This is a genomic window from Sphingomonas sp. HITSZ_GF, from assembly GCF_029543155.1.
Classification (GTDB): Bacteria; Pseudomonadota; Alphaproteobacteria; order Sphingomonadales; family Sphingomonadaceae; genus Sphingomonas.
Map to the genome: position 1 here is coordinate 1,129,193 of NZ_JARQXA010000001.1, position 51,071 is coordinate 1,180,263.

A 51,071-nucleotide genomic window follows, 5' to 3' on the forward strand; every position below is an offset into this window, starting at 1 on the left:
CGGGGCTGGACGTCTATGTGAACGAACCCGCGGTCGATCCGCGACTGGTCGCGCTCGACAATGTCGTGCTGCTGCCCCATCTCGGCTCGGCGACGTTCGAGGGGCGCGAGGACATGGGGATCAAGGTGATCGCCAATATCCGCGCCTGGGCCGACGGGCACCGCCCGCTCGACCAGGTGCTCGACGGCTGGCTCTAGTTTATCTTATTAATACTTGCCGTTACTTGGCGCATTGCCTCCGATACGGAGCAGGTTCCTTCGCGTTAACCAGTCCCGGCAAGGATTTGGCAAGCGCTTGGACTGCGTAATAACCCTTACGCAATGACCCTTAGGGGCAGTGCATGGGGGACAGCAATGCTACCGAGAGAATCCCGGCGGGAAGTCGTCATTCCCGCCCAGATGCGCAGCAAGGGGGGATGGAGCGACGTCACCATCCGCAACATATCGCCGCACGGCATGATGCTGCTGGCGCCGTTCCCGCCCAAGCCGGGGACCTATGTCGAGGTACGCAAGTCCTCGCTGGCGCTCGTCGGCCGCGTCGTGTGGGTGAAGGGCAAGACGCTCGGCATCCAGCTGATCGAGCGGCTGAACTTCAACGCGCTGCTCCGCGCCGCGAACGAAGGCTGGGCCGCGAGCCAGGTCCATGCGCCCCGCCCCGAAGCCACCGCCACCGATACACCGGCCCCCGAGAGCCGGCGCGGCACCATTCTCCCCTGGCTGCTGGCAGGCACCACCGTGCTGCTGGCAAGCGGCTGCGCGGCAGTCGCGCTGTTCCAGGTCTGATCGAGATTTCCTGACGACTTCCCGAGATGCGGCCGAAGCCGCACCGGAAACCCCTTAGGTTCGCACCCTATCAGTCGCCCGTCAGGATCCGGTCCACCAGCTGCTTCACCGTCGGCACGAACCCGTTCGAATAGAAGGGGTCGCGCTTGAAGTTGTAGGCAGCATGCCCCGCGAACATCAGGTTCTCGTCGGTCGGGCCGCCATGCGCGATGTCCTGCAGCGTCTTCTGGATGCAGAAGCTGCGCGGGTCCGCCAGCCGGCCGGTCGAGTTGGTCTCGGTATCCGCCCAGGACGAAAAGGCGCACTGGCTCAGGCAGCCCATGCAGTCCTTCTGGTCGGTGCGGATGATCTGCTGCTCCTCCGGCGTCACGAACACCAAAGTGTTGTCCGGGGTCTTTAGCGCGGCGGTGAAGCCCTCGCCGAACCACTGGCGCGCGCGCAGCAGGTCGTTGCGGGTCACCCAGAAATTCTTGCCCTTCACGCCCACGTCGAGCTGGAAGGTGTGATCACCCGCCTCTTCGGTCGAATAGGCGATCTGGCGCTCCGAACGCGCCTCGAGGTTGCGCAGGAACGGGTTCTTGACCGCGCTCGAATAGAAGCCGGTCGGCGAGAAGCGGTGCAGCAGCACCTCGCCTTCCTCGATCTCCATCAGCTTGGACTTCCAGCCCTGCGGAATCGGGCTTTCCTGGGTAAGCAGGGGCCGCGTGCCGAACTGGAAGGCGATCGCGCCCAGCTCGGGATTGTCGATCCAGTTGTTCCAGTCGCGCAGGTACCAGACGCCGCCGGCCATCACGATCGGCACTTCGTCCGGAATCCCGCCCTCGCGCATCACCGCGCGCAGTTCCTTGACGCGCGGATACGGATCCTGCGGCTGCAACGGGTCCTCGGCGTTCGACAAGCCGTTATGGCCGCCGGCGAGCCAGGGATCCTCATAGACCACCGCCGCCAGCCACTCGCTCGCCTTCGAATAGGCGCGCTTCCACAGCGCCCGGAAGGCGCGGCCCGAGCTGACGATCGGCAGGTAGTTGACGTTATACGACGCCGCGATCTCGCTGAGCTTGTAGGGCATGCCAGCGCCGCAGGTGACGCCCGCCACCATGCCGCGGGTGCGCTCGAGCACGCCGTGCAGCACGCGCTGCGCGCCGCCCATTTCCCACAGCACGTTGATGTTGATCGCGCCCTTGCCGCCAGCGATCTCGAAGGCCTTCTTGACCTGCTGGACGGCGCCTTCGATCGCGTACTGGATCAGTTCCTCATGGCGCTCGCGGCGGGTGAGCGCGTGATAGATCTGCGGGATGATCTTGCCATCGGCGTCATAGCTGTCGGCATTGACCGCCGAGACGGTGCCGATACCGCCGGCGGCAGCCCAGGCGCCTGCGCTGGCGTGGTTGGTGGCAGCCACACCCTTGCCCCCCTCGACGATCGGCCAGACCTCGCGGCCGTTGTACAGGATGGGCGACAGACCCTTGAACACAGAACCTCCAGACCAAAAAATTCGGGCGACGCTAGACGGATTGGACGCAACAAGCGAGCAACATTCGTTATTGCAGTGCGTCAGGCCGTCCCATCGCGGCGCCATAGAGCTTCGCATAAGCGGCGATCATTTCGCCTTCATCGAACAACGCACGGGCGCGCGCACGGTTCTCATCCCCGACATAGCGGCGCTCCTCGGGGTGTTTGACGAACATGCTGATATAATCGCGCATCAGCACTTCCATCCGCTGCGGCGGCAGGAAGTGCAGGTTGCGCGGGCCCACCATCTGCGGGATGTCGCCCACCATCGGCGCCACCACGGGCAGCCCGGCGGCCATCGCCTCGATCACCGAGATCGGCGCCTGCTCGCTCTTGGATGAGAGCGCGAACACGTCGAACAGGCCCATATATCTGTGCGGATCGGGCAGGAAGCCGGTCAGGATCACATCGTCCTCCACTGCCATCGCCTCGGCGGCATCGAGGATCGTCTGGCGCTCCGGCCCCTCCCCGACGATCGCCAGCTTGAAGCGCCCGCTCAGCCCCGCCACCGCGCGGACCAGCATCGGCAGGTCCTTGACCGGCCTGAGGCCCGCAACCGCGCCGATCACCAGCGTGCCCGGCTTCAAATTCTTCAGCTGCGGGATCAGGCTCGCATCCGGCTTGCCGGCATAGAGCTTGGTCTGCACGCCGTTGGCGATACGGAACAGCCGTTCGCGGGGTTGCCGCCACTGCTTGAGCGCGATCCGCTCGAGCACGGTCGAGGGCACGACCAGCGCATTGGCGGCCGGCAACGCGATCCGGCGGTACATGTTGCGCACCGGATTGAGCTTCTCGGCCTCGTCCTGGTTGAACCCGTCCTCGTGATGGACCACCGGCGGCAGCCCCTTGCCGAAGACGCGCGCCGCCATCACCCCATCGATCGCCCCCCAATTATAGGTCAGCACCAAATCGAAGCGGCGCATATAGCGCGCGATCGCCTCGTAGCGCCCCACCGAGGGCCGGCCGGTCAGCGGCGGCGGGTCCTGCGCGATCTCGTACTTGATCCCCTTGGCGATCATCTCGCGCGCGCCGAGCTGGTCGGGCATCGCCGAGACGATGGTGTGCCGCGCCTTGTCGCCGAACGCATTCATCAGGCGCACGGCCCGCGCCTCCTTGCCGCCAAGGTTGAAGGTCGAGTGGAGATGAAGGATGTGGATGGGCATCGTTGGGAGGGGTGCTTAGCGTCCAAAATCCAATCCGTCATCCCGGCGAAAGCCGGGATCTCAGGCGAGGGTTCCCTCACGCCCTCCATACTCGTCACCCTGAACTTGTTTCAGGGTCCAACTCTCCGCGAGGGATAGGCTGGAGGCTCAGGCGCGATCGCCCGCCGCACCTTGGATGCTGAAACAAGTTCAGCATGACGGAGAACTAGGAACTAGGCGCCCGCCACCTTCGCCAGCAGCCGCTCGATCCCCGCCACCGCCTCGGGCTCGTCGAGGGTCGGCGCGTGGCCGGTTTCGGGCACGGTCACCAGTTCGGCACCCTTCACGCGCTTGACCATCTTGTCCGCGGTCTCCGCGCTCAGGATGTCCGAGCGCTCGCCGCGCACGATCAGCAGCGGCCGGCCCGCCATCGCATCGATCGTCGGCCACATGTCGGGCCCGGCCTCGTTGCCCGGCACCCGGAAAGGCTCGGCGATCTTCATGTCATAGTCGAGGACGATGCGGCCCGAGCTGTTCACCCGGTAGAGCCGCTTGGCCATTCGAAGCCAATCCTCGATGCCCCAGTTCGGATAGACATCGGCATTGCCCTCTGCCACGCCGCGCGCCGCGTGCATCCAGGTCGGATACCACACCGCCTTGCCGACATAGGTGCGGATGCGCGCCAGCCCCGCCGGATTGATCTCGGGCCCGACATCGTTGAGCACCACGCCCGCCAGCTTGTCGCGCTCGGCGGCGGCCAGCAGCATCGTCACCAGCCCGCCCAGCGACGTGCCGACCGCGACGAACCTGCCGATCTTCTGCTCCTCGAGCAGCGCCTCCACGTCCTGGAAATAAGTGAGCGGCACATAGGACATCGGGTCCTTGGCATAGGCGCTCTCGCCGCGCCCGCGGAACTCGACGCACAGTACGCGCCACTGCCCGGCCAGCCGCTCGGCCAGCGCCTCATAGTCGCGCGCATTGCGGGTCAGCCCCGGGAAGCACAGCACCGGCGGCTTGTCCGCCGGGCCTGCATATTCGCGATAGTGGAGACGAATCCCGTCCCGCGACCACCAGAAACCGTCGGAATAGTTGCGTCGCTCGGCCATCCTTCCCCATATCGCCGCATGGACTTCACTCCGCAACAGGCGATCCTCGAACTTGGCGACAGCTTCTACGATCCGGTAGCGGCGGCGCGCTTCCCGCAGACGATCCTGCGCTTCCGCAACGACCGTGCCGCGGCGCAGGTCGGGCTGGATGGCCTCAGCGACGACGAATGGATCGCCCATTTCGGCCGGTTCGAGCCGCTCGCCGGCAGCCTGCCCGCCCCGCTGGCGCTGCGCTATCACGGCCATCAGTTCCGCGTGTACAATCCCGAGATCGGCGATGGCCGGGGCTTCCTGTTCGCCCAGATGCGCGATGCGCAGGGCCGGCTAATCGACCTGGGCACCAAGGGATCGGGCCAGACGCCGTACAGCCGCTTCGGTGACGGGCGGCTCACGCTCAAGGGCGGCGTCCGCGAGATTCTCGCGACCGAGATGCTCGAGGCGCTGGGTGTCGAGACCAGCCGCACCTTCTCGCTGATCGAGACCGGCGAGGAACTCCACCGCGGCGACGAGCCCTCGCCCACCCGCTCCTCGGTGCTCGTCCGGATGAGCCACGGGCATATCCGCATCGGCACCTTCCAGCGCCTCGCCCATTTCCAGGAAACCGAGGCGCTGGCGCAGCTCGTCGCCTATGTGCTGCGCCATTATTATGGCGAAGAGCCTGGCGAGGATGCCGCCGCGCGCCTGCTCGGCCATGTCGTCGCGCGCACCGCGACGATGGCGGCGCGCTTCATGGCCGCCGGCTTTGTCCACGGCGTGCTCAACAGCGACAATATCAACGTCACCGGCGAGAGCTTCGACTACGGCCCCTGGCGGTTCGCCCCGTTCTGGGAACCGGGCTTCACCGCCGCCTATTTCGACCATGCCGGGCTCTACGCCTTCGGCCGCCAGCCCGAGGCGATCTATTGGGATGCGATGCAGCTCGCCATCTCGCTGCGCCCGCTCGCCGAAGAGGATGCGCTGATCGCGGCGATGGAGACCTTCCCCGAAGTCTATCAGCGCGAAGTGACAGCCGCGTTGCTATGGCGCCTGGGCGTGACCCCGCGGGGCACCGAGGCGGACCGCGTGCTCGCACAGGTGCTCGAAAGGGCGCTCGCCGAGACGCTCACTCCGCTCGACCAGTTCTTCTTCGATGCGTTCGGCGGCAACCTTCCTGCTCATTATGGCGAAGCGTTCGACGATCTGCGCGGTCAGCTCGCCTTCTACCAGCCCCGCAAGCCTGCCCTGAGCGGAGCCGAAGGGGCCCGCGATCACGCCTATTGGTCCGGGGCGCCCTGCTCGATGCTGATCGACGAAGTGGAGGCGATCTGGGCCGCGATCGCCGAGCGCGACGACTGGGCGCCGCTCCACGCCAAGGTCGCCGCGATCCGCGCCATGGCCGATGCGCTACGCTGATCCGGCGACGCATCGCCGTCGTCTCGGACGCGCCCGGGGCCCGGCACTGGCCTAGCCGTCAAAATTGGTGCAAGAGCGCCTAACCCTTCCAGAAAGCTCCTTCCCTCCGAAATCGATGCCCGGCACGGAAATCATCTCGACCGAACCCGCCACCGGCGCCGTCCTGTGGCGCCAGACCAGCGGAGACGCAGACAAGGAAGTCGCACTCGCCCGTGCCAGCTGGGCAGCATGGGCCGCGCATCCGCTCGCCTATCGGATCGAGGCGCTGCGCCGCTTCGCCAATGTCGTGCGCCAGAAAGCGGATGCCTTCACCGATCTGCTCGCCCGCGAGACCGGCAAGCCGCTCTGGGAAGCGCGCACCGAAGTCGAGACGGTGATCGCCAAGGTCGACATCTCGATCACCGCTTTCTCCGAGCGCACCGGCCAGCGCCGCATCGATGCGCCGATGAACACCCGCCTGGCGCTGCGCCACAAGCCGCATGGCGTGCTGGCAGTGCTAGGCCCCTATAATTTCCCGGTCCACCTGCCCAACGGGCACATCGTCCCGGCGCTGCTGGCCGGCAATGCAGTGGTGTTCAAGCCGTCGGAGAAGACCCCGGCCTCGGGCGCCTTCCTGGTCGACTGCTTCCACGCCGCGGGCATTCCCGCGGGCTGTGTCCGCCTGCTCGTCGGCGGGCCGGATGAGGGCAAGGCGCTGGCCGGCCATCCGGACATTGACGGGCTGCTGTTCACCGGCTCGGCGAACACCGGCATCGCGCTCAACCGCCAGTTCGCCACCAAGCCCGAGAAGATCCTCGCGCTCGAAATGGGCGGCAACAATCCCATCGTCGTATGGGACACGCCCGATCTCTATTCTGCCGCCGTCCTGGTGGTGCAGTCCGCCTTCACCACCGCCGGCCAGCGCTGCACGGCCGCGCGCCGCCTGATCGTCGACGAGAAGCTCTACGAGCCGCTGATGGTCGAGCTCAACAAGCTGATCGGCCGGCTGATCATCGGCGAGCCGCATGCCGATCCCGCCCCGTTCATGGGCCCGGTGATCGACAATGATTCGGCGGACATGCTCACCGAGAGCTTCCTGGCGCTGCTGACGATGGGCGGCCGCCCGATCCGCCACATGGAACGCCCGATCGAGGGCCGCCCCTTCCTTACGCCCGGCGTCATCGACATGACCGGCGTGGCCGAGAAGGTCGATGTCGAGCTGTTCGGCCCGATCCTCCAGGTCTTCCGCGTGAACAGCTTCGAAGAGGCGATCGTCGAGGCGAACGACACGCGCTACGGCCTGTCCGCCAGCCTGATCTCGCAGAACCCCAAGCTCTACGACCAGTTCTGGGCGAACATCCGGGCGGGCATCGTCAACTGGAACCGCCCCACCAACGGCGCGTCCTCGGCCGCGCCCTTCGGGGGCGTCGGCTGGTCGGGCAACCACCGCCCCAGCGCCTATTACGCGGCGGACTATTGCGCATATCCGGTGGTCTCGTCGGAAAGCGATTCCGCCCGCGCTTCGATGGGTGTCGGCCTGCGGGACGCCTGAAACAGTTTGGACACCGAAACAAACTTGACCCAGAACTAACCACATCCGATCCATTCTTCGCAGGAATGAAGGGGTCGGGGGATCCATGGTTCGGTCTTTCAGGGTAATCGTTGCAACCGCGCTGTTCTGCGCGCTGGCCCCGCAGGCCGCGCTGGCAAAGGAAAGCGCCTTCTCGGCCAGCTTGCCGAGCGTCGATAAGCTCGTCTCCGATTATGATAGAGACCCGGCCCGCGTCGCCGCCGCCTGCGAAGTTGTGCGCAGCACGATGCTCGCCCTGGCTCAGGACATTTTCACCAACGGCACACCCGAGCGGAAGCGCTTCCTCGCCTATGAGAACTGCCGTGACTTCGATCACCAGCCGCTCGTCCCCTCCGAAGTCAAGGTTCGTTCCTTCCAGAACTATACCAATCCCGATTTCCAGCGCGAAGTCGCCCGGCGCTATCTCTCCTCGGCCGACTATGCCCGCTGGGAGGCGAGCAAGCAGTCCGAATGGGAGACGACGCAAAGCCTGACCGACAGCGCATCGCTGTTCGGGCTGATTGCGCTAGCACCGCTGCTGTTCTTCCTGCTCATCCCACTGTTCTTCGTCTGGCGCGCGCTTCGGCCCTGGCGCTACGATCCGGAGACCGGCACGCTGCGTGTCGGCGGCCGCACCTTCACTTTCTATCGCAAGGGCGGCGTTGTCGCCCAATCGGCCGCCTCGACCTCGACCCACCATGTCGCCGGCACGCAGACCGTGGCGACCAACCAATATGGCCATAGCCATGTGGTGAGTTCGACGCCCGGCTATTCCTACACGACGCTGCACGAGACGATCCACATGCTCGACAAGTCGGGCCGCGAGCATGCGATCCGCCTGGACGACTGGAGCATCTCTGCCCGCGGGGGGCATCTGATCGGATTGATGCACGTGATCCGCAAGGGACGCACTACCGGCCCCTATATTCGCGTCTGGAACTACACGCTCGACGAAATGACCAGCGCCAGTGTCACGATCCGCAAGATGTTCGGGCTGGGTTTTCTCGGCTGGGCGGGGCTGGCCGCGGCGCTCTACACTGCGATCTTCCTGGTCAGCGCGGTCTTCGCCGCCACAAGCGCCTCCGCCGACCGCATTAACATCATGGGCAGTGGCATGTTCTTCGGCCTGCTGCTGGCAGTCGTCGTCGCCACCATTGTCCATCTGCGGGTCCGGCAAGCCCGGATCGTCCGTTTCAACCAAGAGATCAGCTCGCCGATCCGCGACGCGGCCTATGCCGATGCCCGCGCCGCTTCGGATCGCACGCTCGGCCCGATCAGCCGCGCCGACTGACCAGCAACACTTTGTTACAGTAGCGTCATTGTAGCCCGGCCTCCGGCTCCCTAGATTGCGGGAGCGGACCGGGCCCCTCTGGCGAGGGCTTTCCAAGCCCTCGTGATGTCGGACCGCATCGAGCGCGCTCGGTGCAGGTTCGGATGGTTATCCCCCATTCCCCCCACCGAGACTGAACCGGGCGCCGCTCGATCGATGCATTGGCTTCGATTGGAGTTTTGACGTGAACCCTCAATACCAGATCCCCCGCACCGGCGCCGCTGCCGCGCGCTTTGACGAGGGACTGCGCCAGCACATGCTGGGCATCTATCGCAACATGGGGATCGGTCTGGCGATCACCGGCCTCGTCGCGCTCGCCGTGGCGAGCACGCCGGCGCTGGTCGCGCTGATCTTCGGCACCCCGCTCAAATGGGTGGCCATGTTCGCGCCCCTCGCCTTCATCTTCTTCTTCCAGTTCCGCATCGAGCGGATGAGCACCGCCGGCGCCCGCACCGCCTTCTTCGCCTTTGCCGGCGTGATGGGCGTATCGATGGCCAGCATCTTCCTGGTCTTCACCGGGCAGAGCATCGCCATGGCCTTCTTCGCCGCCGCCGCGATGTTCCTGGCGCTCAGCCTGTTCGGCTATTCGACCAAGCGCGACCTGACCGGCATGGGCACCTTCCTGATGGTCGGCCTGATCGCGGTGGTGCTGGCGAGCATCGTCAACATCTTCCTCGGCTCGTCGATGCTGCAGATGCTGCTGTCGATCGTCGGCATCGTCGTGTTCGCCGGCCTCACCGCCTGGGACACGCAGCGCCTGAAGAGCGAGTACGCCTATTATGGCCGCAGCGAAGCCGCGGACAAGCTGGCGATCATGGGTGCGCTGTCGCTCTATCTGAACCTGATCAACATGTTCCAGCTGCTGCTCGGCCTGATGGGCCAGCGGGAGGAGTGACATGACCAGCTTCACCTGCCCCGTCGACGGCACCGTGCTGGTGCCCGTCGAGCGCTCGGGGATCGAGATCGACCACTGCCCGAGCTGTCGCGGCGTATGGCTCGATCGCGGCGAGCTCGACAAGATCATCGAGCGCAGCGCGGCGCCCTCGCCCGCTCCGGCACCCCAGCCGCAGCAATATCGCGAGGAGCGTCCGCGCTATCAGGAACCGAGCTACGGCCATGGCGGGAAATACCCGCACAAGCGCCGCAAGTCGTTCCTCGAGGAACTGTTCGACTGATCCCCTGACCCCTTTCCCGGCCCGCGTGCAAGGCGCAGTCACGCGGGCGGACGGGCGCGGCCTCTCTCCCCCCTCCTGCTGAAGGGCCGCGCCCCGTCCAACCCACTTCCTCTCCGCGCCGTGCGGCGGTTATGATGTGACCGCTAACAGGAGAGGAAGACCATGATCACCCGCAGGTCCGTTCTCGGATCGACCGCCGCCGCGTTCGCCGGTGCCGCGCTCCCTCTCTCCGCCGCGGCTGACGCAGCCGAATTCGTCACACGCACGGGTACCGGCCTGTTCCTGGGCGGCCGTCCCTATCGCTTCGTCGGCGCCAACATGTGGTACGCCGCCTGGCTCGGCGCCGATGCCCCCTGGGGCAATCGCGATCGCCTGCGCCGCGAGCTCGATGCGCTGGCCTCCATGGGGGTGCGCAACCTGCGCATCGCCGCCTCGGCCGAGGACTCCCCGCTCAACAACTCGGTGAAGCCCGCCTTCCGCACCCGCGGCAAGGCCTGGAACCCGGCACTGGTCGACGGCCTCGCTTTTGCGCTCGCCGAGATGGGCAAGCGGGACATGAAGGCCGTGCTCTACCTCACCAATTTCTGGGAATGGTCGGGCGGGATGATGACCTATCTCTCCTGGGTCAACGGCGGCAAATATCTCAACATGAACGATCCGGCGCACCCCTGGCCGGAATTCCCGGACATGGCTGCCGGGTTCTATGCCAGCGGCGAGGCGGTCGGCCTGTTCCACGATTATGTCCGCGCGACCGTGCAGCGCCATGCCGGCGATCCGGTGATCATGGCCTGGCAGCTCGCCAACGAGCCGCGCCCGGGCGGCAGCGCCAAGGCCGCCGAGCCGCTGCTCCCCGCCTATAATGGCTGGATCCAAGGCACCGCGAAGCTGATCAAGTCGATCTCGCCGCGCCACCTGGTCTCCACCGGCAGCGAAGGGCTCAAGGGTTCGATCGAGCGCGCCGATGTGTACAAGGCCGCGCACGCCTTTCCCGAGATCGACTATTGCACCGCGCATATCTGGCCGCTCAACTGGGGCTGGGTCGATGCGAAGGACATTGCCGGCACCAACGATGCCAGCTTCGCGCAGGTGCGCAGCTATATCGCCCGGCACACGGCACTCGCCGCCGAATTGAACAAGCCGCTGGTCATCGAGGAATTCGGCTATCCGCGCGACGGTGGCGGCTATGATCCCGAGAGCGCCACGCACTTCAAGGACAGCTTCTATCGGCTGATCTACGACGCCGTCGCCCCCGATCCCGGAATCGCCGGCTCGAACTTCTGGGCCTGGAACGGCGAAGGCCGGCCGGTACATGGCGATCATCGCTTCAAATCCGGCGACACGGCCTGGCTCGGCGACCCGCCGCATGAGCCCCAGGGCTGGTACGGCGTGTTCGACAGCGACGTCTCTACCCGCGCCGTGATCCAGGCGCACGCCCGCAAAATCATCACTCTCTAGCGCGCTAATTTAGCGTAATTTACGCGTAATTAACCGCGATATGATTGCAACCAATTGAAACGAAAGGCGTTTCAACGGTCTAAAATGCACGCATGGTGGGGATTATGCGGCCCAGGGACGAACGACATTCGGTGTTGATCCGCGGGCGCATGCGCTCGGGCGGCCCCATGGTCGACGTCTGTGTGCGCAACGTCTCGAAGAACGGCATGATGCTCCAGGCGCCCGAGGCGCCGCGCCGCGGCGACTATGTCGAGGTCCGCCTGCAGGAGGATACGATCGTCGGCCAGGTCGTCTGGTCGAGCGATCGCCGCTTCGGCATCCGCACCCGCGATCGCGTGCCGGTCTGGCGCCTGCTCGGCCGCCCCTCCCCGATCGAGCGCGGCACCGGCGGCGAGCGCCTGAACGCGACGCGTGCGGCCGCAGCACGTGCCCATAGCGAATCCCGCTATTTCGGCCGCGCTGCCGAATTCCTGATCCTCGCGCTCGCGGTCACCGCGGTGGCCGGCTTCTTCGCCTTCATGGGCTATGAAGCGCTCGCCAGCCTGACGACGCAGATCAAGACACACCTTTGATCCGCACGGGAAAGTTTCCCTAGCCCCTTCCCAAGCAACCGTCCGTTGCCCCTCGCGGCGCGCGAGCCCATTTGCCGACAATGGCAACGCTCCTCGATCCCACCGCGCGCGGGCGCGTGATTCTCGTTGGTGCCGGCCCGGGCGATCCGGGCCTGCTCACCGTCCGCGCCGTCGAGGCGCTCAAGCAGGCGGACGTGCTCGTTCATGACGGTCTCGTCGATCCCCGCGTCCTCGATCTCGCGCCCCAGGCGCACCGCATCTCGGTCGCCAAGTCGCGCTCGAAGCACACCGTGCCGCAGGACGCGATCAACGCGCTGATCGTCGCGCATGTGAAGACCGGCGCGATCGTCGTGCGCCTCAAGGGCGGTGACCCGTTCATCTTCGGCCGCGGCGGCGAGGAAGTCGAGGCCGTGCGCGCCGCCGGCCTCCCCGTCGAGGTCATCCCCGGCATCTCCGCCGCGCTGGGTGCCGCCGCCGAGGTCAACCTGCCGCTCACCCATCGCGACTGGTCGAGCGCAGTCAGCTTCGTCGCCGGCCAGTGCAAGGGCCTCAGCGAGCAGGACTGGTCCGGTCTCGCCGGCAAGGGCCGCACGCTGGTGATCTATATGGGCGTCGCCACTTGCCCCGACATCAGCGAGAAGCTGATGAACGACGGCGTCGCGCCCGACATGCCTGTCGCGGTGCTCGAGCGCGGCACGCTGGAGGGCAGCCGCGCGCTGCGCACCATCCTCGCCGATCTCGGCCCGATGGTGAGCCGCGAGAAGGTCAAGAGCCCGGCGATCATCATCGTCGGCGAAGTCGTCATGCTGGCGGACGCGCAGGACAAGCTCGGCCAATGGGCCAAGGCCGCGGAGGCGCTGGCATGAAACTCCTCACCGGCAACGATCTCGCCAGCGGCGACGTCACCTGGTGGACCGGCGAAGGCTGGTCGCGCCATGTCGAGGACGCCAGGGACGTCGGCGACCAGGGCGAAGCCATCGCCGCGGTCGAGGAAGCCGCGCGCCGCGTCAACGGCCCCTATGTGATCGACGCGACCGAAACGCCCGAGGGCCCGCGCCCCGCGCACATCAAGGACCGCATCCGCGCGCTCGGCCCCACCGTCCGCCCGGACCTGACGTTGAAGCCCGCCGACCCCAATGCGGGGAGCTGGGTGATATGAGGCGCTACCCCTCCTCCGTCATTCCCGCGCAGTCGGGAATCCATTCATCCCGCCATAGCGGCTCCTTCGAAAGTCAGCGCCAATGGATCCCCGCCTTCGCGGGGATGACGGCGGGGAAGTAAGCGCAATGTACAAATACGACGAATATGACCATTCCATCGTCGCCGCGCGCGTCGAGGAGTTCCGCGACCAGGTGAACCGCCGCCTCGCCGGCCAGATCACCGAGGACCAGTTCAAGCCGTTGCGGCTGATGAACGGCCTCTATCTCCAGCTCCACGCCTACATGCTGCGCGTCGCCGTGCCCTATGGCACGCTCGACAGCCGCCAGATGCACATGCTCGCGCACATCGCCCGCAAATATGATCGCGGCTATGGCCATTTCACCACCCGCCAGAACCTCCAGTACAACTGGATCAAGCTCGAGGACGCGCCCGATATCCTCGCCGAGCTGGCGACGGTCGAGATGCATGCCATCCAGACCAGCGGCAATTGCATCCGCAACATTTCGTCGGACCAGTTCGCCGGCGCCGCGGCCGACGAGCTGACCGATCCGCGCCCCTGGGCCGAGCTGCTGCGCCAGTGGAGCACCTTCCACCCGGAATTCAGCTATCTGCCGCGCAAGTTCAAGATCTGCGTGATCGCCGCCGAGGAAGACCGCGCGGCGATGCGCCTGCACGATATCGGCATCCAGATCGTCGAGCGCGATGGCCAGCTCGGTGCCGCGATCTATGTGGGCGGCGGCATGGGCCGCACCCCGATGATCGCCCCGCTGATCAAGGATTTCGTGCCCTTCGACGATTTCGTCAGCTATCTCGAGGCCTGCCTGCGCGTCTATAATCGCTATGGCCGCCGCGACAACATGTACAAGGCGCGGATCAAGATCCTGATCCACGAGCTCGGCGCCGACAAATACGCCGCCGAGGTCGAGGAGGAATTTGCCGCGGTCAAGGCGCTCGGCATCGATCCGCCCAAGGCCGAGTTCGATCGCATCGCCGCCTATTTCGCGCCGCCTGCCTATGATGCCGGCGCGCCCGACACGCTCGACCGCAGCGATCCCGATTTCGCCGTCTGGCTCGACCAGAACGTCTCGGCGCACAAGCAGCCGGGCTATGCGGTCGTCACGATCAGCCTCAAGCCGATCGGCGGCATCCCCGGCGACGCCACTGCCGACCAGATCGACCTGATGGCCGATCTCGGCAGGCAGTACAGCTTCGACGAGCTGCGCGTCACCCACGCGCAGAACATCGTCCTGCCGCATGTCCGCAAGGCCGATCTCTACTCGATCTGGCAGCAGCTGCAGGGCGCCGGGCTGGCCGAGGCCAATCTCGACCTGATCAGCGACATCATCGCCTGCCCGGGCCTCGACTATTGCTCGCTGGCGAACGCCCGCTCGATCCCGCTTGCGCAGAAGATCGCGACGCGCTTCTCGGACATCGGCCGCCAGCGCGAACTGGGCGAATTGAAGCTCAAGATCAGCGGCTGCATCAATGCCTGCGGGCATCACCATGCCGGTCACATCGGCATCCTCGGTGTCGATCGTAAGGGCGTCGAGAACTACCAGCTTCTGCTCGGCGGCTCGGGCGCGGAGGACGTGTCGCTCGGCACGATCACCGGCCCCGGCTTCAGCGAAGACGGCATCGTCGATGCGATCGAGAAGGCCACCAACGTCTATCTGCGCGAGCGCGCCGAAGGCGAGCGCTTCCTCGACACCTATCGCCGCCTCGGCATGGCCCCGTTCAAGGAGGCGATTTATGGGTAGCAAGAACCCGTTCGTGCTGAGCTTGTCGAAGCACGCCCAGCGATCGCAAGCCTGCCCTTCGACAGGCTCAGGGCGAACGGAGATTGGGGCATGACCAACATCCTCCGCTACCGCGACGACGAGGCGCATGAGGAGCCCGCGGTCACGCTCGACTCCTTCCTCGGCCAGTCCAACGCCACTGCCGTCCGCATCGAGAGCGGCGAGGACGCGCGCGTCCTCCTCCCGCATCTCGATCGCCTCGCGCTGGTCGAAGTGAGCTTCCCCAAGTTCCGCGACGGCCGCGGCTATTCCACCGGCCGCATCCTGCGCGAGGCGGGCTATACCGGCGAGCTGCGCGCGCAGGGCGATGTGCTGGTCGACCAGATCCCGCTGATGCGCCGCTGCGGCTTTGACAGCTTCGCGCCCGTGGCGCCGGTCGACGAGGCCGTGCTCGCCGCGTCGCTCGCCCGCTACGAATTCCACTATCAGGCAGCCGCCGATCCGGCGGTGCCGGTATGGAAACGCCGGCATGGCTGAGGCCGCGCGCAACCTCGATCGCGAGATCGATCGCATCGACGTCGCCCCGCGCTGGACGGCGGCCGACGCGATCCGCCTCAACAACCTGTTCCGCGGCACCGACACGCCGGAGATGTTGCGCGAGGTGCTGGGCAACCACATGCTCGGCGACGTCGCGCTCGTCTCGTCCTTCGGCGCCGAGAGCGCAGCGCTGCTGCATCTCGTGGCGCAGGCCGATCCGAATGTGCCTGTCATCTTCCTTGATACAGGCAAGCATTTCCCCGAGACGCTGGCCTATGTCCACGAGCTGGCGGCGTTCATCGGCCTCAAGAACCTCCAGATCGTCGCTCCCGATCCCGAGACGATCGAGAAGCGCGACGCCACCGGGCTGCGCTGGTCCTACGATCCCGACGGCTGCTGCGAGATCCGCAAGGTGATCCCGCTCGAAAAGGCGCTCGCGCCGTTCGACACCAGCATCACCGGCCGCAAGGCGTTCCAGGCCAGCACCCGCAACGCGCTGCCTCGCTTCGAGCTCGACGGCGACCGGCTGAAGTTCAACCCGCTGGCGACCTGGACCAAGGACGACATCGAGGCCTATTTCGTCGAGCATAACCTGCCCCGGCATCCGCTCGAGGCGCAGGGCTATCTTTCGATCGGCTGCGCGCCCTGCACCAGCGTGGTCAAGCCGGGCGAAGACCCCCGCTCGGGCCGCTGGCGCGGCTGGGACAAGACCGAGTGCGGCATCCACACGCCCGTGGAAGACGGCGATCCCAACCAGCCGAGCTTCTGATCCTGTTCCCCGGCAAAAGCCGGGGCCCAGGGTTTCTCTGCCGGATCGCTCGGAATCTTGAACCCCGACTTTTGCCAGGGAGCAGCTTTCAAGCCGAATTCACCGCTCGCGCATGATCCGCTCGACCCGCGCGTTCAGGTCGTCCACCGCGAAGGGCTTGGTCAGCACTTCCATGCCATGCTCGATATGGCCGTGGTTGAGCACCGCATTCTCGGCATAGCCGGTAACGAACAGCACTCTGAGCTCGGGCCGCTTCGCCCGCGCCGCATCCGCCACCTGGCGGCCGTTGAGCCCGCCGGGCAGGCCGACATCGGTGATCAGCAGGTCGATCCGCCGGGCGCCGTCGAGAATCCGCAACCCGGCCGGGCCGTCCGCCGCCTCGAGGCAGGAATAGCCCAGCTCCTCCAGCGCATCGACGATCAGCATCCGCACCGTCGGCTCGTCGTCGACCACCAGCACCACCTCGCCTTCGTGGCTGGCCGCCGGCGCATGGCCGCCCGCGTCGAGCACCGGCCTGTCCTCGTCACCCAGGTGGCGCGGCAGATAGACGCACACCATCGTCCCCTGATCGACCTCGGAATAGATCCGCACATGGCCATGGCTCTGCCGCGCGAAGCCATAGACCATCGACAGGCCCAGCCCCGTCCCCTCGCCGATCGGCTTGGTGGTGAAAAAGGGGTCGAACACCCGGTCGAGGATTTCCTTCGCGATCCCCGTGCCGGTGTCGCTCACGCAGACGGTGACATATTGGCCCGGATCGAGCCCGCGTTCGCGCGCGGTGCGGTGGTCGAGCCACTTGTTGCCCGTCTCGATCGTGATCTTGCCGCCATCGGGCATCGCATCGCGCGCGTTGATGCACAGGTTGAGGATCGCGTTCTCGAGCTGGTTGGCATCGACCAGCGTCGGCCACAGGCCCCCGGCCGCGATCGTCTCCACCTCGATCGCCGGCCCCACCGTGCGCTGGACCATCTCGACAAGATCGGTGAGCAACCGGTTGATCACCACGGCCTTGGGCGACAGCGTCTGCCGCCGCGAGAACGCCAATAGCCGATGCGTCAGCGCCGCCGCGCGCCGCGTCGCGCCCTGGCCGGCGGTCAGATATTTATCCACCTCGCGCCCGCGCCCCTGCGACAGCCGCGTGCCGATCATCTCGAACGCGCCCGATATGCCGGCGAGCAGGTTGTTGAAGTCGTGCGCGATGCCGCCGGTCAGCTGGCCGACCGCTTCCATCTTCTGTGCCTGGCGCAGCGCCTCCTCGGTGGCGCGCAGCCGCCCCTGCTCCTGCAGCCGCTCGGTCACGTCATAGGCGAACTGATAGGCGCCGATCTGCTGCCCTTCCTGGTCGTGCAGCGGGCTGAAATGCACTTCGTAGAAATGCTCGTCCTCGCTCTCCGCGCCGGTACGGACGATCTCGGTGAAGCTGTCGCCCTCCAGCGCGCGCCGCCACAGCGCGTCGACCTCGGCGCGCAGCACCGCCGGCTCGACCACCAGATCGGCCATCCGGTCGCCCACCTTGGGCAGCACGCCGAACACCTTCTCGAATTCGCGCGCGGCGGCGCCGTTGATCGCCATCCAGCGGCGATCCATGTCGACCACCTGGATGAACGCGGCGGTCGCCTCCACCACATCGGCGAGCACGCGGCGCTCCGCCAGCGTCCGCGCCACGCGCGCTTCCAGATTGTGGTTGAGATCGCGCAGCTCCTTTTCGGCAACGCGCCGCGCCGTCACGTCCTCGAACAGCACCGCCACCTGCTTGCGGCTCGGCGGTTCGATGCGGAAGGCGGAGAGCGAGAGATAGCGTCCGGTCGCCTCCAGCTCGCGCTCGAAGCGGATCGGCTCGCCGGTGCGCAGCACGCCACCATAGCGCGCCACCCAGTCGTCCGCTTCCTCCGCCACCATCTCGCGCACCTTCTGCCCCACCACATTGGGGATGCCGGCATGGCGGGCATAGGCGGCATTGGCCTCGACATGGATATAGTCGCTCAGCGGCCCGTGCGGCCCATCGAAGAACTCGATGACGCAGAAGCCCTCGTCCATCGAATCGAACAGCGTCTGGTAGCGCAAGTCGGCCTCGTCGCGGCGGCGCAGCTCGCGGCGCAGCTCGAGCTGGCTCATCACCTGGCGGGCCAGCACTTCCAGCGTCTGCCGCTGGAGCGCGCTCAGCTCGCGCGGCCGGGTATCGAGCACGCACAGCGATCCGATCGCCTGCCCCGCCGCGGTTTCCAGCAGCGCCCCGGCATAGAAGCGGATATGCTGTTCGCCGGTCACCAGCGGATTGTCGGCGAAGCGCGGGTCGGCGGTCGCGTCGGGCACCAGCAGGAACGCGCCGCTCTCGATCGCGCGGGCGCAGAAGGAAATGTCGCGCGGGGTGCCGTCCGCGCCCAGCCCGGTCTCTGCCTTGAAGAACTGGCGATCCGCGCCGACGAAGCTGATCAGACCGATCGGCGCCTCGCAGATATCGGCGGCGAGCCGCGCGATCTCGTCGAACGCGGCTTCGCGCGGGGTATCGAAGATCTCATAGGCCGCGAGCGCTTCGAGCCGCTGCTGCTCGCGCCCGTCCGGCGTGGTGTCTGTCATCTAGCCCCGGGGACCCGCTTCTTTCGTCACGCCGCTCTTGGCGGCGCTGCACGCTAGACGCTTGAATGGAGCATTTTGTTTCGGTGCGCGACCGAAACTATCAATACCCGCCCGGCGCCAGGTCGCTGAACTTGGTGAACTGGCGATCGAAGCGCAGGTCGACGGTGCCGGTGGCGCCGTGGCGCTGCTTGGCGATGATCACGCTCGCCTTGTTCGCCACCTGCAGCTGGTGGTCCTGCCAGGCCTGGTACTTGGCGATCTCGTCGGGCGTCGAATTGCCATCGATCGCCTTGGGCGCCTTGAAGTCGTGATAATATTCGTCGCGATAGACGAACAGCACGATATCGGCGTCCTGCTCGATCGAGCCCGATTCACGAAGGTCGGAGAGCTGCGGCCTTTTGTCCTCGCGGCTTTCCACCGCGCGGCTCAGCTGGGACAGCGCCAGCACCGGCACGTGCAGCTCCTTGGCCAGCGTCTTCAGGCCGCGGCTGATCTCCGAGATTTCCTGCACGCGGCCGTCGCCCGCGCTCTTGGCCGATCCGGTGAGCAGCTGGAGATAGTCCACCACCACCATGCCGATCTTGTACTGGCGCTTCAGCCGCCGCGCGCGGGTGCGCAGCGCCGCGATGGTCAGGCCGGGCGTATCGTCGATATAGAGCGGCAACCGCTCGAGATCGCCCGCCGCCCGTGCGAACTTCATGAATTCGGGGCCCGAGATGTTGCCGGTGCGCAGCTTCTCCGAAGACACTTCGGACTGTTCGGACAGGATACGTAGCGCGAGCTGGTCGGCCGACATTTCGAGGCTGAAGAACGCCACCGGCGCGCCGATCGACTTGTCCTCCGGAATCCCGGCCTCCATGTCGTCGAGGTACCGTTTCGCCGCGTTGAACGCCATGTTGGTCGCGAGCGAGGTCTTGCCCATGCCCGGGCGGCCGGCGAGGATCAGAAGGTCGGAGCGGTTGAGGCCGCCGGTCATCGCGTTGAAGTCGGTCAGGCCCGAGGTGATGCCCGAGACGCTGCCGCCCGAATTCATCGCCCGCTCGGTATGGCGCACCGCGACGGTGGCCGCGCGGGTGAAGCTCTTGGCGCCGGTATCTTCGCCACCCTTTTCCGCGACTTCGTAAAGCCTTAGCTCGGCCTGTTCGATCTGCTTGGCAGGATTGATCTCTTCGCTGGTGTCGAGCGCGTTGTCGACCAGCGTGCGCCCCACCGTCACCAGCGCGCGCAGCATGGCCAGGTCATAGACCTGGTCGGCGAACGCCCGCGCGCCGATCAGGCTCGCCGGATTGCCGGTCAGCTGCGCCAGATAGGCCGGGCCGCCCAGCTCCTTCATCGCCGGGTCCGCCTGGAACAGCGGCTTGAGCGTCACCGGGGTCGCGAGCCGGTTGTCCCCCACCAGCGTGGCGATCGCGTCATAGATCCGCCCGTGCAGCGGCTCGAAGAAATGCTCGGGGCGCAGCTTCTGCAGCACGTCCTCCGCCACGCGATTGTCGATCATCATCGCGCCGAGCAGCGCTGCCTCCGCCTCGACATTCGCAGGCAGGGTCACGCCCTCGGGGGAATCGGGAATCGGCAGGGGGATCGGTTGGGCCATGACTGCTTCTGTTACGCGCTCGCCCGGCGTCATCAACGCCGGTTATACGCTGGATGCTTGTGGATAACGGGCATGACCGACTAGACGCCGATTCATGGCCGATCCGCGGATCATAGACGTAACCCTGGACGAGCGCACTATCCTTTGGCGCTCGGCCGATATCGAGCAGGAGCGCCGGATCGCGATCTTCGACCTGCTCGAGGACAATCGCTTCGCCCCGCAGCGGCCCCAGGCAGACGGCTATGCCGGCCCCTACAAGCTCCATCTCGCCGTGCAGGAAGGCCGGCTGGCGCTCGAAATCCGCCGCGCCGACGATTCCCATCAGGAGACGCTGGTGCTCGGTCTGGCCGCCTTTCGCCGCCCGATCCGCGATTACTTCGCGATCTGCGACAGCTATTATGCCGCGATTCGCAACGCCACGCCCGCCCAGATCGAAACCGTCGACATGGCACGGCGCGGCATCCACAACGACGCGGCGTCGCTGCTCAAGGAACGGCTGGAAGGCAAGATCGACGTGGACTTCGACACTGCCCGCCGCCTGTTCACGCTGATCTGCGTGCTCCACATCAAGGGTTAGGGGATGCATCTTCGCGTCCTTGCGCGCCGGCTGCGCTTCGTCGTGCCGGGGCTGATCCTCCTGGCGCTGCTCGCCTGGTGCGCCTGGCTGTTCGCCTCGCGCTGGCGGCCCGATCCGGGCGACTTCCCCGTGCAGGGCGTCGACGTGTCCGAAGAGACCGGCCCGATCGAATGGTGGACCGCGAAGAAGGCCGGGATCGACTTCGCCTATATCCGCGCCACCAGCGGCGCCCAGGCGCGCGACCTGCGCTTCCCCGAAAATTGGCGTTGGACCTTCGAGGCGGGCATCCGCCGCGGGGCGCTCCATGTCTATTCGCTCTGCCAGCTCGCCGCCGACCAGTCGGGCAATTTCATGAGCACGGTTCCGCGTTCGGACGATCAGCTTCCGCCGGCGGTGGAGATCGATTTCCAGCCCGATTGCCCTGCCCGGCCCGAGCGCCAGGTGGTGATCACCGAGCTCACTCGCTTCCTCCACGATGTCGAGACGCATATCGGCAAGCCGGCGATCCTGATGGTGTCGAGCCGGGTCGAGGACCAGTATCGGCTCAGCGACGCCTTTCCGCGGCTGCTCTGGGCACGTCAGGCCTTCTTCCCCCCCTCGTATTTCGCGCGGCCATGGTCGATATGGCAGGCTACGCGCCACCGCCGGATCGAGGGGGTGGGCCAACCGGTCAATTGGGACGTGATGGCTAAATGAGCGAGATAGATCCGAAGGCCTTGATCGAAGCTGCTCGAAAGGCAGCGGAAAATGCCTATGCGCCCTATTCGAATTTCGCGGTCGGCGCGGCGGTGCTGCTAACAAACGGGACCATAGTGTCCGGAGCGAACTTCGAAAACGCCAGCTACGGCCTGTCGCTCTGCGCCGAAACCGTGGCGCTGGCGAAGACCAGCAGCGAGGGCCGGCTCAAGGACGTCGTCGCGATCGGCGTGATCGGCGGGCGGATGGGTCATGAAGACACCGCCCCGGTCAGCCCCTGCGGCCGCTGCCGCCAGATCATCAACGAAGCCGCCCAGCTCTCGGGCCGAGACCTGCCCGTCTATTGCGGCGGCACGACCGGCGACACGATCGCGGAATACACGCTGAGCGAACTCCTCCCCGCGGCGTTCGGCCCGCGCGACCTGGGAATGGCCTGAACCGGCCGAGGCCTCCCCGGCACCTTTTCCCCGGCGAAAGCCGGGGCCCAGCTGCAATGCCGTTCGAGGGGTTCCCGCGCTCACGATAGTGCGCCGAAACTGGGCCCCGGCTTTCGCCGGGGAACAGTAACCAGCCAACACCCCAGGGGGCATAGCGCGCCCTCTCGCCCCCACCTTCACGCGAACGGCCCGCTAAGGCGCCTCAACAAATTCACTCACCAGCCAGCCAATATTGACCCCAAACCCGGCCCGTGGGACTAACCTTCGCAACGATAAGTGTCTGGAGAGGTCCTATGTCCCTGCCCCCGCTCCCCAGCTTCCGCCTCGACGGCAAGCATGTGCTGGTCACCGGCGCGGGCCGTGGCATCGGCGCGCATGGCGCGGCCCTTTTCGCCCAGGCCGGCGCCGCCGTAACCCTCTGCGCCCGCACGGAAAGCGAAGTCGAGGCCCTGGCCGCCGAGCTGCGCGGGGCCGGCTTCCAGGCCGACGCCTTCGCCCTCGACGTCACCGACACCGCGGCAGTCCGCCGCGAGATCACCGCGCGCGGCCCCTTCGACATCCTGCTCAACAACGCCGGCGCCAACCGCATCCGCGCGATCACCGAGGTGACGGAGGAGGATTACGACGCCGTCCTGAACCTCAACCTCAAGGCCGCGCTGTTCGTCGCCCAGGCGGTGGCCCAGGGCCTGCTCGCCGCCGGCAAGCCAGGCTCGATCATCAACCTCTCCTCGCAGATGGGCCATTTCGGCGGCGCCGGACGCTCGCTCTACAGCGCTTCCAAGTTCGGGCTCGAGGGGCTGACCAAATGCATGGCGATCGACCTCGCCCCGCACGGCATCCGCGTCAACACGCTCTGCCCCACCTTCATCGACACTGCGCTCACGCGCCCGATCCTCGACATGCCGGGCACGCGCGAGCATGTGCTCAGCCGCATCAAGCTCGGCCGGCTCGGGCAGATGGACGAGCTCAGCGGCGCGCTGCTGCTTCTCGCCTCGGACGCCTCGACATTGATGACCGGCAGCGCGCTGATGGTCGATGGCGGCTGGACCGCGGGCTAGCCCAGATCTCTGACCGTTCCCCCGGCGAAAATCACCGCCCGCCCAGATACTTCGCCGGCTGCGCGCCGGTCCCCACCACGATCCGCTGCAGCACGACATTGTCGTCGATCCGCCAGACCTTCAGCACATGGCCGCCGGCTGCGACGCCCGGGAAGCGCACCTCCAGCACGCGGGCATTGTCCTCCACCGCCTTTTCCCAGTCGCGCTTGGGCCTGGTGTCAGCGGCATTGGGCGCCGGGGTGAGCAGATCGGTCAGCACCTGGACCGGCCCATCGTCGATCGAGACGCCGATCCGCAGCGTGCCGTCCGCGCCCGTGCCCAGCGTCGGCACCAGGATCAGCTGCACCGGCAGCTCGCCCGACCGGGCGGCCTTCACCGCATATTCGAGCCGCACACCGTCCGCGGGGCTTGTCGCCGCCAGCCCCTGCGGCAGCGCCAGCACTGCTCCCTCGGTTCGCCCGAGATGCGGGATCACGCGCCAGGCCAGCCCCTTGCCGCCGATCGCCCGGGCAAAGTCGCCCGCCTCGATCACGGTCGCGCCGTCCGCCGGCGCCGGCAGTTCGACGACCGAGCGGCGCGGCCCGGTCACCCGCTTCACCTCGGGCATCACCTGCTTCTCGGGCTGCTGCCAGTTGGTGTAGCCGATATGGGTCTGGAGCATCATCCCGTCCCATTTGCCGCCGGCGATCGCATGATAGCGGTCGCTCAGTTCCTGGTCGCGCGCGAACAGCGCTTCGGCCCGGTCGGCAAGGCCATTGGCGCGGCTGTCGTTGGTCGCTGCGAGCCGCCGGTTCCAGGCAACCGCGTAATAGAGCCGGTAGAGGTTCGCCATCGCCGCGACCGGATGCTCGACGAGCTGGAAATAGGCGTCCTGCCCCTCGGCCGGCACCTCCACCTTCGCCTTCAGCATCGCCGCTTCCAGCGCATCCCATTCGGCCACCATCGCGCCGAACTCGCCACCATCGCGCGCCGGATCGCTGCCGCGTCCCAGCGCGAAGCTGCCCGCGTCGATCAGCTCGGGTTTCCGCCGCGCGGCTAGCTGGGAATAGCGCGTCAGCAACGCCCCGATCGCCTTGCCCTGCACCGGCCCGAACTGCGCGGAGGCCCATGCATCCGGATAGGCCGCCAGCGCTTCCGGCGTCATCGCCTCGGGGTTCCAGGCCTGCTGCATGAAGAAGCTCAGCGGATACTCCATCGGCTTCAGATCGCCGACATTGACGATCCACAGCGCCCGCGCCCCGCGCTGCCAGGCCAGGTCCATCTGTTGCCAGCTCTTCTCGATCTGGTTGGTGTTCAGCCACTTGTAGTTGCGCGGCCCACCGACATAGTCGAAGTGATAATAGACGCCGTAGCCGCCCTTGCGCGGCGCCGCACCGGCATCGGGAAGCCGGCGCACCTGGCCCCAATTGTCGTCGGCGAACAGCAGGATCACGTCGTCGGGCACCTGCATGCCGTGGTCGTAATAGTCCTGCACTTCCTTGTAGAGCGCCCAGACCTGCGGCTGCTGCTCCGCCGGCCTGCGGGTCACCTCGGCAATGATCTTGCGCTGGTCGGCGACGATGCCTTCGAGCAGCCTGGTCGCGGTGCCCTCGGCCATCGGCTCGTCGCCATCGCCGCGCATGCCCACGGTGATCAGGCTCTCATAGCCCTTGCCGTCGCCCTTCGACATCATCCGCTCGATCCCGCCGCGCCAGAAGGCGCGCAGGTTCGCGGCGTTGCTCGTATAGTCCCATTTGCCGCCGGTCACGCCGCCGGCGGTGTTCCGGTGCCACTCGTCCTGCGCCCGGGTCATCGGCTCGTGGTGGGACGTGCCCATGACCACGCCCATCTCGTCGGCGAGGATCTTGTTCTGCGGATCATCGTCGTTGAACGCGCGCGGCGCCCACATCGCCGGCCACAGGTAATTGCCCTTCAGCCGCAGCTCGAGCTCGAAGATGTGCGCATAGGCCCTGGCATTGGCCCCGCCGAACTTCTTCTGCGCCCAGGTGGAAAAGGCCGGCGCCTCGTCATTGATGAAGAAGCCGCGATAGCGCACCCTGGGCTGGTCGCGCCGCGATCCGGCGGTGAGCCAGACATTGGCGCGCCTGGCCACCGGCACATCGGCGAACCAGTGCCAGGGCGAAACGCCGATCTTCTCGGACAGGTCATAGGCGCCATAGACCGCGCCGCGCCGGTCCGATCCGACGATCACCAGCGCGCGGGCCACGCCGGGCGCCGGATTGTCGACCACGACCTGGCGGAACGCCTCCCATTCGCCGGCGATGTCCTGCGGCTTGATCTTGCCCGCGCGCACCAGCGCGTCGATCGCCGGGCTGCGGCCCAGCGTGCCGATCAGCACCACCGGCCCCTTCGCGCCCGCCAGCGTGGCGATGCGCGCCGCCTTGGCACCGCTCACCCGCTCGAGATCGCCGGCAAATCCGTCGGCAGCGTGGCGAACCGCGGGATCGGCGCCGGGATCGACCAGCACCGCCGCCGGCCTGCCACCCGCGATCAGCGCGAAGCTCGCCTTGCCGGCCTCGCCGCAGACCGTCACCGCGCCTTCGCAGGCCAGCGCCGGTGCAGAAACCGTCGCTGCCGCCAGAGCAGCCACCACCAACCCGCGCATCGCCCTCTCCTGCTTATTTGTCTGTGTTATGCGCACATCCCCAGTTTCCCGCAAGCGCGCGCGACAAGCGGCTTGCCCCGCCGCGCGCTTCCGGCAAAACCGGGGCATGATCCTTTCAGACCGCTGGATTCGCGAACAGGCCCTTTCGACCGGCATGATCGAGCCCTTTGTCGAGGCGCAGCGCCGCGAGGGCTGCATCAGCTACGGCCTGTCGTCCTATGGCTATGACGCGCGCGTGGCCGACGAGTTCAAGATCTTCACCAATGTCGATTCGGCCGTGGTCGATCCCAAGGATTTCGCCGCGAACAGCTTCGTCGATCGCAAGACCGATGTGTGCATCATCCCGCCCAACAGCTTCGCGCTGGCCCGCACCGTCGAATATTTCCGCATCCCGCGCGACACTTTGGTGATCTGCCTCGGCAAGTCGACCTATGCGCGCTGCGGGATCATCGTGAACGTGACCCCGCTCGAGCCCGAATGGGAAGGCCATGTCACGCTCGAATTCTCGAACACGACGCCGCTGCCCGCCAAGATCTATGCGAACGAGGGCGCCTGCCAGTTCCTGTTCCTCAAGGGCGATCAGCCCTGCGAGACCAGCTATGCCGATCGCGCGGGCAAATATATGGGCCAGCGCGGCGTGACGCTGCCGCGGCTCTAGGCTTCGGCGCGGGCCCTTCCCGCTTCAGCTCGATGAAAATGGAAAAGGCGCCGGCATGCAACCGGCGCCATTTTCGTTGCCGGTCTCGCTCAGCGCGAGGTCAGCTGGAGCGCGTTGACGCGCTGGAGGCCCTGATTGGCGATCGCATGCGACATCGAGACGCGATTCGCCGCGACGTCCATCTCGACGTCCTTCTGCGACAGCACCTGGCGATAGAGGATGCGCGCGTCGGCGCTGCGGCCGGTCGAGGCGTAGATGGCGGCAAGGTTGAGCAGCAGCTCGGGCGCGCTCGGATTGCTGCGCAGCTCGGCGGTCAGCTGGCGCTCCGCCTGGCCAAGGTCGCCGCGGACGATCGCGGCGCTGGCGAGATCCCCGTTGTCAGACTGGGCCTGCGCCGGAAGTGCGGCGAGCGCGAACGGGGCGGCGGCAAGGACAATGAGCGCGGTGCGCATAACTCCTGCTCCTTCTGTTACGCCACGGAGACAGTTCCATGACTCTTTGAAGACAGTAATGTTACACTTCGATGACTCATGCACAAGCGGAGATATGTTACAGTCGCCCGCCCCGAGACGCCAAAAAGAAAGGCGGCCCCGAAGGACCGCCTTTCCTTGTTTCCGGATCCAGGCCCCGAAGGGCGGCGGATCAGAAATCGTTACGATACTGCTCGTTGCCGACGAAGCCGAGCTTGTTCACGTTCGCGCGCTTGATGATTGCGAGAACGCGGTCGACGACTTCGTAGCGTGCCTGCGGGTCGGGCTGGAAGTGCAGCTCCGGCTCGGGCGACATCTGCAGCGTCTGATCCAGGTACTGGCGAAGCGTCACATCGTCGATCGGCGCGCTGTTCCAGAAGATCTGGCCCTGCGGGTCGATATAGACCTTGTTCTTCTCCGGCTCGACGATGTTCTGCGGCTGGTTGTTCGACTGAGGAAGGTCGACCTTAACCGCATGCGTCTGGATCGGGATGGTGATGATGAACATGATGAGGAGAACGAGCATGACGTCGATCAACGGCGTCGTGTTCATTTCCATCATCGGCTCGCCATTGTCGCTACCACCGCTCATTGCCATTTACGTGACTCCTTCAAACGGTGCGCGTTACATGCGGGCTTGGTTCGAACCCGGCTCGGGTTCGGAGATGAAGCCCACCTTGACGAAGCCCGCCATCTGCATGGCGAAGATCGTGCCGCCGATGCAGCGGTAAGGCGTGTTCACGTCGCCACGGATGTGCACTTCCGGAAGCTCGAGGCCGGCGGCATTCAGGCCACCCTGCCTCTCGATTTCCTTACGAAGCTTCTCGACTGCGCGATCGACCAGTTCCTTGCTGGTCACCGGGGTCATGCCCCAGAAAACCTTGCACTGGCCGTCTTCGGCCGTGACCGAGAGCGACACGTTCTCGGGCTTGGTGGTCGTCGGCTCGAACTGCACCTTCGGCAGCTCCAGCTTGACCGTCTGAATCACCACGGGAACGGCGATGAGGAAGATGATCAGGAGCACCAGCATCACGTCGACGAGCGGCGTGGTGTTGATGTCCGACATCGGGGCGTCGTCGCCGCCACCGCCTGTGCTAATCGCCATTGGGCGTTTTCCTATCCTTATGCGCTCACCGGAAACCCGGTGAGCCACGACCGCACGGAGCCAGGCCCCGTGCGGCCAGGTCTCTCAATTACGCGCGCGGCGCAGTCGTCGCGGCCGGAGCGGCCTTGGGAGCGGCACCCTTCTTGACGGTCGGACGGACGCGGCCGTCCGAAGCCAGGTAGCCGAGAACGTCGTTCGAGAACGCGTTCAGGCTCTCCGCGATCGCCTTGTTGCGGCGCTGCAGGAAGTTGTAGGCGAGCACCGCCGGAACGGCGACGACCAGACCGAGAGCGGTCATGATGAGCGCTTCACCGACCGGGCCGGCGACGGCGTCGATCGAGGCCTGACCGGCAGCGCCGATCTTGATGAGCGCGCGGTAGATGCCGATAACCGTACCGAACAGACCGATGAACGGCGCGGTCGCACCGACGGTCGCGAGGAACGCCAGGCCGCCACCGAGGGCCGAGTTGATCGTGCCTTCCGAGCGCGACAGCGAGCCGTGCAGCCAGTCATGCGCTTCGACCGGATCGGTCAGTTCCTTGTACTGCTCCTGGGCAGTGATGCCGTCGTCGACGATCTGCCGATAGGCCGAGTTCTTCTCGAGCTTCGCGGCGCCTTCGCGCAGGCTGTTGGCGGTCCAGAACGAGCTGCGGACGCGCTTCGCCTGGTTGATGATCTTCTGCTGCTCGAACAGCTTGGTGAAGAAGATGTAGAGCGAAACGAAGAGCATGAGCACCAGGATGGCGAACACGGTCTGCGAGATCAGGCCGCCTTCCTTGAGCGCCGGGATGAGGCCGTACGGGTTTTCGCCCTTGGGCGCCGCGGCGGCGAGAATGGTCGTGAGCATTGCGGTTCTTTCCTCTAACTAAATAGCGCTTTTATCGACAGATACCGGCGCGCTCCGCGGGAGCGCGCCAGCCAAACACACGGCCTAGGACGGAATCTTCCAGGTGAAGCTGCCGTTATAGGGAGCCGGGATCTTGTTGCCGTCAGCATCCTCGGCCGGATTGAACCGGGCGCGGCGCTTGAGCAGCGAGCAAGCCGTGCTGTCGAGTACGGAAGTACCGCTCGAACCGGTCACGGTGCAGTTGGTCACCTTGCCCGACGCGTCGACGTCGAGACGGAAGCGGACGGTACCGGCCTGCTCGGCACGAAGCGCAGAGGCAGGATAGTCGTCGTCGGTGACCCAGCTCTGCGGCGAGCCGCGCGGGCTGAGCTTCTTGGCGATCTTCGGCGGTGCCGGCGGCTGCGGAGGCGCAACCGGCGCGGGAGGCGTCGGCGGCTGCATCGGCGGCGGCGGCAGTTGGATGTTCGGCGTCGTAGCGATCTGCGGCGACGGCGTGGGGACCTGGACCTGCGCAGGCGGCACCGCGATCTGAGTCGGCGGCGGCGGCACGGGCGTGTCAGGCGGCGGCGGCGGCGGCGGAATTTCTTCCGGCGGGGGCGGCGGCTCCTCCACGTCGAACGTGTTCAGTTTCTCAGCCTGCTTCTTGATATATTGATATGCAAGGCCGGTGACGAAGGCATATCCCATGCCAGCCACGATCACCGCAACCAAGATGATCGCGACGACACGACTGCCACTTACATTCCGGTCAGCGTAAGCCATTCGGCAACGTCACTCCTCTAATCCTGACATGCAGCCTTGTGGCGACCGGATACGCGACCCGTGCACAAGTCTGCCCGCCGTGCGCTATGTGCGTCCTGTCGGCAGCGGGCGAGTCTCTATCGCGCGTGCCGGGAGGACGCAAACCCTTTGTCGGACAAACGGGGCGTACGGTCTGCCGATGACAGAATTATTTCTATATAGGCTGGCCACAATCGGCTAATCCGAACGGCATGAACCGGACCTTCCCCGCCATATTTTGTTGCGCGATTGCGCTGACCGCATCCTTAGGTGCAGCCGCTAAACCCCAGCAAACGCAGGCACAAACTGCCGCTGTTTTACCGAGCTATGCCACCCTTGCGCGGCAAGTGACGAGCGCGCCGCTCATCATCGATGCCCGGATCCGCAAGGCCGATCGCCTGCGCCCCGAAGAATCGCCCGGCCTGGCCGCCGGCATGGCCCGTTTTCTTGTCGAAGCCGATGTTTCCGCCCTGATTCGGGGCACCCAGGCGATGGCGTCGCGCATCACCTACACCGCCGATGTGCCGCTCAACGCGAAGGGCAAGCCGCCCAAGCTCAACAAGCAGCGCGTGCTGCTCTTCGCCCGCCCGGTTCCGGGTCGCCCGGCGATGGTGCAGCTCACCGGATTGCAGAGCCAGATGAGCTGGCTGCCTGAGCTGGACGCCCAGGTGCGCGCGATCACCCGCGATGCGCTCGCCTCCAACGCGCCGCCCGCGATCACTGGTGTCGGCAACGCCTTCCACGTCCCCGGATCGCTGCCCGGCGAAGGTGAAACCCAGGTCTTCCTGCAGACCGCGAGCGGTTCGCCCGTCTCGCTCCAGATCCTGCGCCGCCCGGGCGAGACGACGCGCTGGAGTGTCTCATTGGGAGACATTGTCGACGAATCGGCCGGCGCGCCGCGCGCAAATACGTTCCTGTGGTACCGGCTGGCCTGCGGCCTGCCGCGCAGCCTGCCTGCCGAAGCGGTCGAGTCGGACGATGCGGCGAACGCGGCCAAGGCACGCGAGGACTATCAGTTCGTCCTGCGCTCGCTGGGAAGCTGCGCCTAAAGAAACCGTCACCCCGGCGAAAGCCGGGGTCTCAGGCGGCAAGAGCACGCCTGCGGCACGAGATCCCGGCTTTCGCCGGGATGACGATTATCGACGCCCGCGCACCAGCGTGATTCCGATCGATTCGCCCTGCTCGGCGATCGCCAGCTTGACGATTCGCACCTCAACCCGGCGCACGCGCGGATCCCCGACGAACAGCGTGTCGCAGATATGCTCGGCCACTGCTTCGACCAGCGTGAAGTGCACGTCCTTGGGCAGCGCGTCGGTCGCGGCGTGCTTGACGTCCATATAGTTCTTCGAGGCCCTGAGCGGCGTGTCGGGCTCGAAGCGCTCGGGCAGGTCGATGTCCACCGTCACCGAGATGCGCAGCGGCTGCGGCAGATGCGTCTCTTCCGAATAGACGCCGGTGAGGAGTTCGACTTCCAGATCGTGCACCTGGAGCTGCAGGGAATCGGGCAACGGGCCTTGGCCTTTCAGGGGGTAACAGGCCGCGCCCAATAGCAGATGCGCGCCTGTGGGGAACCCCGCCCCTCCCGCTCGGCCGCGCCCAACATATATTCATGCTTGCGAAAGCGCCCATCGGCGCTATTGCGCGCGGCCCCGAGTCCGCATTCGGGGCGTTGTGAAGGGAATGTATGAAGTGATCGCATTGCTGCCGCTGGAGACCGTGGATCCTCAGGCCGTCGAGACTCTGCTCGACCGTGCTTTTGGTCCGGGCCGACGCGCGCGCACTGCGTACAAGGTTCGCCTTGGCACTTCGGCCATTCCCGAGCTCAGCTTCGCCGCGGTGGCGGAGGATGGCAGCCTGCTCGGCTCGATCCAGTGCTGGCCAGTGTCGCTCGAATGCGACGGCGGCGGCGCGGTGCCGATGGTGATGGTCGGCCCCGTCGCGGTCCAGCCCGATCGCCAGCAAGGCGGTATCGGCCGGATGCTGATGGAGCGGATGCTCGAAGCGGCCCAGGGCTCCCCCCTGCCCGGCGCCGATTCGCTGATGCTGATCGGCGATCCCGAATATTATGGCCGCTTCTTCGATTTCACCGCGGAAAAGACCGGCGGCTGGCGCCTGCCCGGCCCGTTCGAATCCCGCCGCCTGCTCGCGCGCGGCGCTGGCGTTCCCGCCGGCCCGGGCATGGTCGGGGCCCGTCTTCGACGAGCGGCCTGAGCCGGGCCCTTAAGGGGCTTCCAATGTAGGATTTTGTCTGCTGGAGTCGGCCGATGGCCGAACCCCAGCTTCGTTCCCGCGCCACCGGCCACCCGGCCGGGGCGCAACGGGCCGCCGAGACCGCGCTTGGCGTGTACTTCGTGTACTTTGAACCGGCCAAGCCGGCAGATTGAGGCGAATCGATGCCCTCCCCGCCCCCGCCCGACTTCGCCAATCTCTCGCTCGCCGAGATCGCGCGACTCGCCGAAGACAACCGCCTGCCGCCGGTCGAGAGCTGGAACCCGACGCATTGCGGGCATAGCGACATGCGCATCGCCCGCGACGGCACCTGGTTTCATCGGGGCTCGCCGATCGGCCGTGCGCCGATGGTCCGGCTCTTCTCGACGATCCTCCGCCGTGAGGCCGATGGCCGATTCGTCCTGGTCACTCCGGTCGAGAAGCTCGACATCGACGTAGAGGATGCCCCCTTCGTCGCGGTCGAGATGAAGCGCGAGGGCGAAGGCGAGGCGATGAAGCTCGCCTTCCGCCTCAATACCGGCGACCTCGTCACCGCAGGCCCCGAGCATGCGCTGCGCTTCGAGGAGCGGGAGGACGGCCCCCGCCCCTATCTCCATGTCCGCGGCGGGCTCGAGGCGCTGGTCAACCGCAGCGTCTATTACGAGCTGGCCGAGATCGCGCTCGCCAATGGCAGCAAGCCGCCCGGCATCTGGAGCAATGGCAGCTTCTTCGCGCTGGAGCCCGGGGCATGAGCCTCGCCGAGCGCCTGGGCGCCGCGCTGGCCGTCGATCACGCGCCGCTGCTGCTGCCCGGGGATCATTATGAGTTCGATCCCGCGGTGCGCGGCAACCCCGCCGCAGTGCTGATCGCGATCACCGATCGGGCGGTGCCGGGCGTGATCCTCACCCAGCGCACCGAGACGCTGCGCCGCCATGCCGGCCAGGTCGCCTTTCCCGGCGGCCGCATCGATCCCGAAGATGACGGGCCGATCGGCGCGGCGCTGCGCGAGGCGGAGGAAGAGATCGCGCTGCCGCCCCGCGCGGTGCAGGTCGTCGGCACCACCGACAGCTATCGCACCGTCACAAACTATGTCGTCACCCCGGTGATCGGCGTCGTCCCGCCCGACCTGCAGCTCACCCCGTCCGAGGCCGAAGTCGCCAGCGTCTTCGAGGTCCCGCTCGACTTCCTGCTCGACAGCGCCAACCAGCGCGAGCAAGTGGCGCAGTATCAGGGCCAGGAACGGCGCTATTACGAGATACTCTGGCAGGATCGCCGGATATGGGGGGCAACGGCGGCGATGCTGGTCAATCTGTCACGGCGGCTGCGATGGGCGGCATGATCCTGCCCGACGCCGAGTGGCGGCATCGTGACGGCCTTGCGCATCTGATCGAAGTGCTCGGCGACGCGCGCTTCGTCGGCGGATCGGTGCGCGACACGTTGCTCGGCATTCCGGTCTCCGACCTAGACGTGGCGACGCCGCTCCCGCCCGAGCGGGTGGTCGAGCTGCTCAAGGCGGCGAAGATTCGCGCGGTGCCCACCGGCATCGAGCACGGCACGATCACTGCGGTGCTGGAAAGCGGCCCGGTCGAAGTCACCACGCTGCGCCGCGACGTTTCCACTGACGGCCGCCGCGCCACCGTCGCCTTCACCGATGACTGGCGCGAGGATGCCGCCCGGCGCGATTTCACGATCAACGCGCTCTATGCCGATCCCGCGAGCGGCGAGATCTTCGATTATTTCGGCGGGCTGGCCGATCTGGAGGCGCGCCATGTCCGCTTCATCGGCGATCCGTTCCAGCGCATCGCCGAGGATCATCTGCGCATCCTGCGCTTCTTCCGTTTCCTGGCGCGTTTCGGCGACGTCGCCGATGCCGCGGCGCTGGAGGCCTGCACCGTCCGGGCGAAGGACCTGATGGCGCTCAGCCGCGAGCGGATCGCGGACGAGCTGCTCAAGCTGCTGGTCGCCAGGGATGCGGTTCGCGTCGTCGCGCTGATGATCGAGCGCGGCATCTTCGAACCGGTGCTGCCCGAGGTCGCGTCCGCCGCGCGCTTCTCCCATCTCGCCGATCGTGAAGCCGCCGCCGGATTCGATCCCAGCGCGATTCGCCGCCTGGCTTCGCTGATCCCGCAGGACCCGGCGCTCGCCGAGCAGATCGCCGCGCGGCTCAAGCTCTCCAATGCCCAGCGCAGGCGCCTGGCCGCGGCTGTACTGCCGCCCGAGGGCGCACCCCGCCCGCTCGCCTATCGCGCCGGTGCCGAGGCGGCGCTCGACCAGCTGCTTCTCTCCGATCGCCCGATCACCGAGGCGCTGGAGGTCCGCGACTGGCAGCCGCCGCGCCTCCCGCTCACCGGCGGCGCGATCGTGGCGCGCGGGATCAAGGCCGGGCCCGAGGTCGCGCGGCTGATGAAGCAGGTCGAAGGCGATTGGATCGCCGAGGGCTTTCCGGATGGGGACCGCGTGGCCGCGCTGGCCGATGCGGCAGTGACTCAGGCGTTGCGCTCGGCGAGCAGCTGATAGGCTTCGTCGCGCTCCAGCGCGCGCGAATAGAGGAAGCCCTGGCCATAGCTGCAGCCCAGCGCCGCCAGCGTCTGGGCAAGCTCGTTGGTCTCGATGCCCTCGGCGGTGGTCTTCATGCCCAGTGCCTGGGCAAGGCTGAGGATGGCGCGGACGATCGCCACCTTGTCGCGGTCAGCCAGCATGCCGGAGACGAAGCTGCGGTCGATCTTGAGCAGGTCGATCGGCAGCTTCTGGAGATAGGCGAGGTTCGAATAGCCGGTTCCGAAATCGTCCATCGCCAGCGTGGCGCCCATGTCCTTGAGCGCGTTCATCGTCTGGGCGATGCGGTCCGGGTCGGTGACGATCGCGCTTTCGGTCAATTCGAGGGTGAGCTTGCGCCCCTCGACCCCGTGCCGCTCGAGCGCGCTCTTCACCATCGCCGGGATATGGTCGCGCTGGAGCTGGATCGCCGAGAGGTTGACCGCAACCTTCACGCCAGCATCGCCGCCCGCCGCGCGGTCCCAGGCCGCGATCGTCTGCGCCGCCTCTTCCATCGCCCAGCGGCCGAGCGGGATGATCAGGCCCGATTCCTCGGCGACCGGGATGAAATCGTTGGGCGAGAGCGCGGTGCCATCCTCGGTGGTCCAGCGGGCCAGCGCCTCGAACGAGGTGATCCTGCCGGTCGCCAGGTCGCAGATCGGCTGGTAGCAGAGCGTCATCTGGCCATGCTCGATCGCCCGACGCAGCTCGGTCTCGATGCCGAACTGCTCGCGAGCGATGTCGAAGGTATGCGCCTGGTAGATCTCGGTGCGGCCGCTCTTCTTCGCCCGCTTCACCGCGAACTGGGCGCTGCGGACCAGATCCTCGGGGTCGCCGTCATTGTCCGAGCCCAGCGCGATGCCGATCGAGCAGTCGACGCGGATCTCGAAGTCCGAGAGGCGGAACGGGTTGGCGAGCGCGGCCTGGATCCGCTTGGCGACGTGGAGCGCGTCGCTGGGTCCTTCGTCGAGCGTCAGCAGCACGCCGAACTCGTCGCCGCCCATCCGGGCCAGCGTGTCGCGACTGCGTAGCGCGCCCTTCAACCGGCGCGCCACGGTGATCAGCAGCTCGTCGCCGGCGAGGCCGCCCATGCAGGCGTTGATTCGGCTGAACCGGTCGAGATTGACCACCAGCACGGCGAAATCGGTGATGTTGTCCGGCGAGATCGCATGCTCGAGCGCATCGGAGAAGCCGGCGCGGTTAGGCAGGCCGGTGAGGCTGTCGGTCGCCATCTCGCGGCGCAGGCTGTATTCGGTGCGCAGCTCGGAGGTGTGGTCGACCAGCGTGACCATGCAGCGCGGAAAGGCGCGGCGGTCGGCACGCTTGGCGAGCATCACCCGGAAATGCCGGGCATCGACCTCGTCGCCGAACTGCCAGCCGATCTCGCACTGCATCTCGTTCGATTCGACGAACTTCTTGAGCCGCGGCCCGAGCAGGCGGATCAGCGGCGATTCGCTGGCGATGGTGCCCAGCCCGGCGAGACGGAACGGGCGGTTGACCGCATCGAAGACGAAGCCATGGTCCTGCAACTCGATGATCGCCGCAGGCACCGGCAGCATGTCGAGCATCATCGCCGTGGCGCCCGGGCCGAAGGCATGCGGATCCACCTGCTGCGGCATGGGCAGCGGCGCCTCGACACGGCTCTTCTTCGACCTGGCGAACACCATCGCCCTCCGGCCTAGCCTCGATTGGTTAAAACCGCCTGAAACAACAGCGGTTTAGGACCCCATCAGAAGCGATTATCGCGCGGAAACCCGTTCGGCGCCATCCGGCCGGCCGCACCGCGCGCCGCGCGCCAGGGTGTGAGGTCGGTTTCGGTGCGCGTCCGGCCGCTCTCGCCGCCCATCGCCCAGCTCAACCCATCGGTCATCCGAAAGGTCCGCACATCGCTCAGCCCGCCGTCGCGGTAGCGCTGCAGCTGCACGCCCTGCCCGCGCGCCAGTTCGGCGACTTCGCTGAGCGGGAAGACCAGCAGCTTGCGGTTGTCGCCTACCGCCGCGACGGCATCGTCCTCCGCACCGATCGGACGGACCAGCTTGAGATGCGCGCCGGCCCGCGGCGTCACCACCTGCTTGCCCTTGCGCGTCTCGGCGATCACGTCCTCGGCCTTCACCACGAAGCCGCGGCCGTCATCGGCGGCAACGAGCAGCTTGGGCGCCTGGCTGGCCGGCAGCAGCGCAACGATGTTCCGCTCACCCTCCAGATCGATCATCAGCCGCACCGGCTCGCCGAACCCGCGCCCGCCGGGCAGCTTGTCCGCCGCCAGCGTGTAGAAGCGGCCATTGTCGGCGGCGAGGAGCAGCTTGTCGGTCGTCTGGGCATGGAAGGCCAGATAGGCCGCATCGCCTTCCTTGAACTTCAGCGCCTCGCCCGAGAGATCCTCGACATGCCCCTTCATCGCGCGGATCCAGCCGCGTGCCGAGAGGATCACGGTGATCGGCTCGCGCTCGATCATCGCCTCGAGCGGGATCTCGCGCGCCACTGCGGCTTCTTCCACCACGGTGCGGCGACGGCCCAGCGCCGTCTCCAGCCCATAGCGCTCGATCATCCTGGCGAGATCGCGCTTCATCCGGGTGCGCTGGCGCGCGTCGGAGGAGAGCAGCAGCTCGAGATCGGCCTTTTCCTTGAGCAGCGCCTCCTGCTCGCGCTTCAGCTCCATCTCCTCGAGCTTGCGCAGGCTGCGCAGCCGCATGTTGAGGATCGCTTCGGCCTGACGGTCGGTCAGCTCGAACTCGGCCATCATCACGGCCTTGGGCTCGTCCTCGGTGCGGATGATCTCGATCACCCGATCGAGGTTGAGGAAGGCGATGATGTAGCCACCGACCAGCTCGAGCCGGTCGGCAATCTTGTTCAGCCGGTGCTCGGACTTGCGGCGCAGCACCACGAACTGATGCTCGACCCAACCCAGCAACGCTTCCTGCAGGCTCATCACCCGCGGCGTACGATGCTTGTCGAGCACGTTGAGGTTGAGCGGCACGCGCGTCTCGAGGTCCGACAGCCGATAGAGGCTGTTGATCAGATCCTCGGCCACCACCGTGCGGCTGCGCGGCTCCAGCACGATGCGGATATCCTCGGCGCTCTCGTCGCGGACATCGCCGAGGATCGGCAGCTTCTTCTCGTTGATGAGATCGGCGATCCCCTCGATCAGCTTGCCCTTCTGGACGCCGTAGGGGATCTCGGAGACGACGAGATGCCAGCCGCCGCCCTTCTCGGTAATTTTCTCGATCTTCGCCCTTACACGGAAACCGCCGCGGCCGGTGTTGTAGGCCTCGGCGATCGCCGCCGGGCTGTCGACGACGATGCCGCCGGTCGGGAAATCCGGGCCCTGGACATAATCGAGGACATTGGCCTGGGGATTGTCGATCAGCGCCACCGCGGCGTTCATCAGCTCGGCGGCATTGTGCGGCGGGATGCTCGTTGCCATGCCGACCGCGATGCCGGCGGCGCCATTGGCGAGCAGGTTGGGGAACAGGCCCGGGAAAAGCTCGGGCTCCTCGTCCTCGCCATTATAGGTCGGGCGGAAATCGACGGCGTTCTCGTCGAGCCCGTCCATCAGGTCGATGGCGACCTGGGTGAGCCGCGCCTCGGTGTAGCGATAGGCGGCGGCGTTATCGCCGTCGATATTGCCGAAATTGCCCTGGCCGTCGACCAGCGGGTAGCGCAGCGCAAAGGTCTGGGCGAGGCGGACCATCGCGTCATAGACCGACTGATCGCCATGCGGGTGGTATTTACCGATGACGTCGCCGACGACGCGGGCGCACTTCTTGTAGCCCGAGGCGGGATCGAGGCGCAGCAGCCGCATCGCCCAGAGCAGGCGGCGGTGGACCGGCTTCAGTCCGTCGCGGACATCGGGCAGCGAGCGCGCAGTGATCGTCGAGAGCGCATAGACGAGGTAGCGCTCGGAAAGCGCGCTGTCGAAGGGTACATCGGAAGGCGCGCCGGGGTCTTGGAGTTCGGTGTCGAGGCTCATTGCCGCACCCGGATAGCAGCAGCGGAAGCAAAGCGCCAAGCCGTGCGACGGCAATGGCGCGCCGGCTTCCTAAGTGAACGGCCTGTCAATAAATTTACAGAGCCCGGAAACGGCAGGAAACTGCCATTTCCAGGCCCATTCTCGCCAAGGTCACGCTCGGAAAATGTTGACTCCGTTGACTCCCCACACGCGGCGCGGAGCGACCGAGACAAAGGATCAGTGTGCAAATGCTGAACATGGCCGGCCATGCCGGAACCAAAGCAGAACACTTCCAACATTACCAGCGGAATTGCCCCGCAGTGCGGGTCAGTTCATGCCCCCCGAACAGGAATTGCCCGCACTGGGCTTGCCGCATCCGAACGACGGCTTGTTGCGGAAATTCTCCGCCGAGCCATTTTCGTTGCGCGTTTCCAGTTCCTTCCACTCCGCCTTGGTGAGGCAGTAGCGCTTGGGCAGGATCGTCCCGACCGGAACGATCGAGCGGCAGATCTTCTTCTCGGGCGTGGCCGCCGCGGCGGCGACCTGCTGAACCGGCGCATCCTGCGCGGAAACCAGCATCAAACCGGCAATCGGCAACAACATCGAACGCAGCATTTCCCATCCCCCATCTGGAAAGTGGCGATGCTGTTTGAAAATTCACGAAAGCGCAAGTTCCCGTACGTTTCCAGATGTTTCCGCAACAATATTTCACGCACCTCCAAGCCGTTCGACCCGTCTGCCCGGGCTAATTCTCCACCTTTTTCAAACCCCGTCTGCGGGATTGTCGTTGCGGCTCCGTATTGGCTGCACAGGGGAACAAGACCGGAGGTAAAGTACATGCGTAATTCGATGTTGTTCTTCGCGGCCACTGCAACGCTGTTCGGCGCGCAGGCTGCCCTTGCCCAGGAAAGCGAGCAGGCCCCGGCCAAGGCATTTGCCGGCCCGCGCGCCGAAGTCACGGTCGGCATCGACCAGAGCAACGACGATGCCTTTGCCGGCGGATCGGAGCTGACCAGCATGCGCGTGGGTGGCGCGGTCGGCTATGACGTGGCGATCGGCAAGCGCGTCACGCTGGGCATCGAGGCCGGCATCGGCTGGGGCATCGCAGGCCATACGCCGGTGATGTCGACCGCCGGTGCGACGCCCTATTCGATCAGCGCGGGCCATGACGCCGACATCTCGGCGCGGATCGGCTATGCGCTCAGCCCGAAGACGCTGATCTATGCCAAGGCCGGCTGGGCGGACGCGGCCTATCGCCTGACGACCGGCAACGAGGCCTATTACGACAATAACGACAAGGGCGTGCGCTTCGGCGCCGGCATCGAACAGAAGCTGACCAAGCAGGTCTATGCCAAGGCCGAATATCGCTACTCGATGTACGGCAATGCCGGCTACGAGCAGGACACCGGCCGCCACCAGCTGCTGACCGGTATCGGCGTGCGCTTCTGACGTTCAGGGCGAGGGTGGCGCCGGTGCGCCACCCTCCATGCTCCGCCTTTGTCGCGCCGCTGTCGGCTTCCGTCGAACCATCGTGCGGAAGCAGCGGCCTGCCTCCGACCTGATCGCGAGGGGCAGTTCCAACAAAGGTATCCCATGCGTACATCCATCATGCTCATCGCCGCAGCCGCGGCTTCGTTGCTCGGCGCCACCACCGCTTTCGCCCAGGAAGGCACCACGACCACGGAAACCGCGTCGGATGCCGGCGCCGCGCGGAAAAAGGCATTCACCGGGCTTCGCGCCGAGGCGACGATCGGCTTCGACCAGAGCGATGCCAACGCGGTCGGCGACAATCTGCCGGGCATGCGCGTCGGCGGCGCGGTCGGCTATGACCTTGCGATCGGCAAGACCTTCACGATCGGCGCCGAAGCCGGCATCGGCTGGAACGTGCTCGGCAACACCAGCCTCGGCTACCTCCACCCGGACGGCGAGGTGATCAACTACCGCGCCAGCGCCGCGCACGACATCGACGTCTCGCTTCGCATCGGCGCCAAGATCGACCGGAAGACGCTGGCCTATGTCAAGGCAGGCTGGGCCGATGCCGCCTATCGCTACCAGTTCTCCACGCCGGACTGGGGCACGCAATATGGCCATAACGACGACGGCATCCGCGTCGGCGCGGGCATCGAGCACATGCTCACCAAGCGCGTCTATGCGAAGGCCGAGTATCGCTTCACCAAATATGACGACATCGCCGACTCCAACCGCCACCAGCTGCTGACCGGCGTCGGCGTGCGCTTCTAGCCGCCCTTCGGGGGGACGAGCGCCTGGTGCGGATCGTCCCCCATCGACGCCTTCACTTCCGCCATCAGCCAGTCGCGAAAGGCGCGGATCTTGGGCTGGCTGCGCTTGCCCTCGGCATACATCAGCCAGAAGGCGTTCCGGTAATAGGCGCGCTGGGGCAGGACCTGGACGAGCTGGCCGGACTGGACCGCGCCCAGCCACATCGGCGCGCTGAGGATGGCGACGCCGTGGCCGGCGATCGCGGCATTGCCGTCGAGGATCTGCGAATCGAAGCGTACGCCCGCCTGATTGTTCGCGGGCGCTTCTCCCATCGCCGCGGCGAACCACAAGTCCCACCAGTCGTCGTGCGGCGATACGCGCGGCAACTCGAGCAGATCAGCCGGGGTGCGGACCTGCGGGTGCCTGGCGAGCAGCGCCGGGCTGGCGAAGGGCGCCACCGGCATCCGCATCAGGAAATGGCAGCTGTGCCCGGCGATCGGCCCCGGCGCGCCGCGCAGCGCGACGTCGGCCTCGCCCGCGAGCAGATCGACCATGTCGTCGCCGACATGCAGCCGCACTGCCAGCTCGGGCCGGGCGAGCTGGAACGAGCCGAGCCGCCCCGCCAGCCAGTTGGTCGCCAGCGTGCGCGGCGCCGTGATCCGCATCACGCTCTCGCTTTCGGCATGCACCGCGGCAAAGGCATCGCCCATCGCGTCGAACGCCGTGGTGATCTGCGGCGCGATCCGGCGGCCGAGATCGGTGAGCGCGATGCCGCGGCCGCTGCGCGCGAACAGCGGCGCGCCCAGCCGCTCCTCGAGCAGCTTCATCTGATAGCTGACCGCAGCCTGGGTCATCCCCAGCTCTTCGGCAGCGCGGGTGAAATTGCCGTGCCGGGCAGCGGCTTCGAACACGCGGACAGCGGCGAGAGGCGGCAGGCGACGCATCGCATCTTATAAGCATGGCTTATGCGTTCTGGCCAATGATTTGTTGGCCTGAACCGGCGCGCGGGGGCAGATGGAGGGGGTGCCGAGCATGGCGCAGCATCCAAGGAAACAAGCCATGATGAAGACCCTGATCCCCCTCGCCCTGATCCTCTCGCCCGCGGCGATCCCGCTGGCGGCCAAGGCCCAGCAGGCCGATGCCGGCGTCCGCGTTTCCTATGCGGACCTCGACCTTTCGCGCGCCGCCGATCGCGCCGCGCTCGACCGCCGCCTCGCCCGGGCACTCGACCGGGCCTGCCCCGTCGAGCGCCCCGGCTATCTCACCCAGTCGCCCGAGGCGCTGCGCTGCCAGGCGCTGGCCCGGCAGCAGATCGCCGAGGCCCGCCAGCAGGCACTGGCGCAGCGCAGCGGCGCGGTGCGCATCTCCGCCAATCCCTGATTGATCCCTCGGACGGCGAAGAGGCGGGCAGGCTGCAACCGCGCCCGCCACCCGTTCATCGATAAGCCTTGCTGATGCCGCCGGGAGCGATCCCGAAAAGGGAAAGGCGAACCGATCCAGACGGTTTGGGACCGTCACAAAATATGGTTACTCCTTGGGCAAGGAACAGGGAGACAGTGATGCGAGTCGTTTGGGCTTTGGCGGCGCTTGCGCTGCTTGCGGGATGCGATGACGTCACGCGCGCGCCCACCGATGCCAAGGGCCAGTCCGAATTCGCCTCGTCGGCGAATGCCGAGGCCTTCGCCTCGACCGGCAGCGGCTTCGACTATCGCTATGCCTATCGCCTGCCCGGCGCGAAGGTGAAGGGCGTGCTCCAGTCCAATGCCGACGCGTGCGACCGGATCGGCCCGGCGCGCTGCCGCATCCTGGCGATGCGCTACCGCGTCGACGAGGGCAACAAGACCCGCGCCGTCCTCACCATCCGCATCGATCCCTCGATCGCCCGCGCCTTTGGCGACGCGGTGACCAGGAACGTCACCGGATCGGACGGCGTGCTGACCGACACCGAGATCACCGGCGCCGATTCGACCGCCACCGCCCGCAGCGTCGCGGTGATCAAGCGGCTGCAGGACCAGCTGCAGAACGCCCGCGCCGTCGCCACGCCCGAGGGCCAGGCACGCGCCGCCCGCATCCAGAACGCGCTGTCGACGATCGCCGAAGTGGAAGCGAGCCAGGGCCAGACGCTGGCCAACGCGCCGATGCTGTTCACCTATGAATCGAGCAGCGCGCTGACCGGGCTGGGCTCGTCCGAGGCGAATTTCCGCACTGCCGGACAGACTCTGGAGAATTCGGTGGCCCAGCTCGTCCAGGTGCTGGCCAGCGTCGGCCCCTGGTGCCTGCTGATGCTCGTGGTGGTGCTGCTGCTGCGCTGGATCATCCATGGCCGCGCGATCGGCTCCGACAGCGAGCCGCGCCGCGAGGACAGCTATGACGACATCCACAATGGCGGCCATGGCGATCATGCCCGCCGCGATCGGGGCGACAATCGCAACCTGATCCAGCGCTGGTTCTCGCGCGATGACGAGGAAGAGCCCGCGCACTGAGTTGCAGGCAAGCGCCGCGCAGCGATCTTTCGGCAAGCGGGGACGGCATACGCCTCCCCGCTTGCTTTTTGCCTTAGTTATGTAATGTTATAACATATATAGCCAAGGGAGAGATGCGATGGCGAAGCCGAACCGCTGGATCTTGCTGGGGAGCGGCAGCCTGGCTGCGATACTGGTCGCCGGGGCATGCGTGATGCTGTTCACCTCGGCCCCGCTGCTGATCCACAAGCAGGCCGAGACGCTGAACAGCTACGACATCGCCGAGCCGCCGCCCGCGCTGGCATCCGTGGCAAGCCCCGCCCCTGCCGTGGAACCAGGCCCGGGCGAAGCGATGGCAACGGCCGATGCGATTGCCGTCAACGTGCCGCAGATCGCGTACAGCTACACGCTCGGCTATCGGCTGCCAGCCGGCAGGATCGCAGCGGCGCAGCAGGCGCATGTCGACCTGTGCAACAAGCTCGGCCCGCGCTGCCAGCTCGTCGCGATGCAGCGCGCCAGCGACGATGACGGCGTCACCCAGGCGAGCCTGAAGCTGCGTATCGCCAGTTCGCTGGCGCAGAAGGTCTCGGCCGACTTCACCCGTACCGTCGGCGCTGCGGGTGGACGGGCGGTCGATACCGAGATCTCCGCAGAGGACGTCTCGAAGGACATGGTCGACACCGCCGCGCGGCTGCGCCAGCGCGAGATACTGGTCTCGCGCCTCACCGAGATGCTGCGCGGGCGCCAGGGCAAGGTGGGCGAGCTGGTCGAGGCAGAGCGCAGCGTCGCCCAGGCGCAGGAGGAACTCGACCAGGCCAAGGGCTGGCTGGGCGAGTTGAAGGGCCGCGTCGCCTATTCGAACTTCGCGATCAGCTACACGCCGACCACCGCCCCGGTGGCCGCGCCGACGCAGCAGGGCTTCTTCGGCCAGATCGGCGATGCGGTGCTGCAATCGGCCGCCACCGTGATCGCCGCGCTGCGATCGCTGATCGTGCTGCTGATCTTCCTGCTGCCCTGGGCGGTGCTGGCGATTCCGGCGCTTCTGCTGCTGCGCCCTGCACTGCGCCGCTGGCGCCGCGCGGGGCTGGAGCCCGTTAACGAGGATGTGTAATTGCGCGCTACCCGCCCTTTCGTTATAGCGCGCCTCACGCCCCGGCAGGTTCGCGGATTCCCCGCGCCGCCGGGGCAAGGTTTTTCCAGGGGAAAAGGCACGCGATGGCACGCCGCCGGCAGATCTACGAAGGCAAGGCTAAGATCCTCTACGAGGGTCCGGAGCCCGGCACGCTTATCCAGTATTTCAAGGACGATGCGACTGCCTTCAACGCCCAGAAAAAGGGCACGATCAACGGCAAGGGCGTGCTGAACAACCGGATTTCCGAGCATGTCTTCACGCTGCTCGCTGGCATCGGCATCCCGACCCACTTCATCCGCCGCCTCAACATGCGCGAGCAGCTGATCCGCCAGGTCGAGATCGTGCCGATCGAGGTGGTGGTGCGCAACGTCGTCGCCGGCTCGCTCTCGAAGAAGCTCGGGATCGAGGAAGGCACCCCGCTGCCGCGCACGATCATCGAATATTACTACAAGGACGACGCGCTCGGCGATCCGATGGTCACCGACGAGCACATCCTCTGCTTCGGCTGGGCAAGCCAGGAAGAGCTGCACGACATGGCCGACATGGCCATTCGCGTGAACGACTTCCTCTCGGGCCTGTTCGCCGGGATCGGCATCCGCCTGGTCGACTTCAAGCTCGAGTTCGGCAGGATCTGGGACGGCGATTTCGGCCGCATCATCCTGGCCGACGAGATCAGCCCGGACGGCTGCCGCCTGTGGGACATGGCCACCGGCGAGAAGCTCGACAAGGATCGCTTCCGCCGCGATCTGGGCGGCGAGGTCGAAGCCTATCAGGAAGTCGCGCGCCGGCTGGGCCTGCTGCCCGAGGGCGAGGCCGATTCGGCCGTGCTCGACATGGAAAGCCACCGCAAGCGCCGGGGCAAGTAAGGCTTTCCGGTCATCTCCATGCATTCCGTCATCCCGGCGAAAGCCGGGATCTCAAGCGGCTCCTTCCCGAGCGCCATCGCCTGAGATCCCGGCTTTCGCCGGGATGACGCGCATCTAGGCGCGGAAAATCACGTGCTTTGGGTTGCAGCCCGGCGCACTCCGCGCCATAGGCGCTGCCCATGAAGCTCCGCATCATCGTCACCTTGAAGAACGGCGTGCTCGACCCCCAGGGCAAGGCCATCCAGCACGCCCTGGGCGGCCTCGGCTTTGACGGCGTCGAAGACGTCCGCGCCGGCAAGATCTTCGAACTCGTGCTCGCCGACGGCACCAGCGACGAGGCCATCGACGAGATGTGCCGCAAGCTGCTCGCCAACACGGTCATCGAGAACTACCGGGTGGAAAAGCTGTGAAGACCGCAGTCATCGTCTTCCCGGGCTCCAACTGCGATCGCGACATCGCAGTCGCGCTGGAGGCGGTGACGGGCGTCAAGCCCGCCATGGTCTGGCACGGCGAGACCGAACTGCCCCAGGGGCTGGGCCTGATCGCCCTGCCCGGCGGCTTCTCGTACGGCGACTATCTCCGCTGCGGCGCGATCGCCGCGCGATCGCCGGTGGTGAAGGCGGTGATCGAGGCGGCCGACAAGGGCATGCCGGTGATCGGCATCTGCAACGGCTTCCAGGTGCTCACCGAGACCGGGCTGCTGCCCGGCGCGCTGATGCGCAATTCGGGCCTGAACTTCGTCTGCCGCGACGTGCCGCTGACCGTGGACAATGCGCAGTCGATCTTCACCTCGGGCTATCGCGCGGGTGAGCAGATCACGATCCCGGTGGCGCATCACGACGGCAACTACTTCGCCGACGATGATACGCTCGACCGGATCGAGGGCGAAGGCCGCGTCGCCTTCCGCTATGCCGCCGACATCAACGGATCGGCGCGCAACATCGCCGGCGTGCTCAACAAGGCGGGCAATGTGCTCGGCATGATGCCGCACCCTGAGCGCCGCATCGAAGCCGCGCATGGCGGCACCGACGGCCGCCGGATGTTCGAGGGCTTGCTCGAGGCCGTCGCCTGAGCCATCCCCTTCCCCCGGGGAGCAGCAAGTTCCGGGGGGATAGCATGATCGAGAGCCGGTTGTTCGCGGGCGAGAAGCTGCTGTGGAGCGGCCAACCCTGGCAGGGACTGTTCCTGCTGCGCGCCATCGACATCTTCCTCGTGCCCTTCAGCCTGTTCTGGATCGGCTTCGTGGCGTTCTGGAACTATATGGTCTGGATCGCTCCGGCCGGGCCCGCACCCCTGCCCTTCCAGCTCTTCGGTCTGGCCTTTCTGGCGATCGGCGTCTTCTTCGTGATCGGCCGCTTCTTCGTCGATGCATGGCTGCGCGCCCGCACCAGCTATGCGGTGACGACCCAGCGCGTGCTGATCGAGCGGAGCGGCCCATTCCGCAGCTCCAAGTCGCTCGACATCGCGCGGCTACCTGTGCTCGAGCTCAGCGAACGCGGTGACGGATCGGGCAGCATTCGGTTCGACAACAACCGCTCCTGGTTTCACGGCAACAACAATATCGGAGTCTGGATCGCATCGAGCGATGCCACGCCGCGCTTCCTGCGGATCGACAATGTCCGCAATGTCTATGCGTTGATCGCAAAGCAGCAATCGTGAGACTGATTTAGCCAAATAGGCTTGTACTCGATTGCGAATCATGCGAATGCACATTCATCATGACTGCAATCGCTCTCTTTTCGCGACCGCGACCCAGCACCTGTCGACATTGACGGGCCGCTTTGCTGCGCCCGTTTTCAGGGTGTAGCTCAAGAGAGTCAGAGCGCCCGGCTTGGGACCGGGAGGTTGCAGATTCAAATCCTGTCACCCTGACCATATCCTCCAGAAACGACGCTTTTCCGTGCTTCCTTGTGGTGGCCGAACGCAATCCAGTGCGCGGTCGGTGTGTGGAACCGATGATAGACGGGTGCAAATCCCTCCGGTCACACCAGGAAGCAGACGGGTCCGGGTGGCGAAATGGGAACGCAGCGGATTGCAAACCCGCGACGAGCCGGTTCGATTCCGGCCCCGGACTCCATTCCCTCTAGAACCTATTTGGTTCTGGATTTCCCTGGTCATACGCCATCGATCGGCGAACCTCTCCACGAAAAGGGGCGGCCCCGGCATGCCGGCGACCGCCCTTTCCCGTGACGAAATCCGATCAGTGCATCGAGCCGAACTCGACCCCTGTCGACGCAGCCAGCCCCGGCGTCGGGAAGGACAGCGGCCTGCCGCCGCCCGCCACCCGGAAGCGCGCGGCCTGCTCGGCCAGGATGCCGACTTCGCCGGTGAGGTTGCGCGCCGCGGCCGAGGTCTCCTCGACCATCGCCGCATTCTGCTGGGTCGACTGGTCCATCGTGCTGATCGCCGAGCTGATCTCGCTGATCACGCTGGACTGGGCACGGTTGTCGGTCGCCATCTGGTTGAGCAACTCATGCACGCCGCTGACATCCTCGGCGATATGCGCCAGCGCGCCGTCGACCTTCTCCACCATCGCCACTGCGGCCACGATATCGACCTGCGTCGCCGTGAGCTGCTCGCGGGCACGGCCAGCCTCTTCCTCGGCGCGCATGGCGAGCGCGGAGACGAGATCGGCGACGACCGCGAAACCCCTGCCCGCCTCGCCGGCGCGACCCGCCTCGACGGCGGCGTTCATTGCGAGAACGCGCGTCTGGAAGGCGATCTTGTCGAGGCCCTCGATTACGCTGTCGATGCCCTTGGCGCTGTCGTTGACGCGGTTCATCGCCTGCACGGCCTCGTCCACCACCTGGCGACCGTCCGAAACCGTCGCGGTAGCGCCATCGGCACGCTCGACGGTGCGATTGGCCGCTTCCGCCGTCGCCTTCAGCCGCTGGTCCATCTGGCTGATCGCGGCCGTGGTCTGCTCCAGGCTGGCGGCATTCGCCTCGGTGCGGCGTGCAAGGCTCTCCGAAGCCTGGGCGATCTCGCCCGAGCCGCTGCGGATCGCGACCGTGCTGTCGGTCACCGCGCCGAGCAGCGTGCGCAGCGAGGCAAGCGCCGCGTTGAAATTGTCGCGCAGCCGGGCATAGGTGGCCGGATATTCCTCGACGATGTCGGCGGTCAGGTCCCCCTGCGCCAGGCGCTCGAGATTGCCGGTCATGCCGCGCACGATCTCGCCGTGGCGCTCCGCCTCTTCGTTCTGCCGGATCTGCGCCGCCGCAGCGTCACGGAACGTGAACATCGCCTTGGTGAGGCGGCCCACGCAATCCCGGTATTCGGTGAACTGGATCGGGCTGGCCAGGTCGCCGGCGGCAAGCGCCTCCATGCGCACCACGGTGGTGACATAGGGATCGGCGATCGCCTTGCGATACCAGACGCCAAGCCCCGCCGCAGCCACGGTGGCAGCGATGCCAACCGTCAGGGCAAGCGCGGGAAACAGCAGAAGGGCAAGCGGCGTAAGTGCGACGAGCGCCGCCATCGAGCCGAACGCTACCAGCAGCTTCCGACGAATGGGCGCGTTAGCGACGAACCAGTGCATGGGCAGTCCCTCAGAATCCGCAACGAAATGTTGCCAGCTCCGAGCATTATAGAGAGTTCAACTATGGGTATTGTCGCTTCGACAATATACGTAACAATAATTTTCTCCTTTGCGCACAATTACATAAATTACGCAAAGTTGATCGTTACGCCCGGACTTCCAGCCACGCCAGAATGTCGCCCATCACGCTTTCCTTGCCCAGATCGGCAAGCAGATCATGATAATGGCCCTCATAGAGCTTGAGCGTCTTGTCGCTCGAGCCGGCGGTTTTGTAGAAGAATTCGCTGCCATGATAGACGGTCGCGCGATCCGCGGTGCCGTGCAGGATGAGCAGCGGGAGGGTGACGGTGGGGAATTCGTCATGCAGCCGCTCATCGGCCCGCACCAGCGCGGCGACGGTGGCAGCCGGCTGGGTTTCGTCCTTGATATAGGGATCGGCGTTGAGCGCTGCGACATGCGCCGGATCGCGCGAGAAGTCCTCGTTCTTGAGCTTGAGCACGCCGAGGTGCGGCGCGATGTGGCTCAGCCCCTTGATCGCAGCCAGCGCAAAGGCCGGCGCCGGCACCTGGAAGGCAAAATCCTCGCAGATGAAGCCGGCGAGCTGGGCCTGGTTGTCGAGCACATAGGTCGCGCTGACGACTCCGCCGGCGCTGTGGCCGAGCAGGAAGGTCTTGAGCCCCGGGTGGCGCGACTTGGCGATTGCGATCGCACCGCCGAGATCGTCGACATATTCGCCGACCTTCTCGACATAGAAGCGCTCGCCGTCGGAGCGGCCACGACCGCGCAGATCGGCGGCATAGACGGCGAAGCCCTTCTCCACGAGCCGTTCGGCGACCCAGGCATATTGGCCGCTATGCGAGTTGAAGCCGTGGCAGATCACCACCACCGCGCGCGGCGCGCCCTCGGGCAGCCAGGAGCGCAGGAAGATGTTGATATGGCCGGTGCTGCCGAACGTCTCTTCCGTGGTCGCCATGGGATTGCCCTCCGCCCTCGAGTTGGTGCCGCAGGATGCCAGTGCCGCGCGCGTGCGTCAGCCCACTCCTTCGGGTAATTGCAGCTATTCGATTTTGCCCGGCGCATTGCGCGCGAATATCGGGGTGGTGCGGGCGAGGATCAGCAGCGCGCTCGGCCAGAACAGCGTGTTCCACACATCCTTCCAATTGCCCCAGAGATCGATGCGCGTGTGATAGGCCAGGCTGTCGCGCAGGTCCCAGGCCTCGCCGAGCAGCGCCGCCGTGCACGCCACCGCCCAGGGCTTCCAGCTGCGGAGCGGCCAGCGAAACAGCAATGCGCTGCCGAGGAACAGCGTGAGCCCGACATAGATGTGGAGCGCATCCTTGGCGAGGTCGACATGGTGCACCAGCCAGAACTTGACCGACTGGAGCGGGCTCATCCGGATCAGACCCGCGTGGCGAAGGGGGTGAAATCGGTGTCGGTGTCGAACACGTCGACGCCCTCGCGGCGCTTGAGGAAGCCGACCACGACATAGGTGACCGGGGTGAGGATCACTTCCCACGCCACCTTGAGCGCCCACTGCGTGAAGAGCACCTGGATCACGAGCGACACCGGCCAGCCTTCCCAGCCCAGAAACGGGATCGGCAGGAAGGCGAGCGGATAGAAGATCAGGCTGTCGACCCCCTCGCCGAAGATCGTCGAGCCGATCGTGCGGGTCCACAGCATCTTGCCCCCGGTCCACAGCTTCATCCGCGCCAGCACATAGGAATTGACGAACTCGCCCGCCCAGAAGGCGCAGACCGAAGCGAAGACGATGCGCGGCACTTGGCCAAAGATCGCTTCATAGGCGGGCTGGTTCTTCCAATCGGCCGCCGGCGGCAGCTTGACCACCACCCAGGACATGAATGCCATGAACAGCACCGCGACCGTGCCCACCCAGATCACCCGGCGCGCGCGCGCATAGCCATAGACCTCGGTCAGCACGTCGCCGATGACGTACGAGATGGGGAAGAAGAGGATTCCGGCGCCGAACGGCCAATAGACGTTCCAGACCGGCAGCCACACCTGCGCGAACTTGCCCGCTCCCAGCACGTTCGACAGCAGGATGATCGCGACGAACGCGGCCATCACGAAGTCGTAATAGCGGAAATGCCCGCCCGCGATCGCATTGGCGGCCACGCGGGCCGGCCGGTTTTCCCCCTCGGTCATGCGCAAACTATGATCCCGGTTCCGCTCCCGCGCAATCCACGCTAGTGGCGGCCTGCGCGCGCCCGTAGCTCAGTTGGATAGAGCACGTGCCTTCTAAGCTCGTGGTCGCTGGTTCGAATCCAGCCGGGCGCGCCAAATTTGTGGAAGAGCCTCGCATAGGCTCGGACGCGCGTTCGCGCTTGCGAACCCTGGCGGGTTCGATGTTGCCAGCTTCGGATGCGCCATTTTTGTGGGAAGAGCCTCGCATAAGCTCGGACGCGCGGTCGCGCTTGCGAACCCTGGCGGGTTCGGTGCCGCCCGCTTCGGATGCGCCATTTTTGTGGGAAGAGCCTCGCATAAGCTCGGACGCGCGGTCGCGCTTGCGAACCCTGGCGGG

53 protein-coding genes and 3 tRNA genes (1 of these 56 cut by a window edge) are annotated in these 51,071 nt (G+C 66.4%); 36 read left to right on the plus strand and 20 right to left on the minus strand.

Translation table 11 applies throughout. The features are described from left to right. Positions 1 to 197, plus strand: partial view of a D-glycerate dehydrogenase gene (locus P6144_RS05465; RefSeq protein WP_277766689.1) — the 3' end only. The gene continues 802 nt to the left of window position 1, outside the view; only the last 197 of its 999 coding nucleotides appear in the window; the start codon falls outside the window, past its left edge; it ends in the stop codon at positions 195 to 197. A gap of 156 nt (positions 198 to 353) precedes the next feature. Continuing rightward, a complete protein-coding gene (locus P6144_RS05470) occupies positions 354 to 782 on the plus strand; it encodes a PilZ domain-containing protein (protein ID WP_277766690.1) in 429 nt (142 codons plus the stop codon). 70 nt (positions 783 to 852) lie between these two features. Here P6144_RS05470 and P6144_RS05475 read toward each other — a convergent pair whose 3' ends face one another. The 3 genes from P6144_RS05475 to P6144_RS05485 form a co-directional block, all read right to left on the minus strand. Continuing rightward, complete coding sequence (locus P6144_RS05475; RefSeq protein WP_277766691.1) at positions 853 to 2,256, minus strand: nitronate monooxygenase; 1,404 nt, start codon at positions 2,254 to 2,256, stop codon at positions 853 to 855. A gap of 67 nt (positions 2,257 to 2,323) precedes the next feature. Further along, a complete protein-coding gene (locus tag P6144_RS05480) occupies positions 2,324 to 3,457 on the minus strand; it encodes a glycosyltransferase (RefSeq protein WP_277766692.1) in 1,134 nt (377 codons plus the stop codon). Between the two features lie 212 nt (positions 3,458 to 3,669). Beyond that, positions 3,670 to 4,542 (minus strand): alpha/beta hydrolase, encoded by an 873-nt coding sequence (locus P6144_RS05485; protein ID WP_277766693.1) that lies wholly within the window; start codon positions 4,540 to 4,542, stop codon positions 3,670 to 3,672. A gap of 18 nt (positions 4,543 to 4,560) precedes the next feature. Between P6144_RS05485 and P6144_RS05490 the strand changes: the two genes are divergently transcribed. The 12 genes from P6144_RS05490 (at position 4,561) to P6144_RS05545 (ending at position 16,218) form a co-directional block, all read left to right on the plus strand. Further along, complete coding sequence (locus tag P6144_RS05490; protein WP_277766694.1) at positions 4,561 to 5,934, plus strand: protein adenylyltransferase SelO family protein; 1,374 nt, start codon at positions 4,561 to 4,563, stop codon at positions 5,932 to 5,934. A gap of 115 nt (positions 5,935 to 6,049) precedes the next feature. Then, positions 6,050 to 7,465, plus strand: coding sequence for a succinylglutamate-semialdehyde dehydrogenase (astD, locus tag P6144_RS05495; protein WP_277766695.1), 1,416 nt, complete (start codon positions 6,050 to 6,052; stop codon positions 7,463 to 7,465). Between the two features lie 85 nt (positions 7,466 to 7,550). Beyond that, a complete protein-coding gene (locus P6144_RS05500) occupies positions 7,551 to 8,774 on the plus strand; it encodes a hypothetical protein (RefSeq protein WP_277766696.1) in 1,224 nt (407 codons plus the stop codon). A gap of 223 nt (positions 8,775 to 8,997) precedes the next feature. Beyond that, positions 8,998 to 9,708, plus strand: coding sequence for a Bax inhibitor-1/YccA family protein (locus P6144_RS05505; RefSeq protein WP_277766697.1), 711 nt, complete (start codon positions 8,998 to 9,000; stop codon positions 9,706 to 9,708). A gap of 1 nt (position 9,709) precedes the next feature. Continuing rightward, positions 9,710 to 9,988: a zf-TFIIB domain-containing protein gene (locus tag P6144_RS05510; RefSeq protein ID WP_277766698.1), complete on the plus strand. Its 279-nt coding sequence runs from the start codon at positions 9,710 to 9,712 to the stop codon at positions 9,986 to 9,988. A 162-nt stretch (positions 9,989 to 10,150) separates the two neighbouring features. Further along, on the plus strand, positions 10,151 to 11,443 hold the full coding sequence (locus tag P6144_RS05515) for a cellulase family glycosylhydrolase (protein ID WP_277766699.1): 1,293 nt from the start codon (positions 10,151 to 10,153) through the stop codon (positions 11,441 to 11,443). Positions 11,444 to 11,547: 104 nt separating this feature from the next. Beyond that, positions 11,548 to 12,015 carry a PilZ domain-containing protein gene (locus P6144_RS05520; RefSeq protein WP_277766786.1) on the plus strand — a complete coding sequence of 156 codons (468 nt, stop codon included), beginning with the start codon at positions 11,548 to 11,550 and terminating at the stop codon, positions 12,013 to 12,015. A gap of 80 nt (positions 12,016 to 12,095) precedes the next feature. Next, entirely contained in the window at positions 12,096 to 12,881 is a 786-nt protein-coding gene (cobA, locus tag P6144_RS05525) for a uroporphyrinogen-III C-methyltransferase (protein WP_277766700.1), read from the plus strand. Beyond that, on the plus strand, positions 12,878 to 13,174 hold the full coding sequence (locus tag P6144_RS05530; RefSeq protein ID WP_277766701.1) for a DUF2849 domain-containing protein: 297 nt from the start codon (positions 12,878 to 12,880) through the stop codon (positions 13,172 to 13,174). Before cobA ends, P6144_RS05530 begins: the two co-directional genes overlap by 4 nt. A gap of 127 nt (positions 13,175 to 13,301) precedes the next feature. After that, complete coding sequence (locus P6144_RS05535) at positions 13,302 to 14,933, plus strand: nitrite/sulfite reductase (RefSeq protein ID WP_277766702.1); 1,632 nt, start codon at positions 13,302 to 13,304, stop codon at positions 14,931 to 14,933. A 90-nt stretch (positions 14,934 to 15,023) separates the two neighbouring features. Continuing rightward, positions 15,024 to 15,449 carry a DUF934 domain-containing protein gene (locus tag P6144_RS05540; protein ID WP_277766703.1) on the plus strand — a complete coding sequence of 142 codons (426 nt, stop codon included), beginning with the start codon at positions 15,024 to 15,026 and terminating at the stop codon, positions 15,447 to 15,449. After that, positions 15,442 to 16,218: a phosphoadenylyl-sulfate reductase gene (locus P6144_RS05545; protein ID WP_277766704.1), complete on the plus strand. Its 777-nt coding sequence runs from the start codon at positions 15,442 to 15,444 to the stop codon at positions 16,216 to 16,218. Before P6144_RS05540 ends, P6144_RS05545 begins: the two co-directional genes overlap by 8 nt. Positions 16,219 to 16,317: 99 nt before the next feature. Here the strand turns inward: P6144_RS05545 and P6144_RS05550 are convergent, their stop codons facing one another. Together P6144_RS05550 and P6144_RS05555 are read right to left on the minus strand one after the other, a co-directional pair. Then, positions 16,318 to 18,795 (minus strand): PAS domain-containing protein, encoded by a 2,478-nt coding sequence (locus tag P6144_RS05550; RefSeq protein WP_277766705.1) that lies wholly within the window; start codon positions 18,793 to 18,795, stop codon positions 16,318 to 16,320. 100 nt (positions 18,796 to 18,895) lie between these two features. Beyond that, complete coding sequence (locus P6144_RS05555) at positions 18,896 to 20,389, minus strand: replicative DNA helicase (protein WP_277766706.1); 1,494 nt, start codon at positions 20,387 to 20,389, stop codon at positions 18,896 to 18,898. A 94-nt stretch (positions 20,390 to 20,483) separates the two neighbouring features. Here P6144_RS05555 and P6144_RS05560 point away from each other — a divergent pair, with 94 nt between their 5' ends. From P6144_RS05560 to P6144_RS05575, 4 genes are all read left to right on the plus strand, one after another. Continuing rightward, positions 20,484 to 20,966 (plus strand): UPF0262 family protein, encoded by a 483-nt coding sequence (locus P6144_RS05560; protein ID WP_277766707.1) that lies wholly within the window; start codon positions 20,484 to 20,486, stop codon positions 20,964 to 20,966. Positions 20,967 to 20,969: 3 nt separating this feature from the next. Continuing rightward, positions 20,970 to 21,662 carry a GH25 family lysozyme gene (locus tag P6144_RS05565; RefSeq protein ID WP_277766708.1) on the plus strand — a complete coding sequence of 231 codons (693 nt, stop codon included), beginning with the start codon at positions 20,970 to 20,972 and terminating at the stop codon, positions 21,660 to 21,662. Beyond that, positions 21,659 to 22,099, plus strand: coding sequence for a cytidine deaminase (locus tag P6144_RS05570; RefSeq protein WP_277766709.1), 441 nt, complete (start codon positions 21,659 to 21,661; stop codon positions 22,097 to 22,099). Before P6144_RS05565 ends, P6144_RS05570 begins: the two co-directional genes overlap by 4 nt. Positions 22,100 to 22,392: 293 nt before the next feature. Next, positions 22,393 to 23,157, plus strand: coding sequence for an SDR family NAD(P)-dependent oxidoreductase (locus P6144_RS05575; RefSeq protein WP_277766710.1), 765 nt, complete (start codon positions 22,393 to 22,395; stop codon positions 23,155 to 23,157). A 31-nt stretch (positions 23,158 to 23,188) separates the two neighbouring features. Here the strand turns inward: P6144_RS05575 and P6144_RS05580 are convergent, their stop codons facing one another. Further along, the gene (locus P6144_RS05580) at positions 23,189 to 25,762 is read right to left on the minus strand and encodes a glycosyl hydrolase 115 family protein (RefSeq protein WP_277766711.1); all 2,574 of its coding nucleotides are present in this window, start codon (positions 25,760 to 25,762) and stop codon (positions 23,189 to 23,191) included. 106 nt (positions 25,763 to 25,868) lie between these two features. Between P6144_RS05580 and dcd the strand changes: the two genes are divergently transcribed. Then, positions 25,869 to 26,420 (plus strand): dCTP deaminase, encoded by a 552-nt coding sequence (gene dcd, locus P6144_RS05585; protein WP_086129970.1) that lies wholly within the window; start codon positions 25,869 to 25,871, stop codon positions 26,418 to 26,420. 89 nt (positions 26,421 to 26,509) lie between these two features. On the opposite strand, the gene P6144_RS05590 is transcribed toward dcd, so the two are convergent. The 5 genes from P6144_RS05590 to P6144_RS05610 form a co-directional block, all read right to left on the minus strand. Further along, complete coding sequence (locus tag P6144_RS05590; protein ID WP_277766712.1) at positions 26,510 to 26,872, minus strand: tetratricopeptide repeat protein; 363 nt, start codon at positions 26,870 to 26,872, stop codon at positions 26,510 to 26,512. Between the two features lie 190 nt (positions 26,873 to 27,062). After that, entirely contained in the window at positions 27,063 to 27,488 is a 426-nt protein-coding gene (locus tag P6144_RS05595; protein WP_277766713.1) for a biopolymer transporter ExbD, read from the minus strand. Between the two features lie 27 nt (positions 27,489 to 27,515). Beyond that, the gene (locus tag P6144_RS05600; RefSeq protein ID WP_277766714.1) at positions 27,516 to 27,995 is read right to left on the minus strand and encodes a biopolymer transporter ExbD; all 480 of its coding nucleotides are present in this window, start codon (positions 27,993 to 27,995) and stop codon (positions 27,516 to 27,518) included. An 88-nt stretch (positions 27,996 to 28,083) separates the two neighbouring features. Continuing rightward, the gene (locus tag P6144_RS05605) at positions 28,084 to 28,842 is read right to left on the minus strand and encodes a MotA/TolQ/ExbB proton channel family protein (RefSeq protein WP_277766715.1); all 759 of its coding nucleotides are present in this window, start codon (positions 28,840 to 28,842) and stop codon (positions 28,084 to 28,086) included. An 84-nt stretch (positions 28,843 to 28,926) separates the two neighbouring features. Continuing rightward, entirely contained in the window at positions 28,927 to 29,604 is a 678-nt protein-coding gene (locus P6144_RS05610) for an energy transducer TonB (RefSeq protein ID WP_277766716.1), read from the minus strand. A 230-nt stretch (positions 29,605 to 29,834) separates the two neighbouring features. Between P6144_RS05610 and P6144_RS05615 the strand changes: the two genes are divergently transcribed. Beyond that, positions 29,835 to 30,671, plus strand: a complete 837-nt coding sequence (locus P6144_RS05615) for a hypothetical protein (protein ID WP_277766717.1) — start codon at positions 29,835 to 29,837, stop codon at positions 30,669 to 30,671. 87 nt (positions 30,672 to 30,758) lie between these two features. On the opposite strand, the gene P6144_RS05620 is transcribed toward P6144_RS05615, so the two are convergent. Beyond that, positions 30,759 to 31,130 (minus strand): dihydroneopterin aldolase, encoded by a 372-nt coding sequence (locus P6144_RS05620; protein ID WP_277766718.1) that lies wholly within the window; start codon positions 31,128 to 31,130, stop codon positions 30,759 to 30,761. Between the two features lie 181 nt (positions 31,131 to 31,311). On the opposite strand from P6144_RS05620, the gene P6144_RS05625 reads away from it, so the two are divergent. The 4 genes from P6144_RS05625 (at position 31,312) to P6144_RS05640 (ending at position 34,344) form a co-directional block, all read left to right on the plus strand. Further along, positions 31,312 to 31,833 (plus strand): N-acetyltransferase, encoded by a 522-nt coding sequence (locus P6144_RS05625; protein ID WP_277766719.1) that lies wholly within the window; start codon positions 31,312 to 31,314, stop codon positions 31,831 to 31,833. 182 nt (positions 31,834 to 32,015) lie between these two features. After that, complete coding sequence (locus P6144_RS05630) at positions 32,016 to 32,582, plus strand: DUF1285 domain-containing protein (RefSeq protein ID WP_277766720.1); 567 nt, start codon at positions 32,016 to 32,018, stop codon at positions 32,580 to 32,582. After that, the gene (locus tag P6144_RS05635; protein WP_277766721.1) at positions 32,579 to 33,169 is read left to right on the plus strand and encodes a CoA pyrophosphatase; all 591 of its coding nucleotides are present in this window, start codon (positions 32,579 to 32,581) and stop codon (positions 33,167 to 33,169) included. The genes P6144_RS05630 and P6144_RS05635 overlap by 4 nt, the downstream gene beginning before the upstream one ends. Beyond that, positions 33,157 to 34,344, plus strand: a complete 1,188-nt coding sequence (locus P6144_RS05640) for a CCA tRNA nucleotidyltransferase (RefSeq protein WP_277766722.1) — start codon at positions 33,157 to 33,159, stop codon at positions 34,342 to 34,344. Before P6144_RS05635 ends, P6144_RS05640 begins: the two co-directional genes overlap by 13 nt. Here P6144_RS05640 and P6144_RS05645 read toward each other — a convergent pair. From P6144_RS05645 to P6144_RS05655, 3 genes are all read right to left on the minus strand, one after another. Continuing rightward, on the minus strand, positions 34,317 to 35,933 hold the full coding sequence (locus tag P6144_RS05645; RefSeq protein WP_277766787.1) for a bifunctional diguanylate cyclase/phosphodiesterase: 1,617 nt from the start codon (positions 35,931 to 35,933) through the stop codon (positions 34,317 to 34,319). The genes P6144_RS05640 and P6144_RS05645 overlap by 28 nt on opposite strands. A 161-nt stretch (positions 35,934 to 36,094) precedes the next feature. After that, on the minus strand, positions 36,095 to 38,335 hold the full coding sequence (gene parC / locus P6144_RS05650; RefSeq protein ID WP_277766723.1) for a DNA topoisomerase IV subunit A: 2,241 nt from the start codon (positions 38,333 to 38,335) through the stop codon (positions 36,095 to 36,097). A 306-nt stretch (positions 38,336 to 38,641) separates the two neighbouring features. After that, positions 38,642 to 38,929, minus strand: coding sequence for a hypothetical protein (locus tag P6144_RS05655; RefSeq protein WP_277766724.1), 288 nt, complete (start codon positions 38,927 to 38,929; stop codon positions 38,642 to 38,644). A gap of 222 nt (positions 38,930 to 39,151) precedes the next feature. On the opposite strand from P6144_RS05655, the gene P6144_RS05660 reads away from it, so the two are divergent. Both P6144_RS05660 and P6144_RS05665 read left to right on the plus strand, forming a co-directional pair. Next, positions 39,152 to 39,763 (plus strand): porin family protein, encoded by a 612-nt coding sequence (locus P6144_RS05660; RefSeq protein ID WP_277766725.1) that lies wholly within the window; start codon positions 39,152 to 39,154, stop codon positions 39,761 to 39,763. 144 nt (positions 39,764 to 39,907) lie between these two features. After that, positions 39,908 to 40,555 carry an outer membrane beta-barrel protein gene (locus P6144_RS05665; protein WP_277766726.1) on the plus strand — a complete coding sequence of 216 codons (648 nt, stop codon included), beginning with the start codon at positions 39,908 to 39,910 and terminating at the stop codon, positions 40,553 to 40,555. Here the strand turns inward: P6144_RS05665 and P6144_RS05670 are convergent. Beyond that, positions 40,552 to 41,478: a LysR substrate-binding domain-containing protein gene (locus tag P6144_RS05670; RefSeq protein ID WP_277766727.1), complete on the minus strand. Its 927-nt coding sequence runs from the start codon at positions 41,476 to 41,478 to the stop codon at positions 40,552 to 40,554. The two genes, P6144_RS05665 and P6144_RS05670, sit on opposite strands and share 4 nt — an antisense overlap. A 115-nt stretch (positions 41,479 to 41,593) precedes the next feature. On the opposite strand from P6144_RS05670, the gene P6144_RS05675 reads away from it, so the two are divergent. The 9 genes from P6144_RS05675 to P6144_RS05715 all read left to right on the plus strand — a co-directional run bounded on the left by P6144_RS05675 (position 41,594) and on the right by P6144_RS05715 (position 47,071). Continuing rightward, a complete protein-coding gene (locus P6144_RS05675; protein WP_277766728.1) occupies positions 41,594 to 41,914 on the plus strand; it encodes a UrcA family protein in 321 nt (106 codons plus the stop codon). A gap of 179 nt (positions 41,915 to 42,093) precedes the next feature. Next, a complete protein-coding gene (locus P6144_RS05680; RefSeq protein ID WP_277766729.1) occupies positions 42,094 to 43,017 on the plus strand; it encodes a hypothetical protein in 924 nt (307 codons plus the stop codon). Positions 43,018 to 43,135: 118 nt separating this feature from the next. Beyond that, positions 43,136 to 44,107: a DUF4349 domain-containing protein gene (locus tag P6144_RS05685; RefSeq protein WP_277766730.1), complete on the plus strand. Its 972-nt coding sequence runs from the start codon at positions 43,136 to 43,138 to the stop codon at positions 44,105 to 44,107. 104 nt (positions 44,108 to 44,211) lie between these two features. Further along, positions 44,212 to 44,994, plus strand: coding sequence for a phosphoribosylaminoimidazolesuccinocarboxamide synthase (gene purC / locus P6144_RS05690; RefSeq protein WP_277766731.1), 783 nt, complete (start codon positions 44,212 to 44,214; stop codon positions 44,992 to 44,994). Positions 44,995 to 45,173: 179 nt separating this feature from the next. After that, the gene (gene purS, locus P6144_RS05695) at positions 45,174 to 45,404 is read left to right on the plus strand and encodes a phosphoribosylformylglycinamidine synthase subunit PurS (protein ID WP_184165456.1); all 231 of its coding nucleotides are present in this window, start codon (positions 45,174 to 45,176) and stop codon (positions 45,402 to 45,404) included. Then, positions 45,401 to 46,066, plus strand: a complete 666-nt coding sequence (gene purQ / locus P6144_RS05700; RefSeq protein WP_277766732.1) for a phosphoribosylformylglycinamidine synthase subunit PurQ — start codon at positions 45,401 to 45,403, stop codon at positions 46,064 to 46,066. Before purS ends, purQ begins: the two co-directional genes overlap by 4 nt. A gap of 44 nt (positions 46,067 to 46,110) precedes the next feature. Further along, the gene (locus P6144_RS05705) at positions 46,111 to 46,653 is read left to right on the plus strand and encodes a hypothetical protein (protein WP_277766733.1); all 543 of its coding nucleotides are present in this window, start codon (positions 46,111 to 46,113) and stop codon (positions 46,651 to 46,653) included. Between the two features lie 138 nt (positions 46,654 to 46,791). Beyond that, positions 46,792 to 46,869 (plus strand) — tRNA-Pro (locus P6144_RS05710). Positions 46,870 to 46,996: 127 nt separating this feature from the next. After that, positions 46,997 to 47,071: transfer RNA gene (locus P6144_RS05715), tRNA-Cys, on the plus strand. 123 nt (positions 47,072 to 47,194) lie between these two features. Here P6144_RS05715 and P6144_RS05720 read toward each other — a convergent pair. The 4 genes from P6144_RS05720 to P6144_RS05735 all read right to left on the minus strand — a co-directional run bounded on the left by P6144_RS05720 (position 47,195) and on the right by P6144_RS05735 (position 50,695). After that, positions 47,195 to 48,532 (minus strand): methyl-accepting chemotaxis protein, encoded by a 1,338-nt coding sequence (locus P6144_RS05720; RefSeq protein ID WP_277766734.1) that lies wholly within the window; start codon positions 48,530 to 48,532, stop codon positions 47,195 to 47,197. Positions 48,533 to 48,677: 145 nt separating this feature from the next. Further along, complete coding sequence (locus P6144_RS05725; RefSeq protein WP_277766735.1) at positions 48,678 to 49,505, minus strand: alpha/beta hydrolase; 828 nt, start codon at positions 49,503 to 49,505, stop codon at positions 48,678 to 48,680. A gap of 84 nt (positions 49,506 to 49,589) precedes the next feature. Further along, positions 49,590 to 49,925 carry a hypothetical protein gene (locus P6144_RS05730; protein WP_277766736.1) on the minus strand — a complete coding sequence of 112 codons (336 nt, stop codon included), beginning with the start codon at positions 49,923 to 49,925 and terminating at the stop codon, positions 49,590 to 49,592. A 5-nt stretch (positions 49,926 to 49,930) separates the two neighbouring features. Further along, a complete protein-coding gene (locus P6144_RS05735) occupies positions 49,931 to 50,695 on the minus strand; it encodes a queuosine precursor transporter (RefSeq protein ID WP_277766737.1) in 765 nt (254 codons plus the stop codon). A 58-nt stretch (positions 50,696 to 50,753) separates the two neighbouring features. Between P6144_RS05735 and P6144_RS05740 the strand changes: the two genes are divergently transcribed. Next, positions 50,754 to 50,830 (plus strand) — tRNA-Arg (locus P6144_RS05740). Positions 50,831 to 51,071: the final 241 nt, after the last annotated feature.

What these genes read in the sequence shown, in the direction of transcription:
- P6144_RS05470 (WP_277766690.1), top strand. Translation starts at nt 354, where the DNA reads ATGCTACCGAGAGAATCCCGGCGGGAAGTCGTCATTCCCGCCCAGATG.
- P6144_RS05480 (WP_277766692.1), bottom strand. Translation starts at nt 3,457, where the DNA reads ATGCCCATCCACATCCTTCATCTCCACTCGACCTTCAACCTTGGCGGC.
- P6144_RS05485 (WP_277766693.1), bottom strand. Translation starts at nt 4,542, where the DNA reads ATGGCCGAGCGACGCAACTATTCCGACGGTTTCTGGTGGTCGCGGGAC.
- P6144_RS05490 (WP_277766694.1), top strand. Translation starts at nt 4,561, where the DNA reads ATGGACTTCACTCCGCAACAGGCGATCCTCGAACTTGGCGACAGCTTC.
- astD (WP_277766695.1), top strand. Translation starts at nt 6,050, where the DNA reads ATGCCCGGCACGGAAATCATCTCGACCGAACCCGCCACCGGCGCCGTC.
- P6144_RS05500 (WP_277766696.1), top strand. Translation starts at nt 7,551, where the DNA reads ATGGTTCGGTCTTTCAGGGTAATCGTTGCAACCGCGCTGTTCTGCGCG.
- P6144_RS05510 (WP_277766698.1), top strand. Translation starts at nt 9,710, where the DNA reads ATGACCAGCTTCACCTGCCCCGTCGACGGCACCGTGCTGGTGCCCGTC.
- P6144_RS05515 (WP_277766699.1), top strand. Translation starts at nt 10,151, where the DNA reads ATGATCACCCGCAGGTCCGTTCTCGGATCGACCGCCGCCGCGTTCGCC.
- P6144_RS05520 (WP_277766786.1), top strand. Translation starts at nt 11,548, where the DNA reads ATGCGGCCCAGGGACGAACGACATTCGGTGTTGATCCGCGGGCGCATG.
- cobA (WP_277766700.1), top strand. Translation starts at nt 12,096, where the DNA reads ATGGCAACGCTCCTCGATCCCACCGCGCGCGGGCGCGTGATTCTCGTT.
- P6144_RS05530 (WP_277766701.1), top strand. Translation starts at nt 12,878, where the DNA reads ATGAAACTCCTCACCGGCAACGATCTCGCCAGCGGCGACGTCACCTGG.
- P6144_RS05535 (WP_277766702.1), top strand. Translation starts at nt 13,302, where the DNA reads ATGTACAAATACGACGAATATGACCATTCCATCGTCGCCGCGCGCGTC.
- P6144_RS05540 (WP_277766703.1), top strand. Translation starts at nt 15,024, where the DNA reads ATGACCAACATCCTCCGCTACCGCGACGACGAGGCGCATGAGGAGCCC.
- P6144_RS05545 (WP_277766704.1), top strand. Translation starts at nt 15,442, where the DNA reads ATGGCTGAGGCCGCGCGCAACCTCGATCGCGAGATCGATCGCATCGAC.
- P6144_RS05550 (WP_277766705.1), bottom strand. Translation starts at nt 18,795, where the DNA reads ATGACAGACACCACGCCGGACGGGCGCGAGCAGCAGCGGCTCGAAGCG.
- P6144_RS05555 (WP_277766706.1), bottom strand. Translation starts at nt 20,389, where the DNA reads ATGGCCCAACCGATCCCCCTGCCGATTCCCGATTCCCCCGAGGGCGTG.
- P6144_RS05560 (WP_277766707.1), top strand. Translation starts at nt 20,484, where the DNA reads ATGGCCGATCCGCGGATCATAGACGTAACCCTGGACGAGCGCACTATC.
- P6144_RS05565 (WP_277766708.1), top strand. Translation starts at nt 20,970, where the DNA reads ATGCATCTTCGCGTCCTTGCGCGCCGGCTGCGCTTCGTCGTGCCGGGG.
- P6144_RS05570 (WP_277766709.1), top strand. Translation starts at nt 21,659, where the DNA reads ATGAGCGAGATAGATCCGAAGGCCTTGATCGAAGCTGCTCGAAAGGCA.
- P6144_RS05575 (WP_277766710.1), top strand. Translation starts at nt 22,393, where the DNA reads ATGTCCCTGCCCCCGCTCCCCAGCTTCCGCCTCGACGGCAAGCATGTG.
- P6144_RS05580 (WP_277766711.1), bottom strand. Translation starts at nt 25,762, where the DNA reads ATGCGCGGGTTGGTGGTGGCTGCTCTGGCGGCAGCGACGGTTTCTGCA.
- dcd (WP_086129970.1), top strand. Translation starts at nt 25,869, where the DNA reads ATGATCCTTTCAGACCGCTGGATTCGCGAACAGGCCCTTTCGACCGGC.
- P6144_RS05590 (WP_277766712.1), bottom strand. Translation starts at nt 26,872, where the DNA reads ATGCGCACCGCGCTCATTGTCCTTGCCGCCGCCCCGTTCGCGCTCGCC.
- P6144_RS05595 (WP_277766713.1), bottom strand. Translation starts at nt 27,488, where the DNA reads ATGGCAATGAGCGGTGGTAGCGACAATGGCGAGCCGATGATGGAAATG.
- P6144_RS05600 (WP_277766714.1), bottom strand. Translation starts at nt 27,995, where the DNA reads ATGGCGATTAGCACAGGCGGTGGCGGCGACGACGCCCCGATGTCGGAC.
- P6144_RS05605 (WP_277766715.1), bottom strand. Translation starts at nt 28,842, where the DNA reads ATGCTCACGACCATTCTCGCCGCCGCGGCGCCCAAGGGCGAAAACCCG.
- P6144_RS05610 (WP_277766716.1), bottom strand. Translation starts at nt 29,604, where the DNA reads ATGGCTTACGCTGACCGGAATGTAAGTGGCAGTCGTGTCGTCGCGATC.
- P6144_RS05615 (WP_277766717.1), top strand. Translation starts at nt 29,835, where the DNA reads ATGAACCGGACCTTCCCCGCCATATTTTGTTGCGCGATTGCGCTGACC.
- P6144_RS05630 (WP_277766720.1), top strand. Translation starts at nt 32,016, where the DNA reads ATGCCCTCCCCGCCCCCGCCCGACTTCGCCAATCTCTCGCTCGCCGAG.
- P6144_RS05635 (WP_277766721.1), top strand. Translation starts at nt 32,579, where the DNA reads ATGAGCCTCGCCGAGCGCCTGGGCGCCGCGCTGGCCGTCGATCACGCG.
- P6144_RS05640 (WP_277766722.1), top strand. Translation starts at nt 33,157, where the DNA reads ATGGGCGGCATGATCCTGCCCGACGCCGAGTGGCGGCATCGTGACGGC.
- P6144_RS05645 (WP_277766787.1), bottom strand. Translation starts at nt 35,933, where the DNA reads ATGCTCGACATGCTGCCGGTGCCTGCGGCGATCATCGAGTTGCAGGAC.
- parC (WP_277766723.1), bottom strand. Translation starts at nt 38,335, where the DNA reads ATGAGCCTCGACACCGAACTCCAAGACCCCGGCGCGCCTTCCGATGTA.
- P6144_RS05655 (WP_277766724.1), bottom strand. Translation starts at nt 38,929, where the DNA reads ATGCTGCGTTCGATGTTGTTGCCGATTGCCGGTTTGATGCTGGTTTCC.
- P6144_RS05660 (WP_277766725.1), top strand. Translation starts at nt 39,152, where the DNA reads ATGCGTAATTCGATGTTGTTCTTCGCGGCCACTGCAACGCTGTTCGGC.
- P6144_RS05665 (WP_277766726.1), top strand. Translation starts at nt 39,908, where the DNA reads ATGCGTACATCCATCATGCTCATCGCCGCAGCCGCGGCTTCGTTGCTC.
- P6144_RS05670 (WP_277766727.1), bottom strand. Translation starts at nt 41,478, where the DNA reads ATGCGTCGCCTGCCGCCTCTCGCCGCTGTCCGCGTGTTCGAAGCCGCT.
- P6144_RS05675 (WP_277766728.1), top strand. Translation starts at nt 41,594, where the DNA reads ATGATGAAGACCCTGATCCCCCTCGCCCTGATCCTCTCGCCCGCGGCG.
- P6144_RS05680 (WP_277766729.1), top strand. Translation starts at nt 42,094, where the DNA reads ATGCGAGTCGTTTGGGCTTTGGCGGCGCTTGCGCTGCTTGCGGGATGC.
- P6144_RS05685 (WP_277766730.1), top strand. Translation starts at nt 43,136, where the DNA reads ATGGCGAAGCCGAACCGCTGGATCTTGCTGGGGAGCGGCAGCCTGGCT.
- purC (WP_277766731.1), top strand. Translation starts at nt 44,212, where the DNA reads ATGGCACGCCGCCGGCAGATCTACGAAGGCAAGGCTAAGATCCTCTAC.
- purS (WP_184165456.1), top strand. Translation starts at nt 45,174, where the DNA reads ATGAAGCTCCGCATCATCGTCACCTTGAAGAACGGCGTGCTCGACCCC.
- P6144_RS05705 (WP_277766733.1), top strand. Translation starts at nt 46,111, where the DNA reads ATGATCGAGAGCCGGTTGTTCGCGGGCGAGAAGCTGCTGTGGAGCGGC.
- P6144_RS05720 (WP_277766734.1), bottom strand. Translation starts at nt 48,532, where the DNA reads ATGCACTGGTTCGTCGCTAACGCGCCCATTCGTCGGAAGCTGCTGGTA.
- P6144_RS05725 (WP_277766735.1), bottom strand. Translation starts at nt 49,505, where the DNA reads ATGGCGACCACGGAAGAGACGTTCGGCAGCACCGGCCATATCAACATC.
- P6144_RS05730 (WP_277766736.1), bottom strand. Translation starts at nt 49,925, where the DNA reads ATGAGCCCGCTCCAGTCGGTCAAGTTCTGGCTGGTGCACCATGTCGAC.
- P6144_RS05735 (WP_277766737.1), bottom strand. Translation starts at nt 50,695, where the DNA reads ATGACCGAGGGGGAAAACCGGCCGGCCCGCGTGGCCGCCAATGCGATC.